This is a genomic window from Bacteroides xylanisolvens XB1A (assembly GCF_000210075.1).
GTDB classification, from domain to species: Bacteria; Bacteroidota; Bacteroidia; order Bacteroidales; family Bacteroidaceae; genus Bacteroides; species Bacteroides xylanisolvens.
This window is the reverse complement of sequence record NC_021017.1, coordinates 4,930,411-4,975,141: the sequence shown is the minus strand read 5'-3', so window position 1 is coordinate 4,975,141 and position 44,731 is coordinate 4,930,411. Positions and strand designations below refer to the sequence as shown.

At 40.8% G+C, this 44,731-nt stretch carries 35 protein-coding genes and 1 pseudogene; 4 read left to right on the top strand and 32 right to left on the bottom strand.

All coding sequences use genetic code 11. The features are described 5' to 3' along the window. The 10 genes from BXY_RS19350 to BXY_RS19305 form a co-directional block, all read right to left on the bottom strand. Positions 1 to 1,038, bottom strand: a 1,038-nt coding sequence (locus BXY_RS19350) for an MFS transporter (RefSeq protein WP_208946862.1), incomplete at its 3' end; no start/stop codon positions are given. Between the two features lie 16 nt (positions 1,039 to 1,054). Continuing rightward, positions 1,055 to 1,975, bottom strand: a complete 921-nt coding sequence (locus tag BXY_RS19345) for a glycerophosphodiester phosphodiesterase family protein (RefSeq protein WP_167509174.1) — start codon at positions 1,973 to 1,975, stop codon at positions 1,055 to 1,057. Positions 1,976 to 1,986: 11 nt separating this feature from the next. Next, positions 1,987 to 4,518, bottom strand: a complete 2,532-nt coding sequence (locus BXY_RS19340) for a glycerophosphodiester phosphodiesterase family protein (protein WP_015532726.1) — start codon at positions 4,516 to 4,518, stop codon at positions 1,987 to 1,989. 21 nt (positions 4,519 to 4,539) lie between these two features. Next, the gene (locus BXY_RS19335; protein WP_055235400.1) at positions 4,540 to 5,886 is read right to left on the bottom strand and encodes a RagB/SusD family nutrient uptake outer membrane protein; all 1,347 of its coding nucleotides are present in this window, start codon (positions 5,884 to 5,886) and stop codon (positions 4,540 to 4,542) included. A 12-nt stretch (positions 5,887 to 5,898) separates the two neighbouring features. Then, positions 5,899 to 9,318, bottom strand: a complete 3,420-nt coding sequence (locus BXY_RS19330) for a SusC/RagA family TonB-linked outer membrane protein (protein WP_015532724.1) — start codon at positions 9,316 to 9,318, stop codon at positions 5,899 to 5,901. A 170-nt stretch (positions 9,319 to 9,488) separates the two neighbouring features. Continuing rightward, entirely contained in the window at positions 9,489 to 11,048 is a 1,560-nt protein-coding gene (locus tag BXY_RS19325) for an ATP-binding protein (RefSeq protein WP_015532723.1), read from the bottom strand. Positions 11,049 to 11,124: 76 nt separating this feature from the next. Beyond that, a complete protein-coding gene (locus BXY_RS19320; RefSeq protein ID WP_015532722.1) occupies positions 11,125 to 12,105 on the bottom strand; it encodes a FecR family protein in 981 nt (326 codons plus the stop codon). A gap of 67 nt (positions 12,106 to 12,172) precedes the next feature. Beyond that, the gene (locus tag BXY_RS19315; protein ID WP_008643132.1) at positions 12,173 to 12,769 is read right to left on the bottom strand and encodes an RNA polymerase sigma-70 factor; all 597 of its coding nucleotides are present in this window, start codon (positions 12,767 to 12,769) and stop codon (positions 12,173 to 12,175) included. A gap of 212 nt (positions 12,770 to 12,981) precedes the next feature. After that, positions 12,982 to 14,280: a porin family protein gene (locus tag BXY_RS19310; protein WP_015532721.1), complete on the bottom strand. Its 1,299-nt coding sequence runs from the start codon at positions 14,278 to 14,280 to the stop codon at positions 12,982 to 12,984. A 6-nt stretch (positions 14,281 to 14,286) separates the two neighbouring features. Then, positions 14,287 to 14,835, bottom strand: a complete 549-nt coding sequence (locus BXY_RS19305) for an RNA polymerase sigma factor (protein ID WP_004314738.1) — start codon at positions 14,833 to 14,835, stop codon at positions 14,287 to 14,289. A gap of 176 nt (positions 14,836 to 15,011) precedes the next feature. Here BXY_RS19305 and BXY_RS19300 point away from each other — a divergent pair, with 176 nt between their 5' ends. After that, on the top strand, positions 15,012 to 15,734 hold the full coding sequence (locus BXY_RS19300; protein WP_015532720.1) for a NigD1/NigD2 family lipoprotein: 723 nt from the start codon (positions 15,012 to 15,014) through the stop codon (positions 15,732 to 15,734). Between the two features lie 139 nt (positions 15,735 to 15,873). Here BXY_RS19300 and BXY_RS19295 read toward each other — a convergent pair whose 3' ends face one another. Beyond that, positions 15,874 to 16,563, bottom strand: coding sequence for an MIP family channel protein (locus BXY_RS19295; RefSeq protein ID WP_004314740.1), 690 nt, complete (start codon positions 16,561 to 16,563; stop codon positions 15,874 to 15,876). Between the two features lie 117 nt (positions 16,564 to 16,680). On the opposite strand from BXY_RS19295, the gene BXY_RS19290 reads away from it, so the two are divergent. After that, a complete protein-coding gene (locus BXY_RS19290) occupies positions 16,681 to 16,851 on the top strand; it encodes a hypothetical protein (protein WP_015532719.1) in 171 nt (56 codons plus the stop codon). Positions 16,852 to 16,875: 24 nt separating this feature from the next. Here BXY_RS19290 and BXY_RS19285 read toward each other — a convergent pair whose 3' ends face one another. Then, positions 16,876 to 17,802: a hydrogen peroxide-inducible genes activator gene (locus BXY_RS19285; protein ID WP_015532718.1), complete on the bottom strand. Its 927-nt coding sequence runs from the start codon at positions 17,800 to 17,802 to the stop codon at positions 16,876 to 16,878. A 138-nt stretch (positions 17,803 to 17,940) separates the two neighbouring features. On the opposite strand from BXY_RS19285, the gene BXY_RS19280 reads away from it, so the two are divergent. Next, positions 17,941 to 18,417: a Dps family protein gene (locus BXY_RS19280; protein WP_004314742.1), complete on the top strand. Its 477-nt coding sequence runs from the start codon at positions 17,941 to 17,943 to the stop codon at positions 18,415 to 18,417. A gap of 95 nt (positions 18,418 to 18,512) precedes the next feature. Here the strand turns inward: BXY_RS19280 and BXY_RS19275 are convergent, their stop codons facing one another. From BXY_RS19275 to BXY_RS19250, 6 genes are all read right to left on the bottom strand, one after another. Beyond that, positions 18,513 to 19,712 carry a DUF1735 and LamG domain-containing protein gene (locus BXY_RS19275; RefSeq protein ID WP_009040774.1) on the bottom strand — a complete coding sequence of 400 codons (1,200 nt, stop codon included), beginning with the start codon at positions 19,710 to 19,712 and terminating at the stop codon, positions 18,513 to 18,515. 21 nt (positions 19,713 to 19,733) lie between these two features. After that, positions 19,734 to 20,804 (bottom strand): glycoside hydrolase family 18, encoded by a 1,071-nt coding sequence (locus tag BXY_RS19270; RefSeq protein WP_015532717.1) that lies wholly within the window; start codon positions 20,802 to 20,804, stop codon positions 19,734 to 19,736. Positions 20,805 to 20,833: 29 nt separating this feature from the next. Further along, positions 20,834 to 22,474 carry a SusD/RagB family nutrient-binding outer membrane lipoprotein gene (locus BXY_RS19265; RefSeq protein WP_118407693.1) on the bottom strand — a complete coding sequence of 547 codons (1,641 nt, stop codon included), beginning with the start codon at positions 22,472 to 22,474 and terminating at the stop codon, positions 20,834 to 20,836. Between the two features lie 22 nt (positions 22,475 to 22,496). Continuing rightward, complete coding sequence (locus BXY_RS19260) at positions 22,497 to 25,817, bottom strand: SusC/RagA family TonB-linked outer membrane protein (RefSeq protein ID WP_195435602.1); 3,321 nt, start codon at positions 25,815 to 25,817, stop codon at positions 22,497 to 22,499. A 253-nt stretch (positions 25,818 to 26,070) separates the two neighbouring features. Next, complete coding sequence (locus tag BXY_RS19255) at positions 26,071 to 26,991, bottom strand: FecR family protein (protein WP_004314747.1); 921 nt, start codon at positions 26,989 to 26,991, stop codon at positions 26,071 to 26,073. A 172-nt stretch (positions 26,992 to 27,163) separates the two neighbouring features. Beyond that, on the bottom strand, positions 27,164 to 28,459 hold the full coding sequence (locus tag BXY_RS19250) for a leucine-rich repeat domain-containing protein (RefSeq protein WP_208946861.1): 1,296 nt from the start codon (positions 28,457 to 28,459) through the stop codon (positions 27,164 to 27,166). 377 nt (positions 28,460 to 28,836) lie between these two features. Between BXY_RS19250 and BXY_RS19245 the strand changes: the two genes are divergently transcribed. Next, a complete protein-coding gene (locus BXY_RS19245) occupies positions 28,837 to 29,400 on the top strand; it encodes an RNA polymerase sigma-70 factor (RefSeq protein ID WP_004315177.1) in 564 nt (187 codons plus the stop codon). Between the two features lie 568 nt (positions 29,401 to 29,968). On the opposite strand, the gene BXY_RS19240 is transcribed toward BXY_RS19245, so the two are convergent. The 14 genes and pseudogenes from BXY_RS19240 to BXY_RS19175 form a co-directional block, all read right to left on the bottom strand. Then, positions 29,969 to 31,108, bottom strand: coding sequence for an AMP-binding protein (locus tag BXY_RS19240; protein WP_015532714.1), 1,140 nt, complete (start codon positions 31,106 to 31,108; stop codon positions 29,969 to 29,971). Between the two features lie 21 nt (positions 31,109 to 31,129). After that, entirely contained in the window at positions 31,130 to 32,155 is a 1,026-nt protein-coding gene (locus tag BXY_RS19235) for an o-succinylbenzoate synthase (RefSeq protein ID WP_008021533.1), read from the bottom strand. Between the two features lie 172 nt (positions 32,156 to 32,327). After that, positions 32,328 to 33,152: a 1,4-dihydroxy-2-naphthoyl-CoA synthase gene (gene menB / locus BXY_RS19230; RefSeq protein ID WP_004310001.1), complete on the bottom strand. Its 825-nt coding sequence runs from the start codon at positions 33,150 to 33,152 to the stop codon at positions 32,328 to 32,330. Positions 33,153 to 33,155: 3 nt separating this feature from the next. Next, positions 33,156 to 34,823 carry a 2-succinyl-5-enolpyruvyl-6-hydroxy-3-cyclohexene-1-carboxylic-acid synthase gene (gene menD, locus BXY_RS19225; RefSeq protein ID WP_015532713.1) on the bottom strand — a complete coding sequence of 556 codons (1,668 nt, stop codon included), beginning with the start codon at positions 34,821 to 34,823 and terminating at the stop codon, positions 33,156 to 33,158. A gap of 19 nt (positions 34,824 to 34,842) precedes the next feature. Then, positions 34,843 to 35,958 (bottom strand): isochorismate synthase, encoded by a 1,116-nt coding sequence (locus tag BXY_RS19220; RefSeq protein ID WP_009040767.1) that lies wholly within the window; start codon positions 35,956 to 35,958, stop codon positions 34,843 to 34,845. Continuing rightward, a complete protein-coding gene (locus tag BXY_RS19215; RefSeq protein ID WP_004315182.1) occupies positions 35,955 to 37,187 on the bottom strand; it encodes a Cof-type HAD-IIB family hydrolase in 1,233 nt (410 codons plus the stop codon). Before BXY_RS19215 ends, BXY_RS19220 begins: the two co-directional genes overlap by 4 nt. 84 nt (positions 37,188 to 37,271) lie before the next feature. Further along, positions 37,272 to 37,634 carry a DUF488 domain-containing protein gene (locus BXY_RS19210; protein ID WP_004315183.1) on the bottom strand — a complete coding sequence of 121 codons (363 nt, stop codon included), beginning with the start codon at positions 37,632 to 37,634 and terminating at the stop codon, positions 37,272 to 37,274. Positions 37,635 to 37,705: 71 nt separating this feature from the next. Next, positions 37,706 to 39,457 carry a helix-turn-helix domain-containing protein gene (locus tag BXY_RS19205; RefSeq protein ID WP_015532712.1) on the bottom strand — a complete coding sequence of 584 codons (1,752 nt, stop codon included), beginning with the start codon at positions 39,455 to 39,457 and terminating at the stop codon, positions 37,706 to 37,708. 154 nt (positions 39,458 to 39,611) lie between these two features. Further along, positions 39,612 to 40,379, bottom strand: coding sequence for an N-acetyltransferase (locus BXY_RS19200; protein ID WP_008643116.1), 768 nt, complete (start codon positions 40,377 to 40,379; stop codon positions 39,612 to 39,614). A gap of 50 nt (positions 40,380 to 40,429) precedes the next feature. Next, complete coding sequence (rlmF, locus tag BXY_RS19195) at positions 40,430 to 41,365, bottom strand: 23S rRNA (adenine(1618)-N(6))-methyltransferase RlmF (protein ID WP_015532711.1); 936 nt, start codon at positions 41,363 to 41,365, stop codon at positions 40,430 to 40,432. Between the two features lie 376 nt (positions 41,366 to 41,741). Further along, positions 41,742 to 41,963 (bottom strand): annotated as a pseudogene (locus tag BXY_RS19190) (MATE family efflux transporter); the annotation flags it as partial. Then, positions 41,960 to 42,661: an epoxyqueuosine reductase gene (locus BXY_RS19185; RefSeq protein WP_015532710.1), complete on the bottom strand. Its 702-nt coding sequence runs from the start codon at positions 42,659 to 42,661 to the stop codon at positions 41,960 to 41,962. The gene BXY_RS19185 and the pseudogene BXY_RS19190, both read right to left, overlap by 4 nt. Beyond that, positions 42,658 to 43,785 carry a GyrI-like domain-containing protein gene (locus tag BXY_RS19180; RefSeq protein WP_004315189.1) on the bottom strand — a complete coding sequence of 376 codons (1,128 nt, stop codon included), beginning with the start codon at positions 43,783 to 43,785 and terminating at the stop codon, positions 42,658 to 42,660. The genes BXY_RS19185 and BXY_RS19180 overlap by 4 nt, the downstream gene beginning before the upstream one ends. A gap of 703 nt (positions 43,786 to 44,488) precedes the next feature. Continuing rightward, the gene (locus BXY_RS19175; RefSeq protein ID WP_015532709.1) at positions 44,489 to 44,728 is read right to left on the bottom strand and encodes a helix-turn-helix domain-containing protein; all 240 of its coding nucleotides are present in this window, start codon (positions 44,726 to 44,728) and stop codon (positions 44,489 to 44,491) included. Between the last annotated feature and the right edge of the window lie 3 nt (positions 44,729 to 44,731).

Genomic DNA, 44,731 nt, shown 5'->3' with positions numbered 1-44,731 from the left:
CCAAAAATGTACGCCCGGAACCAAGAGAAACAGACAAAGTGCTATTACATTCATCAACCCAAATACTAAAGCTGGAATATTACGACTGCCGGAAAACATTTTATCGGAAATGATACCGGAAAATACCGTGCCAATGATTCCACAGATAGAACTGATTGATATTATAAAACTGGCATCCAGCGTAGAATATCCCTTTTGAGCTTCCAGATAGAAAACACCCCAACTATTTACCGCATAGCGGCTAATATACATAAATGCACTGGATAGAGCCAAAATCCAAATTGCAGGATTCTTCAAGACAGCCTTTTGTGCTTTGTTGAAATCTTCCGTTTGTTTACCAGACAAAGAATGAGAATCCACAGATGAAGAATTTTTGTTCAACAAAAATCCCTGACTCTGTGGCGTATCACGCATAAAGACAAGCATCATAAAGAAACCTAATATCCCAATAATGCCAGCTCCAATCATCCCATACCTCCATCCCATCCAACTGACTAACAAGGCTATGGAAATAAAGGTTAATGCTTCACCCAAATTATGACTAGCAGACCAAAAGCCGTAAAAAGTTCCACGTTCTTTACTACTGTACCACCGAGTAAGAGAAACCACTCCGGATGCTGCTCCCATTGACTGAAACCAACCATTCAATCCCCAAAGTACGACAAAGGCATAAAATGAACTGGTGAAGCCCAAACACAGATTTATCAAAGCGGAACATAATAATCCCGTAGACATAAAACGCCGAACATTACTACGGTCAGCAAGAAAACCATTCGTCAACTTACCCACTGCATACACAAAAAACAGACAGGAACCGATAATTCCTAATTGCGTTTCGGAAAATACTCCCTCCTCTACAATTGGCTTGCGCACTACGTTCATGCTAAGGCGACAAACATAGTAAATGCCATATCCGGTAGTAGCCGACAAAAATGTAGCCCAACGGATGCGCTTAAAGCGGGAAGAATCTTCTGAATCAGTCTCTCCCCCGGCTAGCGGGGAAGAGATTTTATAAAAATCCAATATTTTAAATGACATAACCGAAGTTTACATATTAATGAAAGGCGTCTATCTTATGCTCATTACGTTTCTTACGGGCTTGCAAGTATTCCAGTAAATAAGCGGTACGATCAGTCTGAATGATTGTTGCTCCAAGTTTATCTATCAAATATCCATATCCTTCATCCGGGTTTTCCAATGATTTGTCGTCATCATGTCCGCCTGCCATCGTATCCCAAAGGGTATTATACCAAATTTTACTTTTTCCTTCCAGCTTCGTCCTCACTTGTTTTGGGAATTGACAAGTATCCGATTCGAACAACAATTCGAAGGCTACCGGGTGAAGTTCTTTCATGAAATCATCTATTTGCTGCATAGCTCCCGGGCGATCCAAATGTACGATTGGCATATATATGATCCGGTCTAAATATTTTCCCAAATCCTTTTTCACTTCTGCAACAGGCTTTGCCCCCTTCATGATGATCTGTTCAACGGTTCCGGTTTTCTCCAGAATGGGGAAAATCTCATCAAATATCGGATAAGCCTTATCCAAATTTACCATAACGCGCCCTTTGGCCGTCAATAATGCTTCCTCCAATGTAGGCACACGATGTTTGGTTCTCAAAGCAGCGCCATTCTTCAGACGGAGTGTCCGGATAGAATCCAGTGTCCACTCGGCAACCTTACCTTTTCCGGTGGTCGTTCTATCCAAGGTTTTATCATGCATAAGGATCAACTGTCCGTCTTTGGTTTTCTGAACGTCCAACTCCACGACGTCGGCTCCCAACCGGATAGAACTCTCTATTGCTGCCAGCGAATTTTCTGGTGCAAAGCGCCAATCCGCCCGGTGGGCGACTACGGTTACTTCTTTATTATCAGGATTCGTAATCTTTGCATAAATTGCCTTCACCGGTTCATCTGCAAACAAGCGGAAAGGAAACAGCAAAATAATTCCTATTATCAGATAGTTCTTCATATTCATTTTTATCATCTATACTTTTTGGATTTTAAATACTTGACAGCTAATTCGGCATAATCAGTCTGTACGACATTAATACGTTTGTTTATCATGCCTACCAGCCCCGAATAGTTGTCCGACAACATGTTCGTATCATTCGCTCCTACGATATTGGAGAATAAAAGCCAACCTTTGGATTTAATGTCTTCCGTCATCGCTCCCGCAAGAGCATCCGAAGTGGAAAGTTGCATCATCTGCACATTGTCCGTGTAAGATGAAGCAAAATAGGTAATATCATCTGAAGCTTTTGCCATCGGATGCAGTAACAGAGTGCTGTTCGCCGCTTTCAAATCGTATGCATAATTACGGTTGTTTGAAACATAAAGCAGGACTTCGTTTTCCATGTCGAGTTTTTTAAGTAATGCCACCATTGTCGCTACGGCAACGTTTTTGTTGACTATATCCAAGTTAAAATAAACCTTTCCTTTGCCTTTCTTCAATGCGTCCTCTAAAGTGGGGATTCGTTCGTTTGTCAGATTCCCTGCTGCATCTTTAAGATAGAGCTGCTGTAATTGCTGATAAGAGTAATCTCCTACCGCACCGCTTCCGTTAGTGGTTCTGTCGATCGTATTATCGTGCATCAGCACCAATATTCCGTCAGAGGTGGGACGTGCATCAAGTTCGATCATTTCTACTCCTGCATTGATTGCATACTCTATGGAAGTTAATGAATTCTCCGGTATGCCGTCGGCTATACCTTTCTGCGTGTTCGCCCGATGGGCACAAAGCCAAACCTTATAGGAACTATCATCAAATAAATTCTTTAAATCGGTCTTCAGATTTCCTGTAATAGGCAGTTGACCGCCCGGTTCGCCGCCCGGATTCTCTCCCGAGCCTCCCAACTGTGCACTGGTGTGGCGGCTGTCTTTCCCTTTCATCGGCCATGCCGAAGCTGCACATCCGGTTATACCTTCATCTTCCAAAGCTATCAGGACACTCTTCGACGGATCTACCGTGTGAGTAACGCCAATATAGATCGTTCCATCCGGTCCGATTGTAGGCGAACTCCAGATTTTTCCGATACCCGCTTCCCAGTTATCTTTTAAAGGAGAATCGCTCTCGCTAATCAGTGCAGCCAAATCTTTTTTCAAGATTAGCTGTTCTTCCGAGGCTTCGGGTTTAATGATATAATAATTACCGGATTGTGTTCCAAAATGAATATTTCCGGCCTGATCGATTGCCGCACATCCACTGACGTCTTCCGGCACACCGTAATGCCATTGAACAACTCCATTAGGAGATAATGCAACAATTCCACCCGTGGCTTCACCCGGAGCACGTTTTACCGTTACAATGATACTTCCGTCCAAGCCTATCACAACACCCCCTTGGTCTAGTGTTCCTACATTTCCTAACGAAGTACGCCATTTCTCGACCCCGTCGCTTCCAATAGCAAACGCACTGCTTCCTATACTCGGGAAGGTGGCAATTCCGTATATAGTGCCGGTTGCGTCCACAGCTACGGAAGCATTCATGTTTTCTGAAGGCTTATCATTTCCCGAACTATATATTTGCCATGCCCACATCACATTACCACCTGTATTCAGTGCAGACGCCGACGCACCGAATAAGCCGTTCTTTCCACCAGCCCAAATTAATGTGTTGTTCGCCAATGCTATTCCGGCAGATACTCCCCCCGACGGGCCTCCGGAATTGTCTGCGTTTGCCACATAACCTACTCTGTAACCGGTATTCTTATCGACAGCAAGCACAGATCCCGTAGAGCCGCCGTTACCCATATAGATATGATTCTCTCCAATCGCACAAGTCAGATAATTAATACGAGGCTTTGAAGCCTGTCCTTTATTCCAAAATCCTTTTTCAGCATCTCCGGCAACGACCCATTTCTTTGTTCCATCGGGATTGATGGCATATACGCGCCCTATTTTGCCACTTGTGTCGCCTGTTCCTACATACACAGTACCGTCCGTATCAATGCTCGGAGTGGTATGCGTATTACCGGACGGAGAATCACCGTCAGCCGATGTCCATAAGTCGAACTCCCACAATTGTTCACCGGTAGCGGCTGAAAATTTCCGCAAATAATGGTCATTGGAAGTCATATATACATTATTATCATCACTGACTGCCGGAGCCGTAGAACGTATTTCGCCCAACACGTGGGCACCTACCCATTTCAGTTTCACATTGCCGACTTCGGGCAGAGGTTCAGCTTCAATCGTCAATAATTTATGAGCCATTGCATAATTTCCTTTACTGTCTTTCACATGCAAAGTCACTGTATATGCTCCATTCGTTTCGTAAGTCACTTTAGGAGCAACTTCTGTTGAAGTCTCTCCATTCCCTAAATCCCATTGGCAGGTATAATTACCTTCTCCGCCTACTGTCTCATTCGTGATACTGACTTCTTCGCCTACATAGTAGGTTGTCTTGTCAAAAGTAAATTTAGCTGTCAGCGCATTTTCTTTCCAATCATCCGAGCATGCTGAAAGTAGCAGCAAGCAGATAAAAAACGTTGTTACTATTCTTATATTCTTCATACTTTGTTCTTTCTAAGATAATTAATAGCCTTCATTTTGAGGGTAATTTTCCTCTCCCGCCAAATCGCGTTCCGACTGGGGAACAGGATAATACATCAGATAGTTTCTACCGTTCAAGGAAGAAAACAAGTCCAAACGGTTGGTTCGCTTCAAATCATACCATCGTTGACCTTCTGCATACAACTCGCGGTGACGCTCATCAAGTATTTGATTCTGAAACTCTATATCAGTCATATTTGAAGGCAACAAGACGGTTGCGTAGCGTTTGTTCATAAATTCTTTTAATGTAGCCAACCCATTGACTGCTCCCAATGCTTCCGCTTTAATCAGATACATTTCCGCCACACGGGTAACCACAATCGGGGTTTGTGACGGTTGTTCATTGGTAACAAACTGACCGGTACTTCCATTCGGGAATTTAATAATACGGCTATTATCTGCACCAAATACTGCCTTTGCCCGTATATCCTTTGACTTTACGGCGGTATCATCATAAAGATGGCTGTAACATTCGGTAGAAGGAGAGTAATCCCAAGTCGGATCAATGTCATTGACCGTTTGGTAAAATAACAGCAAACTTGTACTACGCTTGTTGGCTAACGCAAAGACCAGTTCTTTGCTACTGCTATTAGAGACAAACGCCTGGGCATACTCAACTGATGTAGTACTCAATGCGAAATTTGATTTTGTAATCACTTTGTCGGCATAAGCTGCCGCATTTGTATAGTCTTTCAAGGACAAACATACTTTGGCTTGAAGCGCATCGCAAGCACTAAGAGACACATAAAAACGATCGGTGAAATCAGACAGTAATCCTTCCGCTTTAGCCAAGTCTTCTTTTATAAAACTCCACACTTCGGTTTCGGGGGAAATGGGAACGACGTCGTAAGTGCGCTTACGCAAGATAGGAACTCCTCCCCAGCGAGTGACCAGATGATAATAAATCAAAGCTCTGAAGTAGTATCCGGTCCCTCCTGTCTGCTTCACAACCTGACTCTCTTTATTAGATGACGCTTCGTATGTTTCAACCAAGAAATTTACTTGCTTCAAGGCTGTGAAACATTTCTGCCACTGGCTCAAAACTTCTTTAGAACTAGGAGCCATCAACATGGGGTCGTTCATGGAAAATCCGGGACCTGCCTTGAAATTCTCGCCTTTTACATCACCATCCATATAAAATTTGAATACCAGTTCTTCCATTTCGGCATACACTCCATTCAATAACTTTTCCAAATCGGATTCGCTCAACATATCTTGAGGTATCTGATCTTTAGGCCGCATATCGTCCAGTATACCTGAACAACCCGTCATCCACAAAAGGCAAATGCTACATAGCAAATAGTTGATTATAGTATAGTATCGTTTCATACATCTATATTTTTAAAAGTTTAGATTCAGACCAAAAATAAATGTTCGCAATACAGGTTGCAATCCGAAGTCAACTCCATAATTTGAGTCTCCCGGGCTACCGGAAAATGATGTTTCGGGATCATAACCGGAATACTTGGTGAGAGTGAGTAGATTATCAGCCGAAACGTAGACTCTTAATGAGTTCACGCGGAGTTTCTTAACGACTGATTCCGGCAAAGTGTAACCCAAAGTCACAGTTTTCAGTTTAAAATAGGAAGCATCTTCCAAATAACGTGTTGAAGTTTGCACGTTATAGTCATAATCATACCCGGTATGTACTCCTATTCTTACAGGACGAGGAATCGTGTTGCTTGTGCCCTCTCCACGCCAATATCCGTTGGCCACTTCTTTGCTTACATTAAAGTATTGCTCGACAGATTCGCCACGGTCATTTACTTTTACATTGGATAGCGCCAATCCTAAATGGTCAGTACCTTCGGAACCGTTCACTCCCCGCCATGCCGACATCACTTTACCACCTACCGAAAATTGTCCGAACAATGACAAATCGAAACCTTTGTAAGAGAAGTTGGAAGTAATACCACCGTAAAAATCAGGAATGGCTTTTCCTACATTCATTCGGTCGGCGTCAGATATATCTCCGTCTTCATTATAATCGAAATATTTCACGTCACCGGCACGGACTCCTTTTGCATACAGTTTCGCAGGCACTTCGTCGTCACGCTGGTAGATACCTTCCATCTTTAACATATAGAATGTACTGATAGGCTGTCCGTTAATCAACGCATGCATCGAACCTCCTAAAAGGTTACTACCGCTGCTGGGAACAATATACATATCATTTCCTTCGATGAGGGAAAGCAATTTGTTCTTTACAAAAGAAATGTTACCACCCAAATCCCATTTAAACTTTCCGGTGAAGATTTTACCATTCAAAGCCAACTCAAGTCCTTTATTCTCTAATGAGCCGATATTGGACTGTAATGTGGTATATCCGGTGGTTGCATTGACTGGTTTCTTAAACAGCAGGTCGGTAGTCTTTTGATAGAACATATCTATGTTTAAAGTCAGGCGAGACTGAAACATTTCTATATCAAATCCGATATTAAACTGGCTGGCTTTCTCCCAAGTCAAAGCACGGGCATCCTGCGAAATCTGGAATCCGGCAGAACCGTTGTAAGAAGCACCACCCGCACTAATCAGTGATAACGGAGCATAATTACTCACTCCTGCCATGCTACCTGTCATACCCCAGCTTAATCTTAACTTTGCATCATTGACGTATTTATTTTTTGGGAAAAATTCCTCATTGGAGGCACGCCACGCAAAAGAAGCAGAAGGGAAATAACCATATCTCTTGTTCTTCGCAAAGCGGGAAGAACCATCACTACGCAAAGAAGCATTCAGTATATATTTATTGTCCCAATTCAAAGCAATTCGTCCGAAATAGGATTCTAAGGCATAAGATGTATAACTAATATTTCCGGCGTAAATATTAGGGCCTGCATTGATTAAATCAAAGTTTGAGGAAGGAAATGCACCGTTAGCATAGTTATCACTCTTTGCCCCGAATTGTTCATAAGTGTATTTCTCAAACGAATGTCCCAACATGACGGAGTAGATTAGTTTATTCCATTCATTGTTGTAAGAGAATATATTATCTATCACATAGCGGAAACTCTGGTCTTTTTGTTCGGCTAATGCTCCCCAACCACTACTATTTTTACGGGCATCATGCTTGTCCGACAATTTTTTAGATGTGTTGTCCAAAATACCATATACGCTTACTGTTGGTGTGTACTTAAACCCTTTGAAAGGAGTTACGTCTACGCTGAACACACCGGATAGTTGATATTTCTTAGCTACCCAGTCTTCTTCATTAATCAGCATCACCGGATTGTGGCGTAAAATATCTGTCCCGTTCACTTTATAAGATGTTCCGTCTTCTTTATAAGGTGAATACCAGGGCTGCTCCTCACGAGCTGTACGAAGTACTTTCAAGCTGGTACTCGTTTCTTCCAATAAGTCCGAACGGCTGGCCGAACCTGCCAAATTCATATTCAGTTTGAACAGGTTGTTTATTTTATGTGTGAATTTGGCACGCATATTATACTGGTCATAGCTGCTCTTATTCAAATATCCTTCTTGAGTATTAGCGCCTAAAGAAGCAAAGAAGGTGGTCTTTTCATTTCCACCGGAAATGCTGATAGAGCCGGTACCTGTTTTCGAGTTTTTTCTTGATATTTCTTTCACCCAATTGGTTTCCTGAATTTGAGAAGGAACATACAATTGGAGGTTAGCTCCCATTTGCACATTGTAATTATCAATAGCGGCTTGCATCGTATTCATATATTCCATCGAATTGGCCATTTCAATGTCGCTAGCCAGATAAGCGAATCCGTAACGACCGGACACCTCTATCTTCGTCTTACCTTGCTGACCTGATTTGGTCGTTATCAACACAACTCCGGCATTGGCACGTGAACCATAGATAGCGGCCGCAGACGCATCTTTCAAAACTTCCATGCTCTCAATGTCATTCGGATTCAAGTTGGGATATTTTTCGCTGGGGATACCATCGACCACATAAAGCGGCGAGCTTCCCCCACTAACGGAACCGATACCACGAACGGTAACATTCGGTGCTTCTCCCGGAGTTCCTGATGCAGAGGAGATATTCACACCCGCTACACGTCCTTGCAGCATTTTAATCGGATTATAGTCATTACCCTGATCTATATTTTCCATCTTTACTTTACTGATAGAAGTAGTGACTAGCTTTTGTGACTGGACTCCGTAGCCGACAACAACGACCTCGTCTATCATTTTACTGTCTTCTTGAAGTACAACTTTTACGAATGTCTGCCCTGTGGCAGAAAGGTCAACTGTTTTATAACCGATATAAGAGACAGTCAATATTCCCTTTTCCGGTACGTCTGCTAATGTGAACTTTCCATCAAAATCTGTAATCGTTCCGTGCGACTCACCTTTTATCACAATACTGGCACCAATGACTGGTTCGCCTTTTTCATCGACAACAGTACCTGTTATTTTTTTAGTTATTAATTTGTCCTGGGCTTTGCGAATCAATACAATCACATTATCTTGTTCTTTCTTATACGCTAAGTCCATTCCTCCTAAAAGTTGTTGCATGGTTTGTTCAATCGTTGCATCTTTCACATTGAGTGATACTTTTCGGTTTAACTCCGGCAAACTCTCATTGTAAAAGAATTTGTAATTGCTTACTTGCTCGATTTTCTTTAAAGAGGCTCTCAAAGAGATGTCTTTCACACTTACCGTTATTTGGGAATAAGCAGTGAAAGAGACGCATAAAAACAATAGCAGACAGATAGCCCGCAGTGTTTTCCAGTTCTTACTTCTCCCTGTATTTGCTTGAGGGAGCTTTTCAAAGGTTGTTTTGTGCTTCATATATCAAAACTTTTAAGTTGTTTGATAGGTATACAGACTGCTATACTCGCTCGTCCAATCGCCTATCAGACTTTAACTCTCGTTAACTTATTCAATTCAGAGAACAAAAAAAACATTCCTAAGTAGTGGGCTTCGGAATGGCTCTATTCTATATTTTACTCAATAAACGATTATATTACTTTGTATTCACCAATATTACGTTCTTCAGCATTAAAGGAAACTCCCACTTTTACTAGCTCACGCCCGTCTGTCCGGTAAGGTAACAAATATCCTTTTTCATCTATTTGTTTCAAAGCTTCGTCTACTGTTCCTTCCAGTTTAAACTCAAAAACATAAATACGGTCTTTCGTTTTCACCACGGCATCGGCACGACCTTTTGCGCTACGGACTTCTGCATCTACATATTGTCCCATCAACTTAAAGACGAGATAAAAAATAACCTGATAATGACGTTCGGTCTTTGTGTTCAATTCGTAAGGTATGTCGGCAAAGAATGATTTCATACGTTCCATAAAGGAATGAACGTCGCCCGACTGAAGTTCACGGACAAACTTAACTGCATTAAAATCCGTTTCATCAGAAGAGATGGGTGTATAATAGGGGATCAGGAATTTAAGAAAGCCATATTTTACCTCATCATTCGGAAAACCTAGCGTATATAGGTTCAATGATTTATCAAAGTTTTTAATGGTCAGATAACCGCTTTGGTAAATCATCGGAAGGGGATTTTTTGTCTCTGCACGGTATTCGGCAAATCCGGAACTTCCTACTTCCAAGCCATCTATCAGCAAACGTAAATCATAATCACTTTGTTTCAGCAGGTCTACAAGATAGGTAGGAGTACCGGTCTGGAACCAGTAATTATCAAACATTAATCCATCAAAGACATTGAGGACACTGAAGGGATTAAACAATCCATCTTCGCTATATGTAAAGTGATATCCATCGTACATTGCCGTCATTTTATCGACAGTATCTTCAAAAGACATCTCCTGCACTTCTGCCAACCGCTCCAACTCGGGAGTAAATGTGGATACTAATTCTTTTTTAGTAATACCACAGATATTGGCGTATGGAATCTTCATGCTAATATCATTCAGTTGATTCAAATCACTGAACACACTTACTTGGGCAAATTTTGTGACTCCTGTCAAGAATATAAACCGAAGATAGCGGTCGGAACTTTTCAGTACACCATAAAAGGCTTTCAGAATACGACGGTATTCATCCAACAGGTTCTCATCTAAAAGGGCTTGCAGCAAAGGTTTATCATACTCATCAACCAATACCACAACTCCTTTTCCTGTTTTCAGGTAGGCTTGTTCAATGATATAACCAAAACGTTCTTCAGGACTACGGTCTTTCTTCTCATCACCATATACGGCTTCCCATTTCTCCAAATACTGGTTTAGCATGGCGACCAAATCTGCCGCCGTCTCATATTTCTTCGCATTCAAATCAAGATGCAGAACCGGATATTGCTCCCACTTCGTCTCTAACTTTTCAATTGCCAAGCCTTCAAAAAGGTCTTTACGACCCTGAAAGTAGGCTTCAAAAGTGGAAATTAGCAGACTTTTGCCAAAACGACGGGGACGACTAAGAAAATAAGGCACTTTAGTAGCTACTATCTGATATATAATGGCTGTTTTATCCACATACAAACACCCCTCTGCACGCATCTTTTCAAATGTCTGTATCCCTATCGGCAATTTACGTTCCAATGTATTCATTGCATCTTCAAATTAGTGTACCACAAATATAGACGTTATTCGATGAATAAACAAAGATACTCTATGAAAGTTCCACTTATTTCTCTTTCAAAACAATCACCGAACCGTCCATTTCATAATAGAAAGGTGAAGTAAGCATCAGGATATTCAATGCATTCTGTATGCCACCTCCCGGAATGGTTCCGGTGAAATATTCATTAGGTAGTTTATTGGAGTCGAAACGAATCTCTACGTCATAGATGCGTGAAAGGGTTTTCATTATATTCTCCAAAGATTCTTTCTCGAAATAGATATTTCCTTTCGTCCATTCAATGTAGTCACTCGGGTGTACTTGAGTGGCTGTTATCTTATGAGTGGCTTTATTATATTCTATTTTGTCGCCGGGCTTCATGATATGCGATGTTTTCTGCGCATAGACTCCAACTTTTCCTTCCAAAAGAACGACTGTCACGTCTTTAGCATCTTCATAGGCAGATACATTAAAAGAAGTACCGAGTACTTTCACTTCCAAATCGCCTACCTGTACAATAAAGGCGCGCTTTTCATCATGAGCTACTTTGAAATAGGCTTCACCATTCAGTTGCACACGACGCCCATTTTCTCCGAAGTTATTCAGATAGCTTAATTGCGAAGCAGAATTGAGAACGACATTCGTTCCGTCCGGCAATTCGATGGTTGCTTTATCTCCTTTATCAGCTTTTACTATAAAGGGCGCTCCCACTGTTTGGGAAGAATCTACAAGATAGTAGGTGAAGAAGGCAATACAAATGGGTAAAACGATGGCGGCAGCCCATTTCCAAGGATTCATACGAATAGTTCTTGGGTTCTCTTTTCCCTGTGTTTCTTCTTTTCCCTGCGTCTGTTCTTTGATTCGGGCAAATAGTTTATCGCGCAGTACCGGATTAATGCCGGCATCCGATTTGGAAAATTCTTCTTCCCACCAGTTCTGTAAATGGCGGTCGTTCTTTATCCAATCGGAGAGCTTTTTTATTTCAGCATCCGTTATATTTCCATCGAAATACTTTTCAATCAGTTCTTTATAATATATCTTATCCATCTTCTTTCCTGCTTATTTACAAGTATACATTTTCATCCTATCTACTATCCAAAAACGTGTATTACAATTACATTTCATTAACAAAAAAGGCAATCAGAAGCGCAATTACCTTATCGTAATGCTTCATCAACTGTTCACGCATAAATTTCACCGCCAAAGATAATTGCGTGGCGACTGTACTTTCAGAAATACCCATCATTTCAGCAATTTCCTTATTCGTATAGTTCTGACGCTTACTTAAGATAAAGATTTTCTTTCGCTGTGCCGGCAATTCTTCCGCTAATGAGTCGATATAATCGTTCAAGAAACGAAGATCAATAGTATCTTCCGTCTGTGAATCATGGTCTAGTCCGCTTTTCAGCAGATATTCATTGTAAACATATTCAACGGTCTGACGCTGGTACATATTCATCAGTAAATTTTTGGCTATCGTACAAAGAAAAGAAATAAATGAAGCGTTCGTATCGACTTTCTCACGTACTTCCCATATACGGATAAAAGTGGATTGCACCACTTCTTCAGCCATATATTGATTGCCGGAAGAAAGCCGCATAATGAAATTGTACAGTTTACCGCTGTACATATTATACAATCTTTCAAATGCTTGAAAAGAACCGTCTTTTAAATCGATTAATAAATGTTTTTCATCTGTAAAATTCACCATAGCTTAGAATTTTGCAACAAAGGTATGCAACCATAGACCATTAACAGGTGACAATATTATTAATATTTTCTCAATTATCCGATTTTTATGAGGAAAAAGATACTAATATCAGGATAGTGACGCCATCCGGTCAAGATAGTGACGCTATCTAATCAGGATAGTGACGCCATCTTGAACGGATACCGTCACTATGTTCAGTAAGGTAGTTCGCATTAATAAGTCAAGCGGATACCAGCCTGTATATTGAAATTAAACGGATTCTCTTTACGTATGGTCTGTATATCCGAACCGTCATCAAAATAATAAGCAACACCGGGTTCTACATAGATACCCAGACGTTTCGTTGCGTTCACCTGTGCACCTACCGCACCAGATACCGAGAATTGCAAAGGTTTCACCGTTTCTTTCTCGGAACCAAGCTTTCCATACACACACTTCTCAACCATACCTCCACCGGAAACGTAGAGAGTGACGAGTTTTTTATCAAGGAAATTCCAGTTGGCACGCAGCGGAATACCTACATAATGAAGTTTTTGTTCTATCTGCTGCTCTTCACCCGCCAGTTTCGCATCCGAAGAAAGCAATGTGTAAGTCAATCCCGTTTCGAGAGAGAATCCTTTGGCCAGTCCTTTACGGACGGACAATCCGAAGGAAATTGGTTGATGGTGCTTAATGTCGACCACTTGTTTTGCCTGACGCAGATAAGGCACTCCATCTTCAAAAACCAATGTCTGATCGTTAGGTATCTCCATCAAACCGTTGGAAACAGAAAGCATATTCACACGAGACATATAAGCATGAGAGCCGGCACCGACTTCTGTGGATGCTCCGCCCGAATTTCCAACCGATAGTCCCATGGACCATGTTCCTTTTTGAGATGCTCTTTTTTCTGCCGGAATATGCAGCTTGTCTCTGCCGGAAGGACGACGCGGCCTGTTGTTCGGCCGTTTAGTATCCTGTGACTGTGTAGCCTGACCCACATTTTCACTGTCAACCTGCCTTGCTTCATTTTTCGTCTGTTCCGTCTCACCTTTGAGCGTCTGATCTTTCTCAATCACAGGATTATTTTCATTCCCTGTTACAGGTTCGTTGCTATTTTCTATTGCAGATTGATCTGCATTTGTTTTCTGTTCTGTAAGATTCTTATCAATTTTCGCCAAACGGTCTTCACGAGCCACTGGTCGCAAGACGGGTTCTACGGAAGTGCCCTGCACATCCGGTTGTTGCACACCCGGCAACGCATCGGGTGTAGATGCCAATGCCGGAGTCTTTATATGACGTATTTCATCCGCAGCCGGTGTCCCCAGAAAATATAGACTTACCGACGAAACCACGGCTAACAATATAACAGCTGCAGCAGCCATCATCCATTTTCGATAAGGATATATTTTCTTCTCCACAGGAGGCATAAGTTCTTTCTCCAGTTGTTCCCAACCGGAAGCAGGCACCGGCTCGGAATAATCCGCGAGCTTCTCCTTCAACTTATTCATCCACAATTCTTTCTCTTCCATCTCTATCTATCCATTATGCATTATCCATTCTTTTACTCTTTTTGCCAATACACTCTTCGCACGAAATAGCTGCGAAGCCGAAGATTTTTCATTAATACCTAATTCCTGTGCGATTTCTTTATGCGATTTGTCTTCGAATGTATAAAGGTTAAACACTGTACGATATCCGGCAGGTAGTTCTTCTATAAACTGCATCAACACTTTCTGTGGAATAGCTTCTACATCAGAAGCGTCCGGTTCTTCATATTCTTCAGGCAACTCTTCTAATGGTGCCGACTGATTGATTACATCATTTTTCCGGAGATATTGCAAAGCTGTGTTGACCATCACCCTTTCCATCCAGGCCCGCAGGGAGCCTTCACCCCTCCAGGTGAACTTGTCGAAGGAATCGAATATCTTTAAAAAACCGTCGTGAAGCAGATCCTGGGCTGTATCACGGTCGCCGGTATAGCGAAGACAGATGCCAAGCATACGTCCCGCATACTGCTCATACAGTTCTTTGCGAGCTTGGTTATTGCCTAGCCTGCATTGTTCCGACAACTCTAATTCTTCCATTCTCTTATACACGTGTTTAACTTATAAATGCAGCAAAGATAGAAATACTGCATAGAGAGAACAACTCTTTTATCACTTTTGTTTCTTTAACAGATTCAAATGCAATATTTTCTATCCCATTGCATTTTCACAATACAAAGGAACCATTTTATATAATCTAAAACTTAAATAAGTATATGAAGAAATTTAAATTCATTGCCTTTATCTTTGCTATTATGACTACAATGCCGATTCTCCAGTCATGTTTGGACGACGATGACAACCCGTCCGATCTTCTGGTTGTCAGTACCATCAATATGATTAGCCAGGATAGCAAGGAATTTTATTTCACTTTGGATGACGGGAAAAAGATGTATCCCAGCAATGCGCAAGGATGGAGTAATAAAGATTGGGTGGAAGGACAACGAGCTTTTGTGATATTCAACGAGCTGGAAGAGCCTGTGAATGGATACGACCTTAATATTCAGGTGAGAGGTATCAATCCAATCTTAACTAAAGACATCATCACGATGGGTGAAGATGACAACGACGAAGAAAAAGTCGGAGATGACAAGATCAACACAACTTATATGTGGATCAACAAGGATAATAAATATCTAACGATTGAATTCCAATATTATGGAACGCATAGTGAAGATAAAAAACATTTCCTGAATCTAGTGATTAATGACAAAGAAGAAACCGCTCCCACTGCTGACGAAGACAGTGCGGAGGACGAATATATCAATCTGGAATTCCGTCATAACAGTGAAGGTGATTATCCTCAAAGCCTGGGCGAAGGATATGTATCTTTCAAACTGGATAAGATCAAAGACCGGATGGAAGGGAAAAAAGGATTAAGGATCCGTGTCAACACTTTATATGGCGGACCGAAAACTTATGAAGTAAAGTTTCCCTAAGATTATAAATCTAATGTAAACGTGCAAAACACACTCTTTTTTAATATAATATATTAATTACGCAAAAGAGGGCGGTAGTTGTGAAACTGCCGCCCTTTTATCTTCTCCTTTATATAAAGAAGTTATCCTTATAAAGGAATTATTTCTTTTCTTCCTTATCTCCCAGATAATTCCAAACTACCGCACTCAACGCAGCTCCTACAAATGGAGCAATGATGAACAGCCACAACTGCGACAGTGCTTCTCCTCCCTGGAATAATGCCGGAGCAATACTACGTGCCGGGTTTACAGAAGTCCCTGTGATAGGAATACATACAATATGTACCAATACAAGAGTCAAACCGATGGCAAGTCCTGCCAGATTGCCTGCTCCCTTCTTCGAGTCAGTAGAGCCGAGCACCACTAATACAAAAATGAAAGTAAATACTGCTTCCGCAATGAATGCCTGCAACATTTCTCCATCGCCAAAACCATTGGAACCTGTAGCCGTAGGTCCGTCATGAGCACCGGTGGAAACTAAGGCAAAAAGAATAGCCGAGCCGATAATAGCTCCGATTACCTGGAAAATCATATACATACCTGCATCTTTTCCATTCATACGCCCAGTTAAGAACACTCCTAATGTAATAGCAGGATTAATGTGACATCCTGAAATACCTCCGATAGCATACGCCATCGCTACTACTGAAAGACCAAATGCTAAAGCTACACCGACTGTTCCCACGCCAGCACCTACCGTACCGGTTACACTACCGGCAAAAACGGCACTTCCGCATCCCATAAGAACGAGCACCATCGTTCCAATCATTTCTGCAATGTACTTTTTCATAACTATAAATAATGGTTGATGCATCAAATATAGAGAATTAACCCAAGAAAACAAAGCCTACGTGCCTAAATTATTATTGCCTTCGCAACATTTTTGAATAAAAGACAAGCAAATAAAATGAAAAAAGGACTTTTGCACGCCATATTAGCCTCTACCTTATGGGCTACCGTAAACTCTTTTATCAAGCAAGAATTGAGCTATGACTTCACTCCAATGAATTTCTCCGGAATCCACTTTGCCACTGTTGAAATTATTCTTTTCGCTTATACCCGATACAAGGGTATATGACAGGAATCATCTCAACCTCTATTATTATAGCAAACACTGTATGGACTGCAAAGTAAGCATTTCTTTTGGGACTGCAGCTTTTATTTCCTCTTTCAGAACACATAGCAGGCTATGACGAATAAAATCTCTATTTGTCGCCAACACCACTTGCCGCGTCGGTCGGGGGATAGCAAACGGACGTACTAATTGTCGCTGTTCTTCCGTCAATTGAGCCACTGCCAGTTCGGGAATAAAAGTGATTCCTTTTCCGCTTTCTACCATTCTCATAAAGGTTTCCATGCTTCCCAAACGATAAGCCATCTGACTAACCTTCACCGCTTCCATCTGACAGAAACGGACAAGTTGGTCACGAAAGCAATGTCCTTCGTCCAAAAGCCAAAGATGTTCACCGGTTATATCGGAAGTGCGGATTATGTCATGTTTGAACGAGGGTTCTTTCCGTGATACATAAGCATAGAATTGCTCATAGAAGAGAGTTTCTTCCGTCAAGAATGTGTCTTCTAATTTACTGGCAATAATCCCTGCATCCAAATCACCGGCATGCAGAGCTTGCTGAATATCCTGGGTTTTCATTTCCGTGACACGAATATCCAGTTCGGGATATTTCTCCATCAGTTGAGGGAAAAAGCGGGGTAGCAAATAAGGAGCGATAGTGGGTAATACTCCCAAACGGAACACGCCTGATAATGATTGCTTATCTTCACTGATGATTTCTTTTACTTGAGCTGCCTGCGCCAGAATCACACGAGCCTGGTCTATCACTTTCTGCCCGATGGGTGTCGGACAAACGGGTTGCACTGTCCTATCGAATAACTTTACTCCCAATTCATCTTCCAGCTTCTGAATCATGGCACTCAAAGTAGGTTGCGTCACACGGCAATATTCGGCTGCCCGTGCGAAATGCCTGAACTGGTCTACGGCTAATATATATTCTAATTGTTGTATCGTCATCTATCAAATCATGTTAAGTTATAGATTTCATCTATGCAAAGATAGAAATTTTCAGTTTGACAACAAGCATTTTCCGCCTTATCTTTGCAGTACAGAAAAAAAAGAAAACAAGTATAAATCATTAAAAATAAAAAGAATATGAAAACTTTAGAATTTATCAAACTGAATGAATCGGGAGCAAACAACGTAGTAGCATCTTTGCAACAACTATTAGCAGACTTCCAAGTGTATTACACCAATCTCCGCGGTTTCCACTGGAATATCAAAGGACATGATTTCTTTGTTCTCCACAGCCAATTCGAAAAGATGTATGATGACACAGCCGAAAAGGTAGACGAAATTGCAGAACGTATCTTGATGTTGGGCGGTACTCCTGCCAATAAATTCAGCGATTATTTGAAAGTAGCAAATATCAGTGAAGTAGATAAGGTGAGCAACGGCGAACAGGCACTGAACAATATCCTTCAGAGTATCAGTTATCTGATTGGTGAAGAACGTAAAATCTTGTCTATCGCTTCTCAAGCCGGAGATGAAGTAACCGTTTCGATGATGAGCGATTATCTGAAAGAACAGGAAAAATTGGTTTGGATGTTGACGGCTTATAATAGCAAGTAATTAAGATAAAAGGTTTAAGTTTAAAAAAGGAGATGTGTCAAAATAATCACATCTCCTTCTTATTTCTATTCAAACTTACAAATAAACTAGAAGAATCAAGGACAAGGTACTTCAGTCATCCATTCTATAGCACCACTTCCTTCCTTCACAGCAGTATGACCATGTCCGGTATAATCCTTACACTCATCACTCATATCATCCAGCTTCCAGTAGCCTTCCAACCCTTCACTGTCAACTTCTACAAAACAACGATGAAGCGGATTCTTCAATTCGGAAGCAGACAATGCCCTTGTCCAAAAACGTGCTTCGCTCACAGAACCTTTCAAATAGAAACCGTTTTGCACTCCCGGTGCAGCTCCGATGTAGAACTTATCTGACAATGAAATCGGATTTGCATATTCCGCTTGTACAAACAAAATTCCATCAATGTACAAAGACAGGGTATTATTTTCAAATACTCCGGCTACATGATACCAAGCATTCTTTTCGAGCGTATATCCCAACTTACCAGCATACACTGACCACCCTTTCGTTGCAAACATAAAGACAGGCACATCACCTTCACCTCCCACACGGTCAGGAGTTCCATCTACAAAAATCCATGTACCTTTCTCTGCATTCTCTCCAACAGGAAAACCTATAATACTCATTAGATTACCACCATAGTATTTAGGGAACTCCCATAAACTTACTCTTGTTTCGATAGTAAATGCGCTCATATTCTGGAATCTGCTGACATCATTATCCTTAAAGTTTATCTTAAAATAATTCTGTCCATTCAGTTTAGGAACATTCACAAGTAACTTCCTGTTGACTATGACATATAAAACATCACTTCCCGGCAAACTAGGATAATCCTTATTTTTACTAACCAATTTTACAGGTAACAAGAAATTAACGCCTTTCTGTATGGCATCTATGTCCTTTACCACTAGTTTCACCGCTTCGGAACGATATTTGCCGCTTTCTACCAACACAGAACTGCTCGACAATACACAAGCACCTTCCGGCAGAGTTTTGTAAGACTCTCCATGATCACTATTATAGCGTTCCACCAACGAATTGTCAATCATCAATTCACCTTCTATATTTGAATTTGCAATCAACGAACTGGAAATTGTTATTCCTAGTTCATCGTTATTGTTCGTTGCAGAAAAAGTCGTTATAGGAGTTTTTTCAGCAGCGGTGATATACACAGCTTCCACATCTATGCTTTCATTGCAGGCCGTTCCTATAAAGGCAAGGCATGAAAGGCACGCAACAGCCAATCTATTTTTTGTGAATAAATTCTTCATTTCTTTACAACTTTATAATTGTTATTCTTCGACTTCAACCTCTTCTCCGTCTGTTTCATCTTCCACTGTTTTACCAGCAGGATTCATAATCTGAATCGCCTGGCGTGCATAATAGTAATTATTAGGTGGTACAGGCAAATTCAGATGGTTTCCTTCAGCATATCCGAACTGTAACACATACGCACCGCAACCTGCCACGTTCTTCGGACTTTCGACAGCATAGTGAGCCATTCCCCATAAACTGGGAATATATTCATTGTCATATCTATAATTCACTCCACCTTGTCCAAACGCATTGCCAACCTGACTCACCCATTCACAAAAGATCCTCTTTTCATTCGGGAATCCTTTCCCATAATCTTGCCATCCATCCTGACATCTGTTATTCAGTGAAGATTCGGAACTGGCATTATATGCCTGACCGATAAAATAATCAAAACGGTCTGCATATTCAGCGTCATTCCACTGTCCGTCAACAACCAACAACTTATGTTTACCATTCACTTTATATTGCTCATCACACTTAGGTCCCAGGTATTTACTCATTACATCAATAAAAGTACGCATCATCTCTGTGGTATAACTATCTCCGCCGAAACTTGGTTCATAATCCAAATCAAATCCATCCAATCCCCATGTATAAATAGAATCAACCAGATTCTCAGCGTATACTATCATCGAATCTAAATCCTCTCTTCCTTCTCCAGTCGTAGCAAAATATTTATCCGGCCACATTGTCAATAATACCTTGGTACCTCTGCGCTCTTGAAGGAATTTCACATCCTCCCGATTCTGTTTATTATTCACATATCCGGTAAAGAATGAGACAATATCAAGGCTATCAGGGATACCTCTTAACCGAGTCTGCATGGAAGAAGTAGCAGGACTATAATTCATCCATGCAAAGAATATCTTATGATCCGAATTCTTGTAAGCAATCAATGCAGCCTCTTCTTCCGGTGTCAATTCTTTATATTTCATTTCCGGTAAAATAGTCGGTTCAGCTTCAATCCAATCGCTGCATCCGATAATCTGAGTCACCATAAACAGGCAACACAGAAATTTTATTATCCGATCGTTTTTCATATCCATATAAAACTATTAAGATTATACACTATTTTTTAATTCTGATAAGGTTTATCATTTCTTTTATCCCACCAAAGTTTCGTACCTCCATTGTCGGCGCCATCCAGCAATTCGGCATTATTCACAGCTTCCTGGTATAAATCAGGATAGTCTTTCGACAAGTTGGTAGGATAAGGCAATCTTGCCACTTGCTTTTTAGTGTCGATACGCCCGCCACTATTATTTCTGGCCACCCGAATCACTCTCGGACATCCTGTTCTTCTGAATTCGCTCCATGCCTCTTGCCCGTCGGGGAACAGGGCAATCCACTTTTGAGTAATGATTTTTTCCAATCTTTCATCAAAATTGGTAGCATCCGCCCAGTTCACAGACACCTGTCCCGTACTACTGTCACTATAACTGGAATTTTTGGGGTCAACATAACCTTTTGGCAAAGTAGTCCGCTTCATGTACGCAGTTGCATCTCCCGCTTTTGCCTGGGTAGCCCCCAGAGGTTGGGAAAAAGCAGTCGCAATCCCATTTTCATATAATGTTTCTGCGTCTCCTCCCGCATTCCATTTACGCAAAGCAGCTTCCGCACGTAGAAAATAGACTTCCGCAGCATTCATAAACTGGATAGGCGTACTTGAAGAGACATTCAGATTAGAAAATACCTTATAGTCATTTCCATTAAACATACTACCGCATCTGATTCCGTTATATTCTTTAAATCCGGAAACTTCCGATTTGGCAAACCAAATATCCAGACGAGGATCTTCATACCCTTTCAAATAGCCCTCCAGGGTTGCTCCCAAACGACTGTCATTGTAAGTGTAACAAATCATATACAAAGGATTGACCGTTGCAGAGCCATCCACTTTTAACATGGCATTATCCTCATTATCAATAAATACACCGTCTCTTATTGCCTCTTCAGCTTTCTGCTGGGCCATCGTTTCGTTTACATAAACGATACGAAGAGCTAGGCGCAACTTCAAAGAATTGGCAAACTTTACCCACTTTTCAAAATCACCGCCATAAATCTTATCATAACTTACCAATGGCTTGGCACCGGGATTATCTTTGATAAACTCTTTCAATATCCCGATTGCCTCATCCAGTTCGCTAAAGAACTGTTCGTAAATGTCTTGCTGTGAAGTGAACGGCACATCGGAAGCAGGTGCGAAATCCTTATAAGGAATCGGACCATACATATCCGTGATGCGGTGCATACCGAAAACTTTCAAAATCTGTCCCACTGCAAATGTGGAAGGGTTGATATTCCTTTTAGTATAAAGGGTATACCAAGGACTCATATAATTCTGATAAGCCACAGTATAAGCCGCCGCACACCAGTCGGGATACATATCATACGTCGTATTGTTTCTTCCGTTACTATCAAACATGTTGGAAGCTCCCTGATGCCCGGAAAAGATATCTCCGGCAAGGCTAAACATTTTCTGATAGTTATTGACATCTATATTCTGGTCTTTTGTAATACACGGATACATCTGATACTGCATCTGCGTTATCATCGAGCCCGTACCCAAGTTGTCATATCCCAGCTCTTCTTCCGTCACAGCATTGGGATCGGTATTTGTCTCCATGAAATCTCCTGTACAAGCTCCTAATATCCACAAAGAACAAGCAGAAACCAGAAGCAGACTTTTGCCGAAATATCTATTATTTAGTATCATTTTCATCTGTTTGTTAATTTAATTATAATGTAAATTTAAGACTCACACCGAAGCTTCTTAAACTCGGCATCATGAAATAGTCTATACCTTGATAGAAAGTACCCACTGAAGAGGTTAGTTGCGGGTCAAAAGGAGCCTTATTATAAATCATAAACAAATTACGTCCGGTCACGGACAGAGTCAAATCCTTCACAAAGTTCTTGAACAATGGTTTGAAACGATAAGAAAGCGAAGCTTCCCTCAAACGTATATTGGTAGCATCATATACATAATTGGACAACACGCCTGTACCTGCCCCCACTTGAGTATAGTAAGTTTCTGCATCCATCAGCACTCCGTTTACAAGCACGCCACCATTGTCACGCGCCTTTGCACTCTGTTCAGATGCACCGAAAGAATCCAGAACAGCTTGTGTGGCAGAAACCACTTTTCCGCCAATCCGGGCATCAATCAGGAAGGAAAGCGTAAACCCTTTATAGCTGAACGCATTGTTAAATCCCAAAGAACAATCCGGATTGGTATTTCCCGCATAAATCAAATTCTCATTGTCCACCATCATGCTCAAGGTATTCGGATTCACATATACATATCCGTTTCCGTCTTTTTTCACCGAATTGACATATATATCACCGATAGAACCACCTTCATCAATATAGTTACGGAATGAATAAGAAAGTCCTCCCATGTCGAAATGTGAAACATTCATATCGGCTCCGGTAAACGGATTAGGAATATTTCTCACCAATTCCACAATTTTGTTTTTATTGTAGGTTACCGTAAGTTTCGGTGAATAATTGAAATCTCCGAATGTCAAATCCGCATCAATAGAAGCCTCAAGACCTTTATTGTTTACTTTACCGGCATTCACATAGAAATTGGCATAACCGCTGCTTTCCGGTGCTCTGAACTTAAACAACTGGTCGTAGGTGTTAGCGTTATAATATGTTATGTCTAATCCTAACTTGTTATTCAGGAAACGGGCATTCAAACCAATTTCAAACGACTGTGTCTTTTCAAATTTCAAATTGTCGATAGGAAGGTCGGGATTGATACTTACACCACCGCCCGGACTAATCGGATAAGACGGAATAGTAATTCCGGCAAGTGACATCGGCACATTTCCTACCTTAGCATACGACAGACGAAGCTTGGAGAACGTCAATATTTTCTCCGGCACTTTGAAGAACTCTGTCAACACAAAAGACATACCTACCGACGGATAGAAGAAACTCTTGTTCTTGGTATTGGCAAGCAACGAAGTCCATTCGTTACGTCCGGTTACATCAAGGAATATTTTTCTTTTCCAATCCACAGAAGCACTAAAGAATACGGCTTGCGACTTCATCTTTTTACCTTCCTGATATTGGGGTTCCGGAGTCAGGTTGTTCAATGTAAACTTATTGGCTACACTGGCGAGAGGTGCTCCGAATTCTAGTTTGTTAGAATTGGCCGTATAATCGAATGAAGCATTCTTAAAGCTGGCACCCGCATTGACTACAAATCCCCAGTCTGATACCGTTTTCTGGAAATTGGCAATCACATCTCCATAATCCTGTATATTCTTTTCCGTTGCCAACAAGTACGAGCCTTTATCCGAGCTGGAAGCCAGCAACAGCAATGTAGAAGCATAATTTTTGATTTCATTCTTCTTGTTATCACGGTCCGTACGGAAACGGGCACTGATGTTAAACCATTCATTGAACGTATATTTCAAACTTCCACCAATAATAAAACGTTCATTATGGTTTATATTGAAATTGCGGTGTGTAATCCAATATGGATTCTGGATGCTTCTCTTTTGGTCGCCATAGGGCCAGAATTGAACCGGGAATCCTCTGTCCGCACTATAACGCTCATAAGATTTATACTTATCTATATTATCACCGCGAGGAAACAGATAAATCGGTACAATCGGATTATAATAGTCACCTTGCGAAAGCATATTCTGCGCTTTCTTGTTCGTATACATAAAAGTAGCTCCCAAAGAAAGTTTGTCCGTAATGGTATATGTACCATTATAGGAAACATTGTAACGGTCGAGGTTGTTATTATGAACTACCCCACGGGCATTGTAAGAAGAAAGGGAAATATAGGATTTATGATTCTCCGTTCCCAACTGTGCCCCGATACTGTTAGAGAAACTCATACCCGTGTCAAAGAAATCTGCCGGATCATAATTCGCAGGAGTCTCCAGCTTCGGCCCCCAACTGGAAAATTCATCCGTACGACTTCCGTACGTATTTTGCAACTTTGGCAAGAGAAGTGGTTGGTAGAAATCGGAATAATGGGAAAATGAAATACGAGGCTTTCCGTCTTTCAGTCCTCCTTGTTTGGAGGTCAACATGATTACTCCATTCGCAGCCTGACCACCATAGAGAGCAGCTGCCGAAGGTCCTGTCAACACAGTCACTTCCGCAATATCCTCCATATTGATATTGGAGATACCGTCACCTTCGTCTACTCCTCCATACTGTGCATTAGAGGTAGCCCCTCTCCGCGGGAAAAGATCGGGAAGCGGTATACCGTCCAACACATACAATGCATTATTGTTTCCTTCCGCGTTTACAGACTTGCTACCACGCATCACCACCTTTGTGGACCCACCAATACCGGAAGCCCCTTGGCTAATTGTGACACCTGCCACCTTACCGTTCAACGCATTCGGCACACTGGCTTCCTTGACAGACATAAACTGTGCATCGCCCAATTTCTGCACATTATAACTCAATGCCTTGTCCGAACGCTTGATACCCAATGCAGTGACAACGACTTCATCAAGCACTGCATTGTCTTCTTGAAGTACAATATTCAAAGTCGCATTTCCCGTAATTGTTACATTTTGAACCGTGTATCCTACATAAGAAAATTCAAGGACATCTCCTTTCTTCGTCCTAATCGTAAAATTACCGTCAATATCTGTAATTGTACCGACATTTGAACCTTTTACTTTTACATTTACTCCAATAAGAGGTTCGCCATTCACATCCTTTACTATACCTTTTACCGGAATAGTCGCATCTTCCATTGTTTTCTGTACGAAAGGTTTTGCGGAAAGAATAATCTGTTTATCCACCACCGTATAAGATATAGAAGTGCCTCGGAATATTTCATCCAGAATATCCTGTATCTTGCCGGAATTATTATTCACTGAAACAATGCGGTTCTTCTGAATCGCCTTATCATTATAAAGGAACACATAATCCGAACTTTCCTCTATCTTATTCAGTACCTGTTCAATAGATACATTATTCATCGAAATGACTCCCCGTATACGTTGGGCATAGCCATTTGCTGCAGAAAGTTGCAATACGACTGCAAAAAGTAATGTTAGACTAATCCTCATAACTAAAGGAAGTTTTAGATTTAAAGCATATTTAAAGCATAATGCAATAAATGAATGATTTTTTTTCATACATTTGTAGCTGACTAAAGTTTATTACTAAATGAACTAAGGTGTTGATTCCGGTTAGCGTTTGCGAGACCCTGTACCGTGAATCTTAGATTTGGGAGAAGACAGCCGTTGGTAGCGGCCCTCCTCCCTTTTTTGATTATCAATATGTGTTATATCATAGGCTATTTGTTTTTTCAGATGATTACTAATATAAATCTACTATTATTTTCGTCTTTGTAAATGTATCATCTTCCCGTTGTTCGGGAGTCAAAATCTTCCATTTCAGGTTTGCCGACTTAGCTAAATAATCTAATATCTGCGTCAATGTTTCCGTTCTGAAAGTAGCCCGATAGCTATACTCCTTTCCCAAATGATTATTGAATTCAATATCTACGTTGAAATGACGTTCCAGACGCTTGATTATTTCTTCCAACGAAGCATTCCGGAATATCAATTTTCCATCCTTCCAAGCCACCTTCCCATAAACATCCACTTTATTTTTCTGCACCTGGCGGGTTTGTTTGTCATAAACCAATTGTTCGCCGGGAATCAATGTAATCGTCTCCTGCCCGGGAGTCACTACATTGACTTTTCCTTTCTCCAATACAGTTTCTATGTAGTTATCGTCCTCGTAAGCTGTCACGTTAAATTGCGTACCATACACATATACACTCAACCCATTTGGCGTATTCACATAAAACGGACGCTCCGGTTCTGCCTCCACTCGAAAATAAGCCTCACCAGTCAGTTCCACATTGCGGTTGTCTTTTTTGAAAACAGTAGGATAACGCAACTTACTACCTGAATTGAGCCAGACAACAGAATGGTCCGGAAGTTCATAACGCACCACCGTTCCCATGGTAGAAATAACTTCTGCGTATCTTATTTCTTCTTCCGACTCTGCAAAATATAAATATCCCAAAATCAATGAAGCCAATAGCAACGGTATGGCCAGAAATGCAGCACAACGTATCAGTTGATTGTGCAGTCTCATTCTTTTCAGCCCTCTAATCTTCATTTGAGACTGTCGATAAGCAGCTAATGCATCAATCGACTCCATTTCTCTAATATCATCACCCAAAGCTTTCGCCTTGCGGAATGATGCCTCCAGTTCTTTATTATTCATACTTCCTTTTTTTATAATTGCAACTATATTAATAGTACAATCGACTCATTGAAAAGGGACATCAAAAGCCAATCATTTTTCAATAATCTGAAAAAAACATCCGTAGACTCTTTAATCTACATATAAGAAAAATCTACGGATGTTTTTCCATTCTCTTCTCTATTGATATAGACTACAACGGTCCTGTATATTCAAATCCCACAATATTAACAGAAGGATACGACGCATCTGCCCGCAAATTTAATACCCCCTCTATAGTATAAATATCACTAACCGCATCATATTTTACAATAAACGAACCGGGATCGTCAGAGTCTAAGCTTCTATAGCTGCCACCGCCTGTTACTGTCACATATGCACTATTTATTTGGGCTTTAGAATATTCTCCCGGTTGTAATTCGGATAATTTCAAACTTAATTGTATACGATTACTATCATCATCCGAAAGTATTAGCGTCAAACTGCCATACGAATATTTATATGCATCAGTCATTGTTAAATAGACATCAGTATTAGGCATAGTTTGAACTTCTACATTTACATTTTCATTCAGTTTTTTCAGATTACTTTCCCAAAAAGCGATTTGTTCCTCAGACAATAACACTTCAACTGTCCGGGCTTCTCCATCTATTGTTGTTTGGTTACCACAATGAAGCATAAAACCATCTTCATATAGCATAGCCTTCAACTTCAATGAGGACAAATGATTATTGTTACAATATAACTCTTTAAGATTTTCACTTTTTCCTACGGACAAATTGCTCAATTTATTATGGCTACAATCAAGTTGTGCAAGTTTAGGCCATGCTACATTTAATGTAGTCAATTCATTTCCACTAATTTTCAACACTTCCAGTCCTACAAATTCAACCAATTCATCCACACTTTTTATTTTGACTCCATTCACCCCACCGGTAATATCAATAGCTTTTACTGCTGACGCTTCATCAGGGGAAAGTACACCGTTACCATTCGTGTCCCACTTCGGGTAAGTAACTCCGTCTATTTCCTGCTCTGTATCCATTCTGGATTGACAATAAGCTTTCAATGCAGGGTCGGTTATTCTTTCAAGCACATCATTTCTTATCATAAATGTAGCTACAATTACTACATCCTCCATAGGCATAGTAAATGTGGAAGGATTTGCCTGCACATTCTCAACTATAGTATTACCGACTCTTACTTTCCATTCTTTAAATAAAAATCCATCAGCAGGAGTAGCCGTAACAGTCACAGCTTCTCCCGCTACGGCTATTTCCTTATCAGCTGTTGCAATGGCGCCGCCATAACCGGTAAATGCAGTAATTGAATGACCCTGCTTGTCTTCATCTTCTCCACACGAAAAGAATATAACACAAACTACAGCCATCAATAAAAAACTCAATCGTTTCATGTTTTTCAATTTTTGTTGATTAATAAATTTATTACTAAATGATTCAATGTTACCAACAAACTCATCTTGTTTCACTAAGGCGGTGAATTATCCTCACTTATCCACATTCATACTGATGATAAACTCACTTTCGATTCCCGGCAGCGTTTGCGAGACCCCGGACTATGAATCTAAAAACAAAAGAAGAAGATTGTTAATCAAGGTTCGTAGTGTTATTCAATTGAAATATATATATTCCATAGGCTATTATTTTAAGTTCAACAACATTAATAATACAAATAGGATGCCTAAAAAGGACAGAGAAATCAAACTTTTTTTTATTTTTTTCCGAATTCAGTTAAAATGAAACGATAATACCAACTGAAACACAAAAAAAGAATGGGAAATTAGGGTTAATCAATTATTGTATTATATATTTGTAGCAAAATGAAAAAACACAGAATCCCTAAATAATGAAAATTTCTTTTTCCAAACAGACTAAAGAACGGGCTTTCAAGCAACTTTATGAGGAATATTATGCCCCATTTTGTTTGTATGCCAAAAGGTTTGTTGACGATAAAGAAACACGTGAGGACATCGTTTCGGATGTATTCACTTCATTATGGGATAAACTGGATACTGACTCTTTTGATCTTCAATCGAACACTGCATTAGCTTACATTAAAATGTGTGTGAAAAATAACTGCCTGAATTTCTTGAAACATCAGGAATATGAATGGAGCTATGCGGAAAATATTAAGAAGAAAGCTCCAGTTTATGAAACGGAACCGGATAGTGTATATACTCTTGACGAACTGTATAAAATGTTGTATGAAACATTAGACAAACTTCCGGAGAACTATCGTACAGTATTTATGAAAAGTTTCTTTGAAGGCAAAACGCATGTAGAAATTGCAGAAGAGATGAATCTCAGTGTGAAATCCATCAACCGTTACAAGCAAAAGACAATGGAACTTTTGCGCAATGAACTGAAAGACTATCTGCCATTGTTACTTTTGTTATTCTATCGCACATAACAGTCTCTCCTTATCATCACATACAAACTATTACTTTTCCGTCTGAAAAATATTAATAGTAAAGTTGCTTTTGACTAATAGCAAACTTCCAATCCTTTATATATAAAGTTACTTTTGACTAATCATAAACTATAAATGCAAGCTTCGTTTTTATAATCAAAGGTTGCATTTATAAAAATAAAACTTGCAATTATATAATCAAAGCTTACAATTATAGTTTATAATAGGCGAAACACAAGTTTACTATTAACCCAAAACAAGTTTACCTATAATGAAGCATAACTTTACTATTAATGATTCAAGCGTAAAATAGCAGTAGATTGTTATACAACTGCTATGAGAAATAACAAGAATGAGTATGAGAAATGCCTGTTTTTAGGGACAGAGCACAGGAAAAATATGAGAAATGCCAACTTTTAAAAGTATTTCTCATATTCTATTACATTATGTTTCAACAGGTTGACTTATATTCATGAGAATATGAGAAATAGAATTGCCAAATCACTCTGGGGGGGAGGAGGCTCCCTAAGTTCCTCAATTTACAAGTTCACTAGTTTTACCGGGAACCTCAACTACATTTTGCATCATCATGTAGTTCTATGGATGGGAACTGCTGCGAATGGGAAAGGTATGATGCTGCCAAAGTGCGGCAGCCGACCCGGTCTATTTTGCCGTTTTCCGTCTGTGGAATAGATTCTGTAATAAAAATATGTTTGGGACGATAGTATGGTTCCAATGTTGTCTGCAACTTATTTTCTAGCTCTCTCGTATCCAATTGTCCCACTATCAATAAAGTGACAGCCTGCCCTAAGCGCTGATCCGGAACTGAAGTAATGACAAAGGACGCAGGAATAAACGGGCGAAGTAACTTCTCCATCTCTTCTGCTTGAATCTTAATTCCTCCACTGTTAATCACATTATCTTTCCGGCCTAGAATCATAAAACTTCCATCGGGATAGATACGTGCAATGTCATTGGTTTGCAAAATCTCATCACAGACAAGGGGGGCATCAATCACCAATGTGTTCTCTACGGATAAAGACAGTTTTACTGAAGGAAATGGATAATAATGTTCTGAAGCCGATGCTCCATTCAGACGACGAAGGGCAATATGCGACAAGGTTTCAGTCATGCCATAAGTGGAATAAACGGCAGTCGGAAGATATTTTATCTCCGTTTCCAGAGCCTCATCAACGGCTCCGCCTCCTATAATCAGAATATCCGTTTGCTTTAATCGTTCTTTCTCTTCGGGAACTTGCAACGTATTATAAACTTGCAGGGGAACCATTGCCACAAATCTCAAAGGCTCTTTTATATCCGCTAAAGGATGACCGGAAGCAGGACGTACAATCAAATTCAAACCTACAACCAATGAACGTACGACCACCATCATTGCACCGATATAACGAAGATTCATGCATAATAATGCCGACTCACCTTTCTTCAAATTCAGAAATTCACAAGTCAGACGCGCACTTTGCATCATTTGATCCTTGCGTACCATCAGTTCTTTAGGTATACCCGTGGAGCCCGATGTATGAACTGTAATAACAGGAGAATCATTAAACCATTCGTTCAGGAAAAGATATAAATTCCAATAAGCAGAAGAATGAGCTTCTGCTCCTCCTGCTATCAGTTGGCTTATATCCTCAAAAGTATATTCTTTTCCTTCCAGTAACAAGCGTTGTTGTTTTCGATCGAATATCATCGGAATATCCTTTAAATACTATCATTTACAAAACCATAAACAATCTTTTCTTATTTCAAGAGGCACTTCCACGTTGTCTGTAAAGAGCGCCCCTGTTCCCAGTCCCTGTGGCAACGGATTGCTGAATGTTGCACACCACTGGGCAATGGCGTTTAGCCCAATGTTTGATTCCAGAGCGGAAGTTATCCACCAGCCGATCTGTTGTTTTTCAGCTTCGGTAATCCATTCGTCTCCTCCGCATATTCCTCCATGAAGAGAAGGTTTAATAACGATATATTGCGGACGAATTGTTGAAAGCAGCTCCTGTTTCCTTTCCAGCGTATTGCATCCTATCAGTTCTTCATCCAAAGCAATCGCTAATGGAGATTCGGCAGCAAGCCGAGCCATTTCCTCCCATTGTCCGGCACAGATTGGCTGTTCGATAGAATGTAAATCAAACTCGGACAGACGTTTCAGTTTTTCCATTGCGTCCACGGGTGAGAAAGCACCATTTGCATCTACACGCAACTCTATTTCTTTAGAAGAGAAATGCGTACGAATATGGCGCAACAATGTCAGTTCTTCTTCGAAATTGATGGCACCTATCTTTAACTTGATACAACGAAATCCGGCTTCCATCTTTTTCTCAATCTGGGATAACATGTTCTGAAAATCTCCCATCCAAATAAGGCCGTTAATCGGAATACCAACTTCTCCACGTGAGAAAGCCGTATCACATAAAGCCCAGTTTCCTGCAAAGAAATGCCGGATGGCCGTTTCCAGACCAAATAAAATTGAAGGATAGTCACACAAGCCATCCATATCCAATCTGCCTTGTTCCCTCTCTACTTTCCGGCAGACTTTCACTAATATATCTTCGTAATCAGGAAGATCGTCACAACTTAAAGCGGGCAAAGGTGCACACTCCCCTATTCCCACTCTGCCAGGGAAGTCAGGAGAGGTAAAATGAAGATACCAAACTTTACGCGTAGTATATGTTCCTCTGGAAGTCCCGGCAGGTTGCTTGAAATGGAGCAATCGGGGAATAATTTCTATTTTACAATTCATCGTGAATAATTTTTCAATTCACCACAGAATAACACAGAGCCTCACGAAGTTTTAATAAGTTATATCTCTTGCAGTTCTCCTACCATTCTCTCCTCCACAGTCTTGCTTTGCAGAAAATCGGGCTTAAACGCAGGAAAAGCAAACTCTGTGGTACTCTGTGGCAAAGCCGATTTTAAGGGAATTTCGGATATTGTTTGAAGTTCGGTTTACGTTTCTCCAGAAACGCATTCTTGCCTTCCTGTGCTTCATCAGTCAGGTAATAGAGCAACGTTGCGTCACCTGCCAATTCCTGAATACCTGCCTGACCATCCAGTTCGGCATTCAATCCTGCTTTAATCATGCGCAAAGCCAACGGACTAAGCAACATCATTTCTTCCGCCCACTGTACATATTCGTCCTCCAACTGCTCCAAAGGAACTACTTTATTCACTAATCCCATGTCCAATGCTTCTTGTGCATTATACTTCCGGCAGAGGAACCAGATTTCGCGCGCTTTCTTCTGCCCCACTACACGTGCCAGATAAGACGCACCGAATCCGGCATCAAAGCTACCGACACGAGGACCCGTCTGACCGAAAATAGCATTTTCCGACGCAATGGACAAATCACATACCACATGAAGCACATGTCCGCCACCAATAGCAAAACCATTCACGGCAGCAATCACCGGTTTCGGGATGCTGCGAATCTGCTTTTGCACATCCAATACGCTTAGACGAGGCACACCGTCTTTTCCGATATATCCGCCACGTCCTTTCACATTCTGGTCGCCACCCGAACAAAACGCCTTATCACCGGCTCCGGTAATCACAATCACATCAATATCCGCTTCTTCACGGCAGATGCGCAATGCGTCACTCATTTCAGCAGTAGTTGTCGGAGTAAACGCATTCCGATAGCGCTCACGGTTGATCGTGATACGGGCAATTCCATTATAATAATCAAAAAGAATATCGTCGTATTCTCTAATGGTTGTCCACTCTCTTTGTGTTGACATAATCTATTTTTGTTTTAATTGATGATAATAATTCTTCAACATGCGCGCGTCCTTGTTTTTGTTGGTAAACACCTCCAAGAGCACAGGCTGCTCCATAGCTTCCGGTTGAGTGAAAGTTTTCATCGCTTCAGCCAGTTCTTCGTCATTTTGCGCTTGCAGATAGAGAAACCCACGCTCTTCTGCCCAACCTTTGGCCGATGTTTTATGAACTGCCGCAATAAATTTATGTGAGGTACCCGACATATCCAATCCCGGCAAGGTATGGAAAATCTCTCCTCCTCCATTATTTAACAGAAGAACACGCAGATTGGAGCGAACATTGACGTTCCACAACGCATTCATATCATAGAAGAAGCTCAAATCTCCGATAGCTATAAAGTTCAGTTTGTCGGAAGCTGCCGCATAACCGACAGCCGTAGACAGCGAGCCTTCAATGCCGTTTGTTCCCCGGTTGCAACAAACTTCAATCGTAGAAGGAATGGAGTATAATTGCGCATAGCGCACCACCGAACTGTTAGCCAGATGCAACGCACATGACTCCGGCAAGGCTTTCAACAACGTACCGACAGCAGACATTTCCGAATAAGCAAACTCCGGTTCAGGAATGATCTTGCAATAGTTTTCCCACACACGGGGATATTCAGGAGTCCGATTGCCCAGCAAACTGGCTATCTTCTCCAGAAACTCGAACGGGTCCATTTCGATCACCGTAGTTAATGAGCCATACAAATCGACCACCTCACCGTCCGGCGATACGTGCCAATGTTCTTTAGGCGGATGCTGACGGAGCAACTTCTTCAATCGTTTGGAAACGACATGTCCTCCATAAGTAATCAGCAGCTCCGGAACCATCTGATCTACCTTCTCTTCGGGCATGGCATAAAGCGCCGCATCGAAGTTCTTTACCGGAATACCGGGAACTGTCTGGTTGCCGATATGTTCCGTCAACCAGGCAAAATGTTTATATAATAACTTGATATATCTTTTTTCAAACAGATAGATAAGATTCATCTGACCGATGATAATCATACGCTTCTGGTATTTATTCATCCGGTCGACCAAATCGTTATAATCACGATCGTAGACGTTCAACCCCTGATAACGGGTTATGACACGCACTTCTGGAAGCGAATCGACCGTAAACTGGAACAATGGTTCAGAAATAGGGATATTGATATGTACCGGTCCTTTTCCATGATGGTTCGTCTCCAGCAATGCTTCATTCACCAGACGATTGCAATACCATTCATCTTCTTCCGTATGAATCTCCGGAAGGTTTACCGACTTCTTGACCAGCGTCTGAAATACGCCTGGTTGTGGTACAGTCTGTCCGTCCATTTGTCCGATCCAGGCAGCGGGACGGTCTGCAGAAATAATGACCAGAGGAACATTTTGATAAAATGCTTCTGCCACAGCCGGATGAAGGTTTAATAATGCAGTACCGGAAGTGCAGCAGACAGCAGCAGGCTTACCACCATTCAACGCAAGACCGATGGCAAAATAGCCGGCACTCCGTTCATCCGTCACCGGATAGCAGGTAAAATTCGGATGGTTAGACAAAGTATGCACTATGGGGGTGTTACGACTACCCGGACACAACACAACCTTAGTAATCCCATGCGCCTCAAGCAACGCAACCAACTGGAGTATGTTCTTCTTGTCTGTATACATGATGATAATTATTAGTAGTTTATGATTTTAAAGGAGGCACTGCAATCAGCCGTTTGATGGTTTGCAACTTTTTCTCCGTTTCCAGCCATTCGTCATTCAGTTCCGAAGAGGCCAATAATCCACCGCCGGCATAAAGAGTGAGTTGTTTATCTTCGATATGCATACAGCGCAGGTTTACATACAAGTCTGTTCGCCCTTCCGGATCGAGCCATCCGATAAAACCGGAGTAATAGCGGCGGTCGTAACCTTCGTTCTGCAAAATAAACTGATAGGCTTCTTCCTTCGGCAAGCCGCATACGGCAGGTGTCGGATGCAAAACTTTCAGAAGGTCTCCCAAACCTTTATTATCTTTCAAAGCGAACCGGAAATCGGTTTTTAAATGTGACAAAGCACCGGCATAAGCAGGATATGGCCCGTTTTCCGTAGCATGGATATCCAGTGAAAGAAGCTGACGACGGATATAAGAAGATACATAATCCTGTTCCTTCCGGTTCTTTTCATCCCATACTTGCGGCAGTCTGCCATCTTGCAAAGGCTGTGTTCCGGCCAGCGCAACCGTATGCCATTCGTCTTTCTCACCCGATAAAATGATTTCGGGAGTGCTTCCCAGCCAGATCCCTGTCTGCGGAGTATAACATAAGTATATATACGAATGAATATAACGTTTACAAGCCGCCCGAAAGATGGACGAAGGAGAGAAATCAGCTACTTTATCAACTGTAAGATGACGGGAAAGCACTAGTTTATCAAAAGTCCTGTCACGTAACGCATTTATAAAGGTATGAAAGCATGCCGTATATTCTTCCGTGGAAGAAGTCAGAAATGATTCTTGCCCTTGCAGGCGCAAGGCTATCTCCCGGTCCTCTTCCGTATCATCATCCACCGGTAAAGGCTGCCCCCACTGATCGGGTTGAATCAACACAACCGGACATGACTCACTCACCTGAAACGGAGCAATTACAAATCCTCTCTGTCCATTCAGTTCTTTCAAATCGTATATCAAACGGACCGCTCCTTCCGCCTGCGTCAACAGACGGGGAACTTTCTCTCCGGGAATACGGTAAACAGCAAACGGCTGCTTCCGCTGAATAAATGCATCAATAGTTGTCAAGTTACTTATTTCTTCGTCGGTCATCTCTTTTTCATCACACTGTTGACTACCCGTATGGAAGACACCAGTTTGTTTGTTGAAGTAAACACGTCTACATTCCATACGTGGGAGGAACGTCCTTTATGTACAACTGTTCCTACTGCACGCACGGTATCTCCTTCATGTGCAGAAGATATATGGTTTCCGCTGACCTGCATTCCTACTACAATCTCGTCCGGCTGGCAAAGAATCATCGAACCGAGTCCGGCAACTGTTTCTGCCAGTGCAAGAGTAGCTCCCCCATGCAAAATGCCGAAAGGCTGACGGGTACGATGGTCTACCGGCATCGTTGCTTCCACACGATCTTCGTCGGCGTATGTATATTGAATTCCCAAGTTTCCCATTAATGCATGGCGTGCCTGCGCATTCAGTTGGTCAAGGGGAATTTCGGCTGCACGCACTTCGGCTATGATAGCTTTCTCCACTGCAACGGCCACTCCGTCTTCCTCATTCGAAGCAGTCACATAGTCGGCACAGGCTTTGACCGAGTCTTGTGAATGTCCCATAGCTACACCCAGTCCGGCCAACTGAATCATTGTTACGTCACACACACCGTCGCCCACAGCAATCACTTCCTCACGCTTCACATCCAGTACCTCCAGCAAAGCACCCAAAGAGTTGGCTTTGTCGATAGCGCAGGGAACTACTTCCAGAAAATATGGTTCCGAACGGAATACGTCCAACGCTCCGTTCAATCGTCTCTTCCAGTGATCTTCCAGACCAACCAGTGCTTCTTCGTCATCGCTCACCAGCATACACTTACAAGGAGCAAAATCAACGGCAGCAGAAAATTCTTCTTCTTTGATTATTTGCAGGTTATTCAACCGGGCTTCATTTTGGATATGTTCATTTTCAGGAGAATCCGTTATGATCGTATCATCATGATAAGTGAATAAGGCAAAACCGTTTTTACGGGCTTTCTTTTCCAGATACGGCAACATTTCGGGATTAATCCGACGTTCAAACAGAATTTCCCCGTTTTGTGCATTGATAATCTGACAGCCATTATAGGAAAGGATAAAACCTCCATAGTTTCCAAGTTCAAGCATCTTGGCCAGCGGCATCAGGCCATAAGTAGGTCTGCCGGATGCCAGCACAATACGTACTCCCATTTGCTGAACCTTCAACAGGGCAGCCAATGTACGCTTACTAATTTCTTTCGCATCATTGAGGAGTGTTCCGTCTACATCAAGAACCAATAATTTATACTTCATGATTACACGATTTTGATTTAGATTACAAAGGTAGGAAATTGAGTGAACGACAGAAAGCGTAAACAGATAAAAATTACTTTAATTTCAATCTTTCAAACGCATTTCCAGATAATCGCGGAGGATACGGGCATGATTATACACCGGTTCTTTGGAAGCGTAAAGCAATGTTATCACCGGATGCGGCTTGATAAGAGTCAGAAAATCAGCCGTTGAGGAAGAAGCGTCAAGTTCTTTCTGATACTGTACGACAAAATCTTCCCAGTGTCCGGGAATATCTTCGTGAAACCATCTACGCAATGTGGAAGACGGTGTGATGTCTTTTGCCCAATAATCGTACTTCAGCCATTCTTTCTTCATTCCACGTGGCCATAATTTATCTACCAGTACCCGGTAGCCATCTGTTTCTGAAAAATCGTCGTAAACCCGCTTTATCCTTACCTGTATCATCTCTATTAATAGTTAATTATAAATAGATAAACCGGAAAATGCGAAAATTGTTTAGCAGAATCCACTCAATTCTATAACGAATCCTGTGCTTTTTTAAATTCGTAAGGAGTCATTCCCGTCTTTTTCTTAAAAAGATTGTATAAAATCGGGGTGCTATTAAATCCGGCCTCATCCGCAATGGCACGTATCGTATAATTAGGATGCTTTTTCATCAGTTCAATGGCATAATTAATGCGCAATTCATTGATATATCCATTAAAATTGGTTCCGGTACATTCTCTTATCATCCTCGCAAAACGTGCGTTATTCAGATGTACGATTTGTGCCAGATCTTCTCTCGACAATTCTGAAGAAAGATATAACTGTTTCTGAATAACGATATCATTCAGTTCCTGAAATATCTTCTTATTCTCTTCTTCTTCCCCACTTTCTTTATCTGTATCGTTAGCAAGTTCTTCCAGTTCTTCGGGTGAAATACGTTCCGGTTCAACCTCCGACACAACAGCCAGTTGTTCGTATACTTCCGATAACTGGTTCCCATCTTTTCTATTAGCAAATTTCTCGTTTATAAGCCTGGCAAGCATCCTGTTCTTATACTCGACTATATGATTGAAATGCCACAAACGCCAAACGATAAACAGAGTCAACACAACAATACACGCAAGAAAACAGAGGGTAATATTTCTTATTTTTAATTGAAAAGCCTGTTCGGCAATATATTCTTCTTTTTCAGAAGCGCCGTACATTGCATTCAATTCCAATGCAGCATTGTTTCTATCCCGGGTATTGATACTATCTGTTATAGTTAAAATCGTTTCACGTATCTCGGCAGCTTCTTTGTATTTATGCATACCCAAATATGCCTTCACTTCCTGTCGAAGGACAGTCAGATACTGTTCATTCAAAGTATCCTGCTGGGTTCTCATCAATTCCTTGAACCCCCTGCAATTATCAATAACCTTTTCATATTGTCCGGAAAGCGCCAAATAAGGAACCGAGTACATTTTTCCGTCGGGAGTATGAGACTCTTTCTTTGATAAGTATTTCTGATAATATTGCTCCGCCTTCTCATATTTCTTCTCCATGCAATAGATGTAGGCTAATTTGGCATATAAATAACTATATTGACCATCTACATAATCTTCAGAGATTTGAGGTACTTCCTTAAGCCGTTTAATCTGCTTTTCACGCTCAAAACCCACTTTCAATGCCTCATCAATTCGAGAATCATTCATTAAAAAGCTCATTTCTGCTCCATAGTAATAAGAGAGCAGCATCATTTCCCGCATCTCCTTTGAGCCCCGCAAAAGCTCAATAGTCCGGTTAAAATAATCGTATGCTTTATCTTTAAAAGATAATCTCCAATTATTCTCCCCCATACAGAAAAATAACCTGGCTTTGGCTTCCCTGTTCCCTAATTCTTGCGCCTGCCTGATTCCATCTAATGCATAACGCATACTTTCATTATATTTACTCATCATTGCCGAAAACTCAGCCAAATGTACTGTCATTTTCAGCATGTGTTTCGGATCTTTTTGATATATGGAATCAAGCAAATAAGCTTTCCTTGCATACATAAATGCCAATTTATTCATATACATATTACTATATGATAAACTACGCAATTCATTTACAACCCGCAAAGGAATCGTTTTCCTGTTCTCCGCTTCGTCCAGTAATTGCAGAGCACGCCTAGGTTCGGGAATATAAATATCCCTGATATATTTCTCCGTATACAGAGAATCATCTGTTAAAGTTTTATCAGCCCTCGAAAATTGATTATGTACAAATAAAAGCACCAAAATACATACAAAAAAACGCATAAGTTCTTACCGTATTTTAATCATTCAACATCCAAAGATATGTATTTTCCATAAAAAGTGCAAGGTACATCTTAATTTTGCAAAATTAAAATAAGAAACATTAGCTATCTTCTTATCCCAATCCTAGTTTCTGATAAATCTTCATCTCACAGAATCACAAGCCTAAAGCCTTTCCCAACCGGGCTTCAATACACACGCTCAAATCGGTCGTAACAAACTTACCATTATAAAAAAGAGTAAAGATAGTGGCTGGAGTAGGCGCATTTTGTGCCTGTTCCATGGTTTCTAATTCTATTATTTTTAATGGGAGATCCTTACTCTTGGCTGCATTGACCAAAGAACCGCGAACATGGAATTCAGTAAACGGACAACGATGAGTATAATACACTACTATTCCATCCCGGTCAGGACACTCACCTGTCAAGACACTGTCGTTGAATGAAGGATCGGGAGCAGCCGGATTTATTTTCAAAGCCAACAAACTGAATCCGTAAGGAAGTTTTTCTATAGTTTGGAAACCTTGTCGCAGCAGCCATTTTGTATCACTCATAAAATGAAATTTAGAAGTGCCCACTACGGTAACTAAACCATCTTTTCCCTGCAATTTCGCATCATCAATAGCAGACTGCAGCAAAGCCTTACCATGCCCGCATCCTTTATATTTACCCGACACCCAGAAACAATTTATCATCAGATAATTAGGAGCACTGACAGGAACCCACGCCTTTTCAGCAGGACCATATTCGATGAACACTTTCGCCCGTTCGTCAATACGTCTGAAAACATAACCATTATCAAACTCTTTTTTCAGCCATGCTTTTTTTAACTCATAACTATCTTTGCATTTCTTATCCGAAAAGGCACAGCATATATGTTCGTCCGCAATATTCTCCTTCGTCAAAGTGATGTAATTTGTTTCCATAATATTTTATTTAATAGGTTTAAAAATAACAGATCAATAAGCACTCATTATTATGAGTTATTAGAAAATCGCCAAGCTAATATTCTGCTGCTTTTAGTTCCCTGCTGCATTCTGATAATCTTATACTCCGATGCATTCACAGACTTCAATTTAGCACATAGCTTTTCAAGATTCTTTTCTTTTGAAACCAAGCTGGTAAACCATCCACAGTTCTTCTGATATTTCTGACTCTCGGAGATCATATTCAGTATAAAACGGATTTCTCCACCCTCACACCAAAGTTCATTCGCACTCCCGCCAAAATTTAATTGTACTTTTTTCACCTTCGTCCCTTTCAGGCTACTCAATTTGCGCAAGGTTCCGTCTTCCGCTTCTTCCTTCGAGCTATGAAACGGAGGGTTACATATCGTAACATCAAAATACTCGCCAGGCATGATAATTCCATCAAAAATTTTCTGACTGTCTTTCTGAAGTCGCAAGTCAATCTTATGTGCCAATACCGGGTTGCAAGTCACTATCTTCCGTGCATTTTCTATCGAGACCGGATCAATATCACTGCCCACAAATGTCCATCCATACTCTGTGTGCCCTATAATCGGATAAATACAATTTGCACCTACCCCAACATCCAGACATCTGCATTTCGTTTTCTGTTCGTTCGCATCTTCCTCCTCTGTCTGCAAATCGTTCGCTACCCTATCCGGCTGAATAAGATCGGCAATATAATGAATATAATCCGCTCTTCCGGGAATGGGTGGACACAAGTATTGTTTCGGTATATCCCAGTACCGAATGCCATAATAACTGATTAATAATGCTTTATTTAAAGCTTTTACTGCTTGCGGATTAAAAAAGTTTATAGTTTGTACACCCAGAGGATTAAGTGATACGAATCTCTTAAGTGGAGGATAATTTTCTATCAACAACAGAAAATCGTATTGACCATTGTGCTTATTTCTTATATGTAACTCACCTTTTTGCGCCATGTCGGCAAAGATACAGAGAAATTTCCTGTCTGCAAATTTTCCCTAACTCTTACCTCATAACATCACTAACATTCGGTGTCTTTTTTCGGTTCTTCTTTTATCTGCCGAGTTATAGATTATGTTTCAATTTTGCAAGTCTTTAATTACTAATATTTAAACTTAGACATAAGATGAGGGGGTCCGAAAAGGATACCCTCTTGGCACCGACTTATCATTGGACTTTGTTTAGAGCAAGATATGGTGAGGCTTGCTTGATAAATCCTATCTATACACAATGGGTAAATATGTTAGAAAAATCTCAAAAAGAAATATCATTTTGGAACAATTTATTGCCGAAATGTGAAATTAATAACTTAAAAACAAAAGAGGAAATCGCAAGAATCTGAGCTCCGACACTGAAACCGAAAGCAACCATAAATATAATCAAGTAGAACACCCCCGAGATGGCAGATGCTCCCAACTCGATCTCTCCGACACGACCCAGAAAGGCTGTGTCCGTAACGCCTATCATCATCTCCATCAGCAGGCTGATAAGAATGGGAAATGTGATACCCCCAATTTGTTTATAGGTATATTTTATGTTGTTATTTCTCCTCATTTTGTTGATTGTTTACAATACCGACGAGTATACGGGCAATGAACTAAACACTTTAAGCAGGTGCTGCATCCATATACATCGACGATTTCATCTCTTGAAACAGAGGTGCTCCAAACCTTACCTTTAAGAACTTTTCTCTCGCAGATATTGACACAAGCAGTGCACTTTCCGCAATGCGGATGGAGAGTCTCACACAAAAACGTTTCCAACAGGGCATCGGTTAAAACTGTACCGAGACACTGTGCCGCACCATATTCAGGAGTGATTAACAGATTGTTTTTTCCAATCCACCCTAATCCGGCGAGCAAGGCTATCGTTTTATTCGGCAAAAGAGACTCTTTATGTGCTGCATCAAATTTTCCCTCGGCAATAAGGTTTTCATCCGATTGCGAAAAAGCGTTGTATCCTTTTTCTGCTATATACGCTGCCATGTTATCTGCCAATTTATGAGTCCTGTTTTCGGTAATGGAGTATTCGTCGTCATCGAAATTATAATTGTCATCTATCCGGGCCTGTACGTAATCGGGGGTATCACATACTTCTTTTATATATCCGGCTGTCAGCGGAAGTGCAAATACAATGGCATGAGGGAATTGCCTGTTTTGTGTTTCACTCAAGTGTGATATATCAACAAAGCGTATCAGTTCTGCTCCTTGATTTCTTAATTCGTTTTCTATCTCTTGATTCAGGTATTTCATGTTTCTTTTCTTGTTACAGGGATATAAATAGCTGTTATCAACTCCGAAGCCGGAGTTTTCTCAGGTGTATTGATATACGTTTCAAAAGTGAAAGGCTCTCGCAACGTATAATCACTTGTGGGCAACCAGTCAAGGTAGATATGGCGATACACCCTATTTAGCTCGTGGTATAATCCTTTGAAACGAAAGATGGCATATTCGCCCGAAGAAATTTCATACATGCCAAAGCCTTTAGGGGTCTCAAATGATTGAGGCAAGGTTACTCCAACCATAAAACGGCTGTGCTCCTCAGGCGTAATCAAAGGATAATCAAGAGTCAGGCTTACATATTGGCATCCTTTTGATGGCAGTTCATAGTTTTCGGAGAATTGTAACAACTGTTTCCATAAGAGAGAAAAACTATGACTGATGTTATTTGTCCTTTCCAACTTCAAATAGGCAATGCGCATGTTGTGCACTTTCTTTATGCTCAACTCAACCTGTATTGGATTCTTTCCTTCGGGGCGAGCATTGGAATGTTTCTTGCGAAATTCTGGTATAGAACAATTAAAATAACTTTTAAATGCTCTTGAAAGCGTATGTTTATTCTGATAATTGATTTGACTAAGAAGTTCAGGAACACTTGTATCTGTCGATATTAACTTAAATGCAATGTACTCCAATCTTAGCCGGAAGATGTAATTTCCAAGACTATCACCACAGATTGCTTTAAAAAGTCTACGAAAATGAAATTTAGAAATACCTGCAACTTGGGATAGCCTGTCTGAATCGAGGTCGTCAAACAAGTGGCAGTTAATGTATTCCTGAACTTTTATAATTAATTCGTACTGCACATGGGCAGTGTTGATTTTTTGCTTCCATCTTTTGATTTCCGGCAATCGTTTGGACATAATTTCCCTTAATTCCGATGAAGAATAGCTTATTCCGACCTCTCTATAATATTCTTCGGGGAAAAGCCCCCAAAGGTAGATGAGGTAATCCATTGAGAAGTCATACGACTTAACTCCATTTTTTAGGCAGTAGTCGCAATATTCCTCATTCTGACCTTCCTCTAAACTGGCATAATCTATATCTAAGGGTATTCCACACGTTTGGCAATATTTTGTTTCAGTATTAATGTTCATACACGTCTCATTATTTAAGTGCAAAATTACTCAATAAATTACGGAAAGGGTTACCCTAAATGGCTATCTTTTACTTTATCATAATCTCCTCCAAGCAGGTAAATCACATTTTTGTATAACACGTTCATCAACTTTTTGCGGATCAAGCTTTTTAGGTATAAAAGTAGTATATACTTCAAGCTGATAGCATTGATGCAGTACTATATCCCGTTGAATACCATCGATAGATGTTTCTATAAATTCGAATATGTCCTAAATAGACACTAGTGGTTTAAAATAGCCGTTCTCTATATTGGATACTATGTATTCTAGTGTTCTTTTCTAGAGGTATTGCATATCTGCCTCTATTTTTACATTTTCGGTGAATGGCTCCAAATATTCAGGCTGATCCAGTATTCAGACTGAGCCGTCTAAATGATGTCCGGTAGAGCAGACATAATGGGATAAAAAAAGTCCCACAAATCATTGAATTTGTGGGATTTGACTGTTCATTGCCCGGTTTTGTCCGGATAGTTCAGCGGAGAGACAGGGAACGATTAACTTTAAGGTTCCTTACTCATTATCAGCATCTTACATAAATCCTCAATTCCTATGACACCGCATAATTCACCGCATATATGCTGCAACTTTCTTCCTGTTACACTTTTACTTACTTTTGCAAATATACGAAAAAAGCAGTATAAATACAAATTCATCACTTGATTTAACGAAGATAACTTCTATAATTTTTTTCCAATACCGATTGCAATTTGGAAAGAGGATAAAGGAACTTGCCACCTATAACAGTATAAGCTATCCCCTTTTCATCCTGCAACTTTTGCAAAGTCCTGCTTGATATATGTAACATACTACATACCTGCTCACCAGTCATATAAACCTCATTAGCTACAGGAACCTGCAAATTCTGAAATTCAAGAATTTCCTTTGAGCATTTTCTAAGCATCCT

Excerpts from the sequence above, each read along its gene's own strand:
- BXY_RS19235 (WP_008021533.1), bottom strand. The coding sequence starts at position 32,155 with ATGAATTGTAAAATAGAAATTATTCCCCGATTGCTCCATTTCAAGCAA.
- menD (WP_015532713.1), bottom strand. The coding sequence starts at position 34,823 with ATGTATACAGACAAGAAGAACATACTCCAGTTGGTTGCGTTGCTTGAG.
- BXY_RS19305 (WP_004314738.1), bottom strand. The coding sequence starts at position 14,835 with ATGGAAGAATTAGAGTTGTCGGAACAATGCAGGCTAGGCAATAACCAA.
- BXY_RS19265 (WP_118407693.1), bottom strand. The coding sequence starts at position 22,474 with ATGATACTAAATAATAGATATTTCGGCAAAAGTCTGCTTCTGGTTTCT.
- BXY_RS19295 (WP_004314740.1), bottom strand. The coding sequence starts at position 16,563 with ATGAAAAAGTACATTGCAGAAATGATTGGAACGATGGTGCTCGTTCTT.
- BXY_RS19210 (WP_004315183.1), bottom strand. The coding sequence starts at position 37,634 with ATGATACAGGTAAGGATAAAGCGGGTTTACGACGATTTTTCAGAAACA.
- BXY_RS19240 (WP_015532714.1), bottom strand. The coding sequence starts at position 31,108 with ATGATATTCGATCGAAAACAACAACGCTTGTTACTGGAAGGAAAAGAA.
- rlmF (WP_015532711.1), bottom strand. The coding sequence starts at position 41,365 with ATGGCGCAAAAAGGTGAGTTACATATAAGAAATAAGCACAATGGTCAA.
- BXY_RS19260 (WP_195435602.1), bottom strand. The coding sequence starts at position 25,817 with ATGAGGATTAGTCTAACATTACTTTTTGCAGTCGTATTGCAACTTTCT.
- BXY_RS19335 (WP_055235400.1), bottom strand. The coding sequence starts at position 5,886 with ATGAAACGATACTATACTATAATCAACTATTTGCTATGTAGCATTTGC.
- BXY_RS19280 (WP_004314742.1), top strand. The coding sequence starts at position 17,941 with ATGAAAACTTTAGAATTTATCAAACTGAATGAATCGGGAGCAAACAAC.
- BXY_RS19340 (WP_015532726.1), bottom strand. The coding sequence starts at position 4,518 with ATGAAGAATATAAGAATAGTAACAACGTTTTTTATCTGCTTGCTGCTA.
- BXY_RS19300 (WP_015532720.1), top strand. The coding sequence starts at position 15,012 with ATGAAGAAATTTAAATTCATTGCCTTTATCTTTGCTATTATGACTACA.
- BXY_RS19325 (WP_015532723.1), bottom strand. The coding sequence starts at position 11,048 with ATGAATACATTGGAACGTAAATTGCCGATAGGGATACAGACATTTGAA.
- BXY_RS19310 (WP_015532721.1), bottom strand. The coding sequence starts at position 14,280 with ATGGAAGAGAAAGAATTGTGGATGAATAAGTTGAAGGAGAAGCTCGCG.
- BXY_RS19185 (WP_015532710.1), bottom strand. The coding sequence starts at position 42,661 with ATGAAATACCTGAATCAAGAGATAGAAAACGAATTAAGAAATCAAGGA.
- BXY_RS19215 (WP_004315182.1), bottom strand. The coding sequence starts at position 37,187 with ATGAAGTATAAATTATTGGTTCTTGATGTAGACGGAACACTCCTCAAT.
- BXY_RS19275 (WP_009040774.1), bottom strand. The coding sequence starts at position 19,712 with ATGAAGAATTTATTCACAAAAAATAGATTGGCTGTTGCGTGCCTTTCA.
- BXY_RS19315 (WP_008643132.1), bottom strand. The coding sequence starts at position 12,769 with ATGGTGAATTTTACAGATGAAAAACATTTATTAATCGATTTAAAAGAC.
- BXY_RS19285 (WP_015532718.1), bottom strand. The coding sequence starts at position 17,802 with ATGACGATACAACAATTAGAATATATATTAGCCGTAGACCAGTTCAGG.
- BXY_RS19330 (WP_015532724.1), bottom strand. The coding sequence starts at position 9,318 with ATGAAGCACAAAACAACCTTTGAAAAGCTCCCTCAAGCAAATACAGGG.
- BXY_RS19290 (WP_015532719.1), top strand. The coding sequence starts at position 16,681 with ATGAAAAAAGGACTTTTGCACGCCATATTAGCCTCTACCTTATGGGCT.
- BXY_RS19320 (WP_015532722.1), bottom strand. The coding sequence starts at position 12,105 with ATGGATAAGATATATTATAAAGAACTGATTGAAAAGTATTTCGATGGA.
- BXY_RS19175 (WP_015532709.1), bottom strand. The coding sequence starts at position 44,728 with ATGCTTAGAAAATGCTCAAAGGAAATTCTTGAATTTCAGAATTTGCAG.
- BXY_RS19345 (WP_167509174.1), bottom strand. The coding sequence starts at position 1,975 with ATGAAGAACTATCTGATAATAGGAATTATTTTGCTGTTTCCTTTCCGC.
- BXY_RS19270 (WP_015532717.1), bottom strand. The coding sequence starts at position 20,804 with ATGGATATGAAAAACGATCGGATAATAAAATTTCTGTGTTGCCTGTTT.
- menB (WP_004310001.1), bottom strand. The coding sequence starts at position 33,152 with ATGTCAACACAAAGAGAGTGGACAACCATTAGAGAATACGACGATATT.
- BXY_RS19245 (WP_004315177.1), top strand. The coding sequence starts at position 28,837 with ATGAAAATTTCTTTTTCCAAACAGACTAAAGAACGGGCTTTCAAGCAA.
- BXY_RS19205 (WP_015532712.1), bottom strand. The coding sequence starts at position 39,457 with ATGCGTTTTTTTGTATGTATTTTGGTGCTTTTATTTGTACATAATCAA.
- BXY_RS19220 (WP_009040767.1), bottom strand. The coding sequence starts at position 35,958 with ATGACCGACGAAGAAATAAGTAACTTGACAACTATTGATGCATTTATT.
- BXY_RS19200 (WP_008643116.1), bottom strand. The coding sequence starts at position 40,379 with ATGGAAACAAATTACATCACTTTGACGAAGGAGAATATTGCGGACGAA.
- BXY_RS19180 (WP_004315189.1), bottom strand. The coding sequence starts at position 43,785 with ATGAACATTAATACTGAAACAAAATATTGCCAAACGTGTGGAATACCC.
- BXY_RS19255 (WP_004314747.1), bottom strand. The coding sequence starts at position 26,991 with ATGAATAATAAAGAACTGGAGGCATCATTCCGCAAGGCGAAAGCTTTG.